Source organism: Steroidobacter flavus, from assembly GCF_042651805.1.
In the GTDB taxonomy this organism is placed as follows: domain Bacteria; phylum Pseudomonadota; class Gammaproteobacteria; order Steroidobacterales; family Steroidobacteraceae; genus Steroidobacter; species Steroidobacter flavus.
The window spans coordinates 920,822-974,017 of record NZ_JBHSDU010000014.1 but is presented as its reverse complement, the minus strand read 5'-3'; the positions used below and the strand labels follow the sequence as shown (position 1 = coordinate 974,017).

The following is a 53,196-nucleotide window of genomic DNA, read 5'->3' as shown; positions in this document are numbered from 1 at the left end:
GGCGCCGCGGCGGGTGCATCGAGTCTGGCGTTCGATGCCTACGGCAATGGTTTTGGCGCGTGGATCTTCAGCGGCGACGTCTATGTGCGGCGCTACGACGTGGCGACGGCGCAGTGGTCGGCGGCGGTTCGTGTCGATAGTGCGACCGTCACGTCGAGCGCCGTGCAGCTGGCGGTCGATCGGGCGACTGGCAAAGCGGTGCTCGGATGGATACAGAGCACGGGTGTGGCGGTTTCGAGCTACGACCTCGCGACTGGCACGTGGGGCGCCGTGCAGCTGATGGCTTCGAGCGATAGCGTGACCAACGCGCGAGACAGCTTCGCGCTCTCGATCGCCGGAGACTTTACCGCGGTCACGTGGATACGCACCGAATCTGGTCGCTTGAATGTTCGTGCGAGCGTCGCGAACAACGGGGTGTGGGGCGCGGTCGGCTTGCTCGAGAGCACCTCGCCGCACGCATCGCTGCCGCAGGTGGGCATCGATGCGACCGGCAATGCACTGGTGACGTGGCGCCAGTCGGACGGCACGGCGGAACGTGTTTATTACAGCCGCTGGAGCCATGCGAGCCAGAGCTTCAGCACCGCGACGCTGCTCGACAGCGGGACCGGTGCGACCGACCGTCCGAAGATGGGCTTCGACGGCCAGGGCAATGCCATTGCGATGTGGAGCGAAGCGGGGAGTTTGTATGCTCGTCGCTTCGACAGCGCGACCGCGACTTGGGGCACCACCGTGTTGGTTCAATCGGGAACCATCTCGAGCTGGGATCTTTCCGTCGACGCGCAGGGTAACGCGCTGGCCGGTTGGACGCAGGATGACGGTACAACCATCTCGGCCTACGCACGCCGCTTCGATGCGACCAGCGGAACGTGGGGCACGGTGGCGCTGCTCGAAAACAGCACTGCCGCGGTCTCCGGGACCAGAATCACAGTCGCCATCGCCGGCAACAACGCGGTGGTGGGTTGGCTGCAGACCAACGGAACGACTGACGATCTTTACGCGGTCACTTCGAATGGCGGCACATGGAGCACGCCGCAGCTGATCGATTCGCGCTCGACCACGGTGACTGCACAGTTCGCCGCGGTCGATATGGGCGGCAGCGCCGCGCTGGTGTGGGAGCAGGTCGACGGTAACAACTTCCGTTCGATCTATCAGGCCAGCTATCTCAGCCCGGGTTACTACACGGTTCCCGCCGGTGCGACGTGGCAATCGATTGCTAACGCTCTGTATGGAGTGAACAGCGCCGCGGCTGGCAGTGCCTTGCAGGCCGCGATGGGCAACCCTGCGTTGATGACTGGCGCGCTGCTGTCCGGCTTTCCCGCGACACTGGATGTGGGATCGTCCACGCCAGGCGGCGGCCAGCTTCAGACCGATGTGCAGGATGCATTGGGACTGGTCACGCGCTACATCCACGACGAGGCTGGCCGGCTCACGTCGGTGTTGAGTCCCGCGGTGAACGGCACCCGGATGGAGACGCGGTACGCTTACGACGCCGACGGCAATGTCACGTCGATCACCGAGGATCCGACTGGCCTCAATCGGGTCACGACGTTCGGCTATGACGCCAACGGCAATTTGACGCTCACTCGCGACAGCCTCGGCAACACGATCACGCGTACCTACGACAGCAACAATCAGTTGCTGACGGAAACGACGTACGCCGGACGCGATCCCGATGGCGCAGGCAGCGGTCAACCGACCGAGCCGAGCACGACGCGGTATGTGTACGACGCCGAAAGTCATCTGCGATTCGTGATCTCGCCGGAAGGTCGCGTGACCGAGCATCGCTATGACACCTCCGGTCAACGCACCTCGACCCGCACCTACCTGAATATCCGCTACACCGCGACGAACTTCGCCGAGAGCGACCTGGTTACCTGGACCGGCAGCGGCGATCGCACGCACGAGCTGGCGGTCTATGCTTATGACTTCCGTGGCAATGTCCTGAACATCACTCAGTACTGGGGCATGACCACCGCGGGCGCGCCGCTCGGCACCGCCATGATCACGCGCTTCGTGTACGACCAGCGCGGCCAGCTGTTACAAACGATCGATCCGCGCGGCGAAGCGACGATCGGCAATCCCAACGACTACCGCACCGTCTATACCTATGACGGACTCGGTCGGCGGCTCACCAGCAATGAATGGATCTCCGCCACGACGACCCGCACGACACTCAATGCGTACGACGACGCGGGCCGCACGACACGCTCGACGTTCGCGAATGGGTTGGTTACGACCAGCGTCTACAATCGTGCCGGCGAACTGCTCAGTGTCGCCAATGGCAGCGCGGGCTCGTTCGAAGCCCTGGGCAAGACCAGCTATGCCTACGATGCCGGCGGACGGCTGCGAATGGTGACCGATCCCACCGGCGTGCGGCAGTTCTTCTACTACGACGACGCGGGCCGGCAGGTCGCGCAGGTCGACGGCGATGGCTCGCTGACGGAGTTCGTCTACAACCGCGCGGGCGAACGCATCAAGACCATCCAGTACGCAGCGCTGCTGCCCACGCAAACTCGGAACTCGCTGGTGGTGGGCAACAACCCCGCGGACATCGCGCTCTCCACGCTGCGCACAGCGGCGGGCGGCAATCCCAACAACGATCGCATCACCCGGTACGTCTATGACGCTTCGGGTGCGCTGGTCTACACGATCGATCCGTCCGGTGCCGTGGTCGAAAACCGTTACGACGGCGCTGGCCGCCTGACGGACGTCGTTCAGTACGCGAATCGCCTCACGATTCTGCGCACGGTCGACGAAGTGCTGCCATCGGCAGTCGCGGTGGCAACACACGACGACGATCGTAGCACTCGCTATTTCTATGACGGCGAGGGCCTGAAGATCGGACAGCTCGACGCCGAAGGCTACCTCACCGCGTACGTCTACAGCGGCTCGGGTCGCCTGATCGAGGAGACTCGCTACGCCAATCAAAGCGCCGCCGGCCTGCGCGCCACGGGCACGCTGGCCGCACTCAAAACCTCGGTGGGGACGGACACCGAAACCGCAATCGATCCGGAGCGCGATCAGGTCACCGAGTACTACTACGACTCGATGGGGCGCCTCACTGGTGTGCTGGACGCCGAAGGGTATCTGACCGAGACGCAGTACGACGGCGCCAGCAATATCAACAAGCGCATTCGTTACGACCAGGTGCTGTCGTATCGCTCGACGCTCTCGACACTGAAAGCATTGGTGGTGGACGCGACAGTGCGTGAGACCACTGATTACACCTACGATGGTGACAACAAGCTGCTCAGCGAAGTGCTTTCGCGAGGGCCCGCGACAGCTCCCGCAACCATCACGACGACGACCTACAGCTACGATGCGATGGGCAGCATTGTAAGCACCACACGAGCCGCGGGCACGAGCGATGCGCGCACAACCGAGACGCGTTACGACTTCCTGGGCCGAGTGATCCAGGAGCTTACCGGGGAAGGCTCCGCTCAACTCGCGGCTCTCACCAATCCGACGCAGACGCAGATCAATGACATCTGGACCCGCTATGGCGTCCAGTATGCGTACGACCTTGCCGGCCGGAAGATCTCGGCGACGATACGTCCGACCGACACACAGACCGACACGACGCTGTACTTCTATGATGAAGACAATCGGCTGCGCTTCGAGGTGAATGCGCTCGGCGAGCGCACCGAATATCGCTACAACGCGCTCAATCAGGTCGCCGAAGAGATTTCGTACGTCAATCGAATCTCCACCAGCGGATTGACGGGCGGACTGCTCACGTCGGCTTTGATCAGCACGTTGACCGCCACCGCCGACAACGCGCGCGATGGACGCACGACGTACGAGTACACCATCACGGGGCGACTGCTCAGCGAACGCGTGGCGCGAACCACGAGCACCGGCGAAGATGCACTCACCACCTTCATCTACAACGCGTTTGGCGAACGTATTTCGGCGCTTCAGCAGATCGATGCCACGCGCACGCTGCCCGTGGAATACATCTATGACCGCCGTGGGTTGCTGACGGAGACACGCCGGGGAACGAGCGGCACCATTGCCATCGAGCAGCGAGCCTACGACGCATTCGGTCGGTTGGCACGGACCACCGATGCTCGCGGCAACATCTGGAGCACAAGCTATGACCGCCTTGGTCGTGTCATCGCCACCACGGACCCAGGCAATCCCGCGCGGTCGATCGCATATAACGCGTTCGATCAGGAAATTTCGCGCACCGATGCGCTGGGCCACACGACCACCTACGCGTACGACGCCGCCCAGCGCCGGTTGACGACCACGAGTCCCGAGGGCGTGGTGACCTCGACCGTTTACAACCGTCATGGCGAAGTCTTCACGGTGACCGATGGTCGCGGCAACTCGACTACGTATCTCTACGACGCGGATGGCCGGTTGAAGACGGTCACGACGGCCGCGGGCACGACCACTCAGAACTACGACCGGGCGGGTCGCAGGATAGAAACGATCGATGCCAACGGCATCAGAACGGTGTACGCCTATGACGCGGCGGATCGCGTGCTGACGCGCACAGTCGATCCGACGGGATTGAATCTCGTCACCCGAACATTCCACGATGGCCGTGGCCAGGCGGTCTGGACGCAGGATGCCGCGGGTGTCTGGACCCAGCTGCAGTACAACCGCGATGGCGAGCTCACGTCGGTCATCGTCGATCCGCTCAGCGTGCCCAACGCGACCAGCACGCAAACCGCGACCTCGTTGGTGAGCAACGCGACCGGCCTGAATCTTCGCACCGACTATGCATATGACTATCGCGGCAACACCGTAACGGTGACGGATGGCGTCGGCTCCAGTCAGCCTCGGGTCACTCAGCACACCTACGATACGCTCGGCCGTCGCACTCAGACGGCGGTGGATCCCAGCGGGCTCAACCTGCGCACGATCTACACCTACGATCTCAATGACAACGTCGTCGCGACCACCGATGCCCGCGAGGGCGTGACTCGCTTCGTCTACAACGTCAGGAACGAGTTGATCTACTCGGTCGATGGCACCGGTGCCGTCGTCAAGACCGACTACGACGCCGAAGGTCGGGTGGTGAAGACCACGGCCTATGCGAACCGCATCAGCTTGACGAGCCCGCCGCCGGCGTTGCCGCTCGCGATCTCGGCTGCCGATATCACTTCACGACTGACAGTCAACGCAGCGGCCGATCAAGTCACGCACACCGTCTACAACCGTGATGGCCAGGTGCGCTACCGAATCGACGGCACAGGTGCGGTGACGAAGCTGAGCTACGATGCTTCCGGAAACGTGGTTGAAACCACGCGCTATTTCACACGGATCACCGTGCCCGCCACCGTCAACGAAACAAACGTCGCGGCGGCCATCACTACCAACACGACCTACGATCAGACCGAGCGCACGGTCTACGACAACGCCAATCGCGCCATCTTCGACATCGACGCGGAAGGCTACGTCACGCAGTTCGTCTACGACGCCGAGGGTCGAGTCACCAAACAGATCCAGTACACCAATGCGCTCGCGGGAACCTTCGCTACGAACGTCGCTCCGCAGATTGTGAGCACCGCGCCGGGCAGCGGCTCTTACGTCATCACGAATGCCGCGAACGATCGTGTCACTCGCACCGTCTACGACGCCGCCGGCCGATCGCGTTTCAGCGTCGATGGCGAAGGCTACATCACGGAGTTTCGCTACGATAACTTGGGCCACCAGACGCGCAAGATTCAGTACGCCGGCCAATACACGGTGGGCGACAGCGCAACGGTCGCAACCGTCACCGCGCAGGTGCCGGCGACACCGGGTGCGACCGAACCGGTCGAGCAGCGCATCTACGACACGGCCGGTCGTCTGACACGCACCATCGACGCAGAAGGCGTCGAGACGCGACGTGTCTACGATGCCGTCGGTCGGGAAACGGACACGACGGTCGCGTTCAATACGCCGGACGCGAGCACGACTCATCGCGTGTTCAATGCCGCGGGATATCTGATCGAAGAAACGGTCGGCTATGGCAAGCCCGAAGCTGCCGTCACGCGATACATCGTGGATGGCGTCGGCAATCGACGTTTCATCATCGATCCGCGAGGCTACGAGCTCGCGGAGACGGACACTCAGTGGGCACGGCAGATGCGTGACTTGCTGCATTATCCGATCGATGCTGCGAATCTCACCGCGACCCAACGAGGCGAGCTCAGGGCGCGCTACGCGACGGAACAGGTGTTCGATGCCAACGGCAACATCACTGTCGTCAAAGATCCGGCCGGCAGGACGATCGCGACTGAGTACGATGCCTTCGGCAATGCCGTGAAAGTCACCGACCAGCGCGGTTTCAGCGGCTATTTCTATTTCGACAAGAACAATCAGCAAGTCCTGCAGGTCGATCCGGAAAAATACGTCACGCAGACGATCTACAACGCGTTCGGCACGGTGGAGCGCATCGTCCATTACGCCAACGCCGCGGTGGGCACGGTGACGACCGCTACTCCTCCGGCAATCGTCAGCGCGGTGCCCAATCCCGTCACCGGCCCTTATGTGCTGATCGACACGCTGCGGGATCAGACCACTCTCATCGAGCACGATCGCCGCGACCTGCAGACGAGGATCGTCGACGCGGAGGGCAACGATGAGGCGATGACGTACGACGCGTTCGGCAACAAGGTCACTTATCGCGACAAGCTGGACAGCGTCTTCATCTATACGTTCTATCGTACCGGCAAGGTCAAGACTCAGACTTCGCCGAGCGTGACCGTCACCACGGTGAATTCAGCCGGCACGGTCAGCACGTCGCCCCAGACGCTGGTCACCGAATACACCTACGACCAGCGTGGCAACGTCACCCGCATACGGGAAGCGCTCGGCTTGCCACAGCAGCGCGACACGACCATTCAATACGATCGGCTGAATCGCGAGGTGCGTCGTAACCTGCCTGAGATCGAAGTCTTCGGTCTCGGTCGCCAGATCCCATATATCGCGACCACCTACGATCGCCGCGGCAACGTCGTGGAAGTGCGCAACGCTGCGGGCGGTCGCACGGTCAGCTACTTCGATGCCTTGAATCGCAAGGTCGCCGAGGTCGATGCCACGGGGGCGCTCGCCGAGTTCAGCTATGACGATGCCGGCAACCTGACGCGAGAGCGCGCATTCACGACCCGGCTCAACATCGCCAACGTGGCCTGGACGGCCAGGCCGGTCGCCACGGCGGGCGATACTTACCGCGAGATGGAGTACGAGTACGACGCGAACAATCGTCAGATCCGATCGCTCACTCAAGCCGAAACGTACTTCGATACGGATCGTCTCGGGACGCGGCCGAACGGCAATAGCGAGGTGACGACCAACGGCTACATCTACGGTCAGATCGCGAATCTCACTTACTACGATGCCACGGGCAATGTGGTGATGACGGTCGACGGTCGCCAGCATGCGACGCTGTTCTTCTACAATCAGCTCGGCCAGCAGATCCTCAGCGTCGACGCGCTCGGTTACGTCACCCGGTTTGAATACGACAGCAACGGCAATGTCATTCGTCAGTCCCGCTACGAGAAGCAGCTGAGCCCCACCACCATCAGCAACCTGTCGCCGGCCAGCATTCCGACGGCCATCATCAATGAAGTGGCGGGGCAGGGGCAGGATCGCATCGTCGAGATCGAGTACGACCGGCTCGGCCGCAAGAAGATCGAGCGCACGCTGAGTGTCCGCTACAGCACGGTGAGCGATACCGGTGTGCTCAATTCGACTGAGCAGGCCATCCAGACCCGCTTCGAGTACGACGCGGCCGGCAACCTGACGCAGGCCATCAAGGCGGACGGCTCGCAAACCAACTTCGTGTACGACGAGCTCGGGCGACTGAAGCAGCAGCTCGATCCCAGCGTCGCCGTCTATAACGGCATGAGCGGGTCGACGGTGCTCACGACGAATTGGCGAGCCACGACCGAGTGGCAATACGACGCGTTTGGCAATCGCACGCTGCAGACCCGGCTCGGACGGACCGCGGCCGAGAACCAGGTGACCCGCGTCCGCTACGACGAACAAGGCAACGTGCGGTCCGAGTGGGATGCGATGAGCTATCGCACCGACTACGAGGTCGACGCCGCCGGCCGGGCCAAGCGCCAGGTCAAGACCGCGCTCGATGCGTCAGGCACCTCGCACACGTATCGAACCGAGTTCGATTACGACGCACTCGATCGCGAATCGAGCCGCCGTATCGTGACCGACGGTGTCAACGGCGATCTCACCTGGACCAGTTACAACGCGTTTGGCGATGTCAGCGCCCGAGGCATCAACAATACGACGCAGGCCGAGTATCGCTACGACAAATTGGGTCACTTGCTCTGGACCAACGCGGACACGGGCACGCCGCGTGCGTATGTTTACGATGCCGCCGGCAATGCGGTGATCGAGGTATCTCAGAGCAACGGCACGAACCTGAGCTCGGTGACGACGCCGGCAGAGGTGCAGGGCATTTCGCCACTGCTGGTGCAGTACAAGTTCAGCATCTACAACGCACGCAATCAGATCACGGATGTATTTCAGGCGCCGATGGATTTCACGGGCCTGACGGGCTCGCTGTCGACGGAAGAGCTGGAGCAGCTCGGCACCAGAACGACCGTGCCGACGGTAGGCACTCCGGTGGCGGATCCAAACTCACCCTATAACAACAACCCGCCTGCTACGACTATCACTAGCGGCAACATACGCACGGTGCAAGGAACACCGAGCTACAACTGGTACCCGAGTACACCGGGCGACATCCGCAGCAACCCGACGTATCGTCACCCCGGCTACGTGTCGGTAGGTGAGTTCGGGCATGCGCCGGTCCCCACGGACTCCAACCCTCCGGCTCGGAGCTGGACCTGGGACGGGACGACGATGCGGGTGACGACGCAGACCACGACCGTGATCCCCGGCCAGCCCTCGTCCGGCTCACCGCAAACGACGTCGTCGACCACTGTGTTCGACTACGTCAGCGGCAGTGCCACCACTCCGCAGCAGACGACGACCGAAACCCAGACACCCAACGTCGTTATCAATTCGGTCGATGTGCGTGACTATGAGGCGAGCGTCGTTACAGCCGTGCACTATGAGCGGCTGGGCGCGAGCATACAGTCGCAGATCAATTTCATTCCCTCGCAAACGATCACTGTGACCCAGACCTCGCTGCCCGAGCAAGGTGGCGGCTTCCGGTACTACAACACCTACCGCATCCCTGCGATCGCAGGTTTCAGCGGGGTGGCGACGCAGGTCGTGGTCATGGACGCGTTTGGCGCTGTCCTCGTGAATCAAAGCGTGACTGGCGAATTTGTATCCTCGTGGACCGATAGCGTTTCGTACAGCACTCGGCGCCTGATCGTCACCAAGGGCTCGATCACGCTCTTCGACGGCACCATCCGTGCCAACACCAACTACGCCACGCAAAGCGCAGTCGCTGTCGTGGGGCAGGGCGTCAACGCCGGCGGTGGCGTGGCTGCCGTGCAAGTCGCGCTCGACGGTGGGGCGCCCATCTCTCTGACCCCTAACGACACCCTGGGTGGCGGCCGGCAATGGGTCGCACTCGGCATCGGCGCGAGCTCCAGCTGGCAGTACAAGTTGTACTCGAGCACCACTCCGAGCGACGGCTCGCTGCTGGCAGGCGTCGGCGGTACGACCGCCAATCCTGCTTCGAACCTGACTTACTTGCACAGGGTCCGCCAGGACACGGAGTACTACTGGACCGAGAGAAGCGATCCGCAAGCGACCGCTTACAACCGGCTCGATGTCACGAAGGTGGTGCAGCAGAGCAATTACGTGCTGCAGCTCATGTACAGCATCGCGAGCGGCAACACGCTCAGCAACCAGATCCACCGCACCAGCCGATACAACGCCTTCGGCGAGGTGACCGGCGAAACCGACGGTCGCGGTTATCTGACGGAATATCAGTACAACGAGCTCGGCCAGGTCATCAAAAAAGTGGATCCGATCGTGTCTCAGACCGACGAGCACGGCGTCCGCAACGATAACTTCCGGCCCGAGACCCAGTACTACGTCGATGCGCTCGGGCAGACGATCGGCACTACGGATGCCAATGGGTTCACCACCAAGGTGGCGATCCGCAACGGCCATCTCACCGCGCAGTTCAATCCCGACGGCAATGTCGAGCGTCATTACTTCGACGTATTCGGCAACGAAGCGGCGAGCACGGCGGCCGAGATCAACCTGACCACGCGCTATCAGTTCGACAAGAACAATCGTCTGGTCCGCACCGACTTCGCCGGCGGCAACTACGATGCCTACGGCTACGACTCGCTCGGCAACCGTATCGAGCACACCAATGGCCTCGGCAATGTCGAGCGTTACTACTACGACGCGGAAGGTCGTATCACGCGATATCGCAGCGCTCAGAATCGCGAGACTTCTTACACCTACTCGTTCGTGAGCACGATCGGCGAGCGCGGTGGCTATCGCAAAGTGACCGTCGACGCGATGGGCAACCAGCAGATCGACGACGTCGACATGTACGGCAAGATCCGCTCGCACACGGACCTGGGTGGCCGCGTCTACACGTACAACTACAATACCGCCGGCTGGCTCACGAGTCAGCAGAGCACGGTCAGCGCCACCGATGCCACGGTTCTGCAGAACATCCAATATTTCTACTACGCCAACGGCTACGTGAAGGAGATTCGGGACCTCGGCATCAACAGCATCGCGATGTTCCAATACGACCGGGACGGCAACCGGACGCTGGAAAGCTATTCGGTGCAATCGATCGTGCCCGGCGAAGTTGCCTACGGCCAGACGCCGTATCAGATGTCGACGGCCAGCTACGACGGGCTCAATCGCGTGACGTCCATCGCGGAGGAGGGCCGATACAAGATCGAATACCAGTACGACAAGGTCGGTAACCGTCGGAGTGTGCGCAGCGAGTACTACGATCTGCTCAAGCCCACGACTCCCGATAATCTGCTGGTGCAGGAGTATTGGTACAAGTACGACTCGATGAACCGGTTCACGACCACGATGGGCCGGCTGACCGCCGTGGGCGGCGAGATCGTGCGCGGCCCGTACGGTTACGACATCACTTACAACGGCGCCAATCAGCGCACCTCGCAGAAGACCACAGACGTTGCCGGTCTCACGATCAAAGAAACCTATACCTACGACAACAACGGTTTCCTGACCGTGACCCGCATCAATCCCGATGCCGAGCACGTCGCCGGCAACGGTGCGAAGCGTGCCGAGCGCGTCAATAACAATGTGGGCGACCGCATTGGTTATTTCGAATACAACTCGGCGGAACAGGTGACGAGTCACCACACCTATGAGTACGACGCCGATCACATGATGAGATTCGATCGCGACATCGCGAACAGTCGAGGCGTCGAGTACATCCTGCTCGCCGACGGCCGAGTCAACCGGAGCGTGACCTACAACTCCGACCCCAACGCGGCGGTCGTAACGCTCCAGTACCAGTACGAGAACTGGGACAGTTATAAACAGAGCTCCATCGAGATCAGCGGTGCCGGCAACAATGTGAACGGCGAGTGGCAGGACGGCCGGTCGGACTTCGACTATGACGTGAACGGCCATCTCGACCGGGTCTTCGATCACGCCGCCAATCGCACCATCTGGTATGTGAACAACCACAACGGTCAGACGCTCAAGCGTCTGCAATGGGTGGGCCACGATACCAGCGTCCGGCCGGAGACCATGCGCCGTTTCTATTATCTGTACGGCAAGGCGGTCGGCGACCAGGCCGTCGACGGTAGCAAGGCGCCGTTGCGCATCGACTACGCTCAGGAGCTGCGCGGCACCGAGCTGGAAGGCAACGGCAACAAACAATACCTCGAGTCGAGGCAGTACGATTCGATGCCTCAGCAGTGGCAGCAGTGGAGCCTGCACTACACGCAGAACGGTCGCGCGCAATCGTTCCAGCACAAGGACATCGGCGAGCGCGTCATCCCGGTCACGTCGGCGGACTTCGACCAGAACTTCCAGCCGATCAACGAAAACTATCCGCCGCCCACCGCCGGCACCTACATCGTCATGGTCGGCGACACGTTGCGAACGATCGCGGCCTCGGTGTGGGGCGATAGCAGTCTCTGGTACCTGATCGCGGAGGCCAACGGCCTCGGCGACAATGTGCCGTTGACTCCCGACATGCGGCTGACCATTCCCAACGTCGTCAGCAACATTCACAACAACGCCACGACCTTCCGACCGGTCGACCCGGGCCTGGCGCTCGGCGATACCTCGCCGACCTTGCCACAACCTCCGCCGCCGCCCGCGGCGAAGAAGGGCTGCGGCGTGCTGGGCATGATTCTGGTGGTCATCGTTGCGATCGTCGTCACGGTGTTCACTGCCGGAGTGGGCACGGCTGCTGCCGGTTCCGGGCTCACCGGCATCATGTCGGCGGGCGTGACCACGCTCGGCGCGGGCTTCAGCACCACCGCTTTGGTCGCGGGAGCCGTCGGAGCCGCGGCAAGTCAGGGCGTCGCCATGGCGCTGGGCATGCAGAAGGATTTCGACTGGACCGGCGTGGCCACCGGCGCGATTGGAGCAGCAATCGGCGCAGGCATAGGCAAGCTGGCTTCGAATGTTTCTTCGTTGTCCTGGCTGAACAATACGACCGGACTTTCCGGTTTTGGCGCGCAAGCGGTACGAGGCGCCATCGGTCAGGCGGCCACGCAGGGTGTTTCAATGGCCCTTGGATTACAGAAGCAGTTCTCGTGGACGCAGGTCGCCGCCGCTGCCGCCGGTGCGGCGGTTGGCAACGCCATGGGCAATTGGCTGGACAAGGTCATTCCCAACTCGGCCGGCGCGCTCGTGAAGGACTTTGCCAGAGGATTCGGCAGTTCTGCGGCGAGTGCCGGCGTGTATGAAGCAATCACCGGAGAGCGCGCCAACTATGGCTTGATTGCCGCGCAGAGCTTCGGCACCGCGTTGGGTAACTCGCTGGTCAAGGAAATTGCGACGGCCGACGCCGCCGCGAGCTCAGCCGTGGCACGGGCCCCGCAGGAGCAGGACAGCCCGCAACAGATCGGCCCGGCCCAGGAAGCCCAAGCTCAACAGCAACGAGCCAGCGCAACGCTGAGTCTGAAAGGCAAGCTGCAGGTTGGCGAATACCAGTTCAAGGTCGCCGACGACGGTGCCATCGTCACGGGCTTTGGCGCGGATGTCGACCAGCTCTTCAACAGCTCGGAGACGCTGGTGGCGGACTTGAAGAAGTTTGCGAGCGTCGAGAAGGAGGGCTTCACGGGGACCATCAGGTTCGTCGATGACGATACCCAGACTCACTATGTGACCGATCGCAATATGATTGAGATCAATATCAGGGAACAGGGCGGCATGCCACAATTTGCCGAATATCTGGTCTCCACACTGGCCCACGAGCTGGGGCATTACAAATTCACCGACGATCCGTTGTACAGCGCCGGGTTCAAGCTACCCGATTCCGCCTACCAGCCGATTCCCGGGCTCGGTCTGGGGGAGAGAATGCCCACTTACGATGCCGTGAAAAGCGCCTACATGAACCACTCCAAAACCCAGGGGCAGCTCACGGAGGCTGCGGCGGCGATGAACGAGTTCGAGGTCGCCCGCGAAATTCAGGAGAAGCTGTCGCTCGACATCACGGCGATCGATCCGGTGGGCAAGGTACACGCCGATGTTTATCGGGCGGCTTACGACAAGTATCGTAATACGTACAGCAATCTCGACCTCGCTACCAAGACCGGAAAGCAGCAGGCCAGGGCGGCTTACACGACTGCGCTGAGAACGATCGGCGCGAAGTGGGGCGATGAGCGCCCCAACGATCCAGTCGGCAAGGCTCCGGCGACTTACCGGGACGCGTGGGCCGAGAATGCCCGGTCCGGACTCAAGGAATTCTGGTATGACAAGGGTAGTTACTACGATGAATGGAACAAACTGGTCGTCGCGCAACAGAGCCGCGTCGACAAATACCAGATGCAGTGGAAAGATCCTGGCTTGACGGCGCAACGCAGAGAGATGTTGCGGGAGGTGCTGGAGGGCACCGGCAAGCAGAAGGGAGCGCTGCAGATTCTGGAGGACTACCAGCGGTATCGAGGACCGGTCAAGAAGAAATGATCGAGCATATTCGCATCCCCGCGGTGCTGGTTGCTGCCTGGGCTTGCCTGGGCAGCGCCGCGCAGAGCGCTGACAACGAAGCTCGGGAGAGCGCCATGCATGAGCAGGAGTTGACCGGGCTGATCGTCAGCCTGGCTTCGGAGAGGTTGTTCGATCGCGGCGCGGTCGAGCGTCAGCTAGGTGTGATTCTGCGCAAGCAGGTGCCGCCGGCAGGGGATTCGGGCGAGGATATCGGCTGGATGAATTATGCGATCGACGCCAATGCTCACAGCGATTTTTTCCGGCAGATCGGCTACAGCGCTCATGTGAGTGCCGCGAAGGATCCGGCGGCACCGCGGGTGACCGATCGGGTGCACCTGGAGCTGCGCATTCGCGACGACCTTTGTTTCTCCGGTGAGGAGCTGGTGCGGGAATACTTCAAAGGCTCCTTCGACGATTTCGCCGCGGCTCAGTCCAGCGTCGGCTCGGAAGTCGCCTATCCGTTGCAGATCAACGGCATGAAAGTATCGATCAGATACCGTCCGGGCAGGGAGTGTCTGAAGGACGTTTACTTCGCACGAAAAACATCAGATCGGTGAGGCGCGCGGCCTCACCGTTTCGGCCGCTGCACCAACAACTTCGCCAGCGCGCTATCCCCCTGACCCCGAATCTTCAGCAGCGTCTGCTGCATGATCTGCTGAGCCGACGAGCTCTTTAACGACGGATCTTCGAGCAGCGCCGCGGCGAATTGCATCGAGAAGCTGTCCGGGTCCAGGCGGCGGGCGAGCTCGAGGCGATGTTTTGCCGAATCAACATTGCCTTTCAGGGCGTCCAGGGCCGCGAGCGTGCCGTGAGTTTCAGCGAAATTGCGATCCAATGACAGAGCGTGATTGAGCGATCGTTCCGCCGCTTCGAGATCCTGCTGCATCAACTGCGCCCACCCCAGCATGTGCCAGCCGCCGACGTAGCCGGGCATGGACTGCAAGCCGCGCTCGAAGTGAGATGCCGCTTGCCGTAAATCCTGTTGCAACATGGCGAGTGTGCCCAGACCGATCCAGGCGCGGCCGGTTTCCGGTGCGAGCTCCAGCACCGAATTGAACTGACGTTGCGCGCGATCGAGTTGCAGGCGCATGACCGCCAGGGTGCCGTCGGTGATCGCGCCATCGATGGAGCGGGCATCCAAACGTAAGGCCGTTGCCGACCAGCGCGCGGCGGATCCGGCATCGCCCGTGTCAAGAAACATCAACGCATAGGCACCGGCAAGGGCGGCGTCGCTGCCGGCGGCTTGCGGATTGGCATTCGCGATGGCCGCGGCCTCGTCGAGATTGCTGAGATGGTGATTGGCCCGGACCGCCATCAATAACAACGCGGCGCTGCGTTGACCTTGTCGATACTGGTCCATCAGCAAGGGCAGGGCCTGCTCGTACTCGCCGAGGCAATAGTGGCAAACGGCTCGATTCGAGTCGATCGCGGCGCTTTGCTCAGGAGTAACCGGTTGAATTTCGGCCAGCGCGCTCAGTGCTTCCCGGTACTCGCGTCTACCGATCCGGGCGTTGGCTCGATCGAATCTTGCGGAGGCATTGTCCGGATCGCGGCTCAACGCCTGGTCCGCGATCTCGAGTAAGACATCGTACTGCCGAAGCGCCAGAGCCGCGTCGGCACATTGACGATACAGCGAGGCGTTGTCGGGATCACGACGCAACCAGCCCAGGCGCTGCTGGAGTTTTTCGACGGGCGATTCCATGTTGCTCGAGACGGGAGTGCTTGCTTGCATGTGAAGCCGATCCGTGACGCGTCGGCGAAGCATACGCCTGATCGATGGGGACAGGGCAAAAAAAATTTCAGGTGCGCCTAAACCGTCAACGCTAACGCTGGATGTATTGAATACCCGCCACCCGTTGTGCACTCAATCCTTTTGGCCGGAAGTTCTTCGAGGGCGAAGTTTCTTACTCCCGCGTAACGCGTTCGAGCGTCCGGTTTGCGCAAGGTACCTCCACGGGTGACTCGAAAACGGAAGAAATTAATCGAATCCCTTAGTGACCTCTAAGTTTTCGATGAGCGTCGTCATCGCGGTGACCGGTTGAAATAAATCCTTGAGCACGCGCGGAATTTGGAAAAAAGAACGGGCGTGTTTTCAGCGCCGACGCCATCGACGTAATCCGGTGACGCTTGACGGCGACATAACCCGGTGTATTTTTTTCGTCGCATCGCAACTCGAGGCGCTCATGAACGAGCCCGCCTGGCGGGTTGCGAAGTCAACTAAAAAGGGCGGGGATGAGGAGCGGGTCATGGGTGACTTGGGCGCGGATGCCGCGATGACGCTGACATCGGAGATGCTATGGACGGCAGTGCTTCTTGCGGCACCGATCATTGGGGTGGCGACGCTGGTCGGTCTGGCGGTCAGCATTCTCCAAGTCGTTACACAGATTCAGGAATCCTCGTTATCGTTCGTGCCCAAGCTGGCCGCCGCCGTGGCGGTGCTGCTGGTGTTGGGCAGCTGGATGATGGCTACTCTGATGCGATATGCATCGGGGGTTATTAGCAGCATCCCGCATCTGCTGTAAGCGTCCTGTCATGACGCTGAGATTCGACATGGCTTGGCTGATGGCCACGCTGCTGGTGTCGATACGCGTCGCAACCGCGACCGCGCTGACATCGGTGCTCGGCCCGACGCAGATTCCGGCGCCGGCGCGAGTGATATTGGTCATGGCGATCAGTGCGTTGCTGATATCTACCATCGCGCTGCCGACCACAGCGATCGCATCGCTGGCAGCGTTGCTGATGGCGGTTGCCAGCGAAGCCGTCATCGGGCTCGCGTTCGCCTTCGGTTTCATCGCGGCGTATGCCGCCACCCAAATTGCCGGCCGCATTCTCGATACGCAGATCGGCTTCGGCGCAGCGGGCATTCTCAATCCCGCGACTCAGACTGTATCGCCCTTGCTGGCAAATCTGTTCGGCATGCTGGCCATCGCCGTGTTCCTGGCGCTCGATGGGCATCTGTTGCTGTTCAAGGCGCTGTCGTTGTCTTTGCAAGCCATGCCGCCCGGGTCGAGTCTTTCTGCCGAAACGTGGCCGTCCATCGTCGCGCACTCGAGCGTGAGTTTTGTCTTCGCACTGTCACTGGCCGGGCCCATCATGGGTCTGCTGTTGTTATCGGACGTGGCGCTGGCGGCGATCGCTCGCAGCATGCCGCAGCTCAACGTGCTGGTGCTCGGCTTCGCGATCAAGATCATGCTGGGCATGATCGGCCTCGCGCTCGGTATCCGGCTCGCGCACGCCGTGCTCGAGCCAATGTTCGCAACCACGTTCCATTACTGGGACGGCCTGACGCAGGGTCGTTAGCCATGGCGGAACAAGAACAAAATCGCACCGAGCAGGCGACGCCGTTCAAGTTGAACGAGGCCAAGCGCCGGGGTCAGGTCGCGAAGAGCCTGGATCTCAACACGGCGCTGGTCTCGTGTGGAATGTTTGCTTTGCTGGTGTCATCGGGCGATGACTACCTGCAACGTCTGTGCGAATTGAGCGCGAGCTTGTTCGCGGGGTCGGCGACGCTCACGATCACCGGCGACACCTGGCCCACGATGGCCGCGCACATCCTGTTCGAGCTGCTTGGCACGTTGTGGCCGATCGCGGTTGTCGGCATGGTGCTCGCGGTGCTTTCCAACGTAGTGCAGACCGGGCCCATCCTGAGCATGGAACCGCTCAAGCCCAAGTTCGAGCGTCTCAATCCGGTCAACGGCTTCAAACGCGTGTTCAACAAGAAAATGTTGTTCGAAGCGTTCAAGAGCCTGCTCAAGCTGATCTTCTTCGGCTGCGTGTTGTATGGATTCTTCGCCACGCTGTGGTTCAGCCTGGCGGCGACCGGCGGCACGATCCAACAACAGTTGGAGTGGATGCAGACGCACGGCTCCGCGCTGTTGATCCGGCTCGGGCTGGCGATGCTCATCATCGGTCTGCTCGACCTGGCTTACACCCGCTGGTCCTTCGGCAAGCAAATGATGATGAGCCGGCGTGAGCTGAAGGAAGAGATCAAGCGGCGTGAAGGCGACCCGCTCATCAAGGCGAAGTTGCGCGAGCTGCAGCGGGAGAACATGAAGCAGGCTCAATCCATGAGCCGGGTGCCGAAAGCGGACGTGTTGATCACCAACCCCGAGCACCTTGCCATCGCGCTGTGCTATCGGCGCGATGAGATGAATGCTCCGCTCGTGCTGGCGAAAGGCGCTGACAGCTGGGCCGCGGAGATGCGGGCCGTCGCGCGCAAGCATGACATTCCGATCTTTGAGAATCGGAAGCTGGCGCGGCTGCTGTTCCGTCGCTCGCAGGTCGATGCGGCGATTCCGCCGGAGTCCTTCCTGGAAGTCGCGAAGGTCTACGCCGAGTTGAATCGGCGTCGCACCGAGCAGTCGCGAGTGGAGTTGCCGGCATGATGGCGTCGCTGCGCAATCTGTTTGGGGATCAGGCGGAGCTGGCGCTGGTCGGCATGCTGGCCGGCATTCTGCTGGTGCTGTTCACGCCGATTCCGCCGGAGCTGCTGGATTTTCTGTTGCTCACGAATTTTTCGCTGGGCTTGCTGATTCTGTTGCTGACGTTCTTCATGGCGCGGCCGCTGGAGTTCTCCACGTTCCCGTCGCTGCTGCTGGTTGCGACGTTGTTCCGCTTGAGCCTCAATGTCGCCGCGACCCGTCTGATTCTGTCCGAGGCCGATGCGGGCAAAGTGATCGGCGCCGTCGGCAGTTACGTCGTGGGGGGCAACTACGTCATCGGTCTGATCGTGTTCCTGGTGCTGATCATCGTGCAGTTCGTCGTGGTCACCAACGGCGCGCAGCGCGTGGCCGAAGTGGCCGCGCGCTTCACGTTGGACAGCATGCCCGGCAAGCAGATGAGCATCGACGCCGATCTGAACATGGGCCTGATCGATCAGAACGAAGCGCGCGAGCGCCGTAAGCAGATCGAGCGGGAAGCGAATTTCTATGGCGCCATGGACGGTGCCAGCCGTTTTGTCAAAGGCGACGCCATCGCCGGCATTCTGATCATTCTGGTCAACATCATCGGCGGCCTGGTCGTCGGCGTGGCGCAAGGGGGAATGAGCTGGGGCGAGGCGCTGCAGACGTACACGTTGCTCACCGTCGGCGACGGCATCGTGACGCAAGTGCCGGCGCTCATCATCGCGACGGCGACGGGCATCATCGTCACGCGCGCCGCTTCAGATGCGCGTCTTGGTGAGGAAGTGTCGCGTCAGGTCATGGCGTATCCCAAGACCATCGCCATCGTTGCCATCGCACTCATCGCACTGGGCTTCTTGCCGGGCGTGCCGTTGTTCCCAGTCGTCGTGCTGGTGTGCGTGGCCGGCACGCTGTTCTGGTTCGCTCGGAAGAAGCTATCAGTGCCGGAGAAGAAGGCCGATGCTGCGGATCCGGCAACTGCACCGGCCGACGATTTGTATCGCGCGATGCAGGTCGATGCAGTCGAGATCGTCATCGGCACCGCGCTCATGCCAGTGGTCGGTGAGAACGGAGAAGGGCTCGCCGAAAAGCTCTCCAGCATTCGCAAACAGTACGCGATGGATATGGGCGTCGTGATGCCGTTGGTGCGCGTACGCGATGACAAGCGATTGTCCGCCAATCGCTATGAAGTTCGGATCTTCGGCGCTCGCGTTGCCGAGGGCGAAGTGTTTCCCGATCGTTTGCTCGCCATCAATCCGGGCGGCGCCCGCGTGCAGCTCGATGGTGTACAGGCTTTCGATCCTGCCTATGGACTGCCGGCGATATGGATTTCCGAAGAGCGGCGCCAGACAGCGAAGTCGGGCGGCTACACGGTTGTGGACGGCGGCACGGTGTTTCTGACTCACGTCGCTGAAACGCTGCGTCAACAAGCGCACAACCTCATCACCCGCGCCGAGGTCGAACGACTCATTGCGCGCGTCCGAGAACATCAGGCCAGCTTGGTCGACGATCTCATTCCCAAGGTGCTCACGCTCGGCGACGTCCAGCGGGTGGTGCAGAACCTCGTGAAGGAGCGGGTGTCCATTCGAAACATGGACGGCATTCTGGAAGTGCTGTCCGACTGTGGCATCAAGAACCGCGATCCGGACTATCTCACCGAGCAGGTTCGCGAACGACTGGCGCCGACCATCTGCCAGCAGCTTGCCGATCCGAGAGGCGAGATCCACGTGCTTACGTTCGATCCGGCGGTCGAGCAGTCGCTCAACAGCGCGGTGCGCGCGGTGGAGGACAAGACCGCGCTGGTGCTGGAGCCGCGCTTCGCCGAACAAGTGTTGAAGCGCCTTTCGGAAGAAGTCGAGCGCATGTCGAAGAGCAACATGCGACCGGTATTGTTGTGCGCGCCGAATCTGCGCCGTCACGTGCGCCGGTTCACCGAGCGTCTGGTGCCGCAACTCTCGGTGCTGTCTCTGAATGAGATATCGGGCCACATCAGCCTGCGGGCTTTCGGCGTGGTGAAGGTATGAGCATCTCGAACGTCGACTCATATCACTCGTTGCTGTCGCATGAGCCGCGCTCCTCCAGACAGCGGCAGCATCGCGTCGGCGAGGAAGTGCGCCTCAGTGTCCTGCAGCAGCTGGACAATGTGCGCTATCAAGTTGGGTTCTCGGACGGCTGGCGTGTCGTTTACAGCACGGTCGGTTTGCCGGTGGGCGCGACGATTCGTGCCACTGTGACTGCGGTTGGCGAAAGGCTCGAGCTGCAGTACTCGGGCACCGACATCGTTGCTACCGCTATGGCCGAGCACGAAGTGACGAGTGAGGACGCGCTTGCCGATCATGAGCAACGCTTCAACGTCACATTGCCGGAGACCGACCGCGACACGCTGCGAGATGCGATGAAGTCCGTGGACGACGCGGACACGATGCTGATGTCGGGCTTGTTCCTCGGCAAGCTGGCGCAGCCGATGGATGCTCCCAAACTGCAGGCGGTTTATGAGTCGCAGCGTTGGTCCGAGCTCGCAGGCGCGGCGTCCGGTCGCATAGCTACGCTCGGCCAGGACGATCTCGGTCAGCTTGCAAAGGCCATGGATCAGGCCTTACGCGAATCGCCCACGAATGTTTCGGTCGCGACGTTCCATGCTGTCGCGAGCGAAACGCTGGACACCTCCGACGACGACACCGATCAAGAACGCCGGCAGCTTGCCTGGGAACTGCTGAACGATCAGGACGGCGGCAGTGTCGAGTATCGATATGGCGTGCTGCCGTTGATCGTCGCGGATCAGTTGTTCGAGCTCGACCTGGTGTACTTCCGCGACCGGCAATCCAGCGCAGAGCAGACCGGAAAGTCCAAGCGCATGGTGATGACCTTGAATGCTCCGGCGCTCGGACGCGTCGAAGTCGTCGCGCAGGCTATCGGCGAACGGGTGGCTGTCACGATCAAATCGGATTCCGAGTCGTCGAAGCAGATTCTGGCGGCCGAGCGCGATCGAGTGCGCGAGTTGCTGGAGCGGCTGGGCTGGGGCGTGGATGCTGTGCGCTACGAAACAGGCGACATCGAGAAGCGAGCCGCGGCGCAGGTGGTCGAGCATGTGTTGAGCGGCGACTCGCTGAGCCGGTGGATCTGAAGTCATGACCAACCAAGTCGTCGGTGTGAGTTTCGATCCAGAAGGCAACACGGTGCCGACCGTTGTGCTGAAAGCCGCAGGTGCAGATTCGGCGGAGATCATGCGAGCGGCGGATCGCGCCGAAGTGCCGATCATCCAAAACCCCGCGCTGGTGCAAGCGCTGTATCGCGTGCCGATGGACGCGCCGATCGGGCGGGAGTTGTTTCCAGTGATGGCGGCGCTGATTGCTCACGTTTTGAATGTCGACAGTTCACAGAGGGAAGGAGAGGCGCGGTGAGCGGAACGATGACCTTGATCGAAGCGACGATGCGGGCGGACGCCGAAGCGGTGCGAGTCATCGGCCACAACATCGCGAATGCTCAAGTCGCCGGCTATCGGCGGCAGATTCCGGTGAGCGGGGTCTCGTCAACGTTCGCGGCGGCGACCGATGAAGCGACTTTGCAAATGCAAGCCGCGGACATGATGGCGCCGACTATGCACGTCGAAACAGACCTGCGCGCCGGTTCGCTGAAATCGACGGGGCGCGCACTCGATGTGGCGTTGGAAGGCACGGGCTTCTTCGTTCTACAAGGCGCCGCGGGCTCACTGCTGACTCGGCGCGGCGATTTTCAGGTGTCCGCCGAAGGCACGCTGATCGCGGCAACCGGTGAGCCGATCCTGGGAGAGCAAGGGCCCATCGACATCGGGGTCGGCGAGCCGGTCATCGATGCCGACGGCACGATTCGCGTGAACGGCGAAATCATCGATCGTCTGCGCGTCGTGCAGGTCACGAATGAAGAAGGTTTGCAGTATCTCGGCAACGGCGTGTTCTCCGCCAGCGACGAAGCCGGCGTGGTCACTCAGGAGCAGGCATTGCTGAGACAGGGCTTCCAGGAGGCCTCGAACATTTCTCCGGTGGGCGAGATGGTGCAGATGATGGAAGCCATGCGCCGCTTCGAGAGCGCGCAGCGTTTTGCGCGTGGCTACGACCAGTTGATGGAAAAAGCGATCAGCGAGCTCGGCAAGGTGGGCTGAGCAAACCCCAAGGCGACGAGGACTTACCATGTTCGATGCTTTGTATGTAGGCGCGGCCGGCATGAGAGGCGAGCAGTTGCAGATCGATTCGATCGCGCACAACCTGGCCAATCTCAATACCATCGGCTTTCGACGCGGTGTCACGACGTTCTCCGAAGTCAGCGCTGCGCTGGCAACTACGGCAGCGAACGGTGTGCTCGGCGACGGCTCCGAAGTGTTTCGCGGTGCCGGCGTGACCACCGGCACAACTCTGTCGTCTCGCGCGGGCGAGCTTCGCCAGACTGGCGAATCGCTGGATGTCGCGATCGACGGCTTGGGTTTTATCGAAGTCATTCGCTCGGACGGCACGCCCGCGTATTCCCGCGCCGGCCGTCTGCGCGTCAACGACAACGGCGAGCTGGCCACCGCCGATGGCTCGCCGCTCGCGGCGGGCATTCAAATTCCCAACGACGTGCACGAGATCGTCATCAAGGAGGATGGACGCGTGATGACCACGAACGATCAAGGCGAATCGGTGGAGCTCGGCCAGATCGAGCTGGTGACCTTCCCCAACCCGACGGCACTCCGTCCCGCCGGCGGCAATCTGTATGTGGCGGACGCAAGCGTCGGCCAACCGGAAACCGCATTGCCCGGGCAATCGGGCATGGGACAGCTGCGACAGGGATTCGTCGAATCGTCCAACGTGCAGATGGCGGATGAGCTGGTGTCGATGATGCTCGCGCAACGCGCCTTCGAGTTGAACTCGCGCGTGGTGCAGGCGGCCGACCAGCTCATGTCCATCACCAACAGCCTGTATCGCTGATTCCAATGTCGATGCGCTGGCTTCTGGCGGGGGCACTCGCGTGGGCGTCGTTTGGCTCGCAAGCCGAAGATTTGCCCGCAGTGGTGTCGCTTGCTCAGAGCGAGCTGCGACAGCGGCTGCAGGATGCATATCCAGAAGTGACATCGTGGGGACTGACTCCGATGTTGAGCGAAAGACAGCTGACGACGCTTGCGACCGACGCCGAGATTCACATCGACTCTGCCAAGCTCGGCCGCAGAAGCGCGTTGCAGGTGTCGTGGCGGAATGGCGAGGAGCGGCGTCGAGAGGCGGTGTGGTTCGACGTGAGCGGGCAGCGTGCGGCGTGGCTCGTGAATGCCGATGTGAAAAGAAATGAATCGATCGCGACCGAAGCTCTGCGTGCGGACGAGTCCGCGGAATGGGAGCCTGGTTGCAGCGCTGTGTCGCCGTCGACGCCAGTGCAAGGAATGCGCGCTCGCAAAGCGTTGCGTGCCGGCGATGTGTTGTGTGCCGAAGATATGGAGCCGAAGCCGCCGGTGTCGCGGGGCGAGCGCGTGCTCGTGCATTCAAGTGCGGGCCTGGTGACCGTCGTGGTCAACGGCATCGCCGAGCAGGATGGAAATGTCGGCGATCGGTTGCAGATTCGTAATCCAGAGAGCGGCGAGTCGTATGTGGCCTCGGTGTCAGCAGAGGGTGAAGTCGTTGTCCGCCAATAAATTCAAACTGGCCTGCCTCATGGTTGGAACGGCGTCGCTTGCGGCCGCGCCGACCCTGGCTCAACAGGCCGAGGCGCCGTTGTTACAACGATCGTTGTTCGCGGATCGCAAGGCGTTTCGCGCTGGTGACATGTTGACGGTGGTCGTGACCGAAGCGGCCAGTGCTTCGGCCAGCGCACGCACCAGCGCCGACAAGCAAGAGAGCGTGTTCGGTCAGATCAATCAGCCCGACGAACGGCCCTGGAACATCGACCTCGCGTTCGGCAACGACTTCGACGGCGGCGGACAGATTCAACGCACCGGAAAATTATTGGCGAAGCTGGCTGTGGTCGTTCAGGGCGTCGACGCGCACGGCAACCTCAGCGTCATCGGCGAACAAGAGATTCGCGTCAACAATGAGGAACAACGGATCGCGTTGAGCGGCACCGTGCGTCCTGAAGATATCGGGCCCGATAACACGATTGCGTCCTGGCGCATCGCCAACGCGCGCATCGATTTCAAGGGGGAAGGCGTGCTGGCGCGCAAACAATCGCCCGGCCTGCTGACCAAGTTGTTCGACCTGTTTGGTTTGAACTGATGAACACAAGATTCTGGCTCAACGTGGTCGGCGTGCTCAGCACCGCATTGCTGGCGGCTACTGCGCAGGCGCAAGGCGCGGTCCGTCTGAAAGACCTGGGACGTTTCTCGGGCGTGCGAGATAACAGCGTCATCGGTTACGGCCTGGTGGTCGGTTTGTCCGGGACGGGCGATTCACGCCGCAGTCTCGCCACCGTGCAATCGGTATCGAACATGTTGCAGGAGTTCGGCTTGCAGGTGCCGGCGGCGGGCATCAACAGTCGCAACGTCGCGGCGGTGTTGGTGACCGCGAAAGTACCGGGTTTCATGAATGTCGGCGATCGGCTCGACGTGAATGTTTCTTCCATCGGCGACGCCAGCAGTCTGGCCGGCGGCACTTTACTTATGACGCCGCTGCGCGGTCCGGACCGGGATGTCTATGCGATGGCGCAAGGTTCCTTGTCCATCGGCGGTTATCGGTTCGAGCAGAACGGCACGGTCCGCCAGAAGAATCATCCGACCTCGGGCAACATTCCCGAGGGCGCGCTGGCCGAGCGGGTGATCGCCCCGCAGCTGCTGACGGCCGACGGGGGCATCGAGCTGGTCCTGAACGACCCCGATTTCACCACCGCCAGCCGGGTGGCCACTCTTATTAATAAGAGTGTGCCCGGGGCCCAGGCCACCCCGGTCACGGCCGGCCGTATCCGGCTGGCTGCCCCGTCCAAGGAGCCGGCCGGGATCGTGGCCATGGTGTCAGCCGTGGAGAACCTGGCGATCGAGCCGGACATCAAGGCGCGCGTGGTGGTCAACGAGCGCACCGGCACCATCGTCTCCGGCGGCAATGTTTATTTGTCCGCGATCACCGTGACCCATGGCGACATCAAGGTCGCCATCGATCAACGTTTCCTCGTCTCGCAGCCCGACGGTTATTTGTATCGGCCCGGCATCGGCGTGCGTACCGCCGTCGTGCCGGAGACGACCATGGACGTGACCGAATCTCAGCTCAAGGCCGTCAACTTGCCGCAAGGCGCGACCATCGAAGATCTGGTCGCGGCGTTGAAGGGTGTGAAGGCGAGCTCGCGCGATGTGATAGCGATTTTGCAGGGAGTGAAGCGCGCCGGCGCGCTGCACGCGGAACTCATCATCCAGTAGCACTCAGGACCAGACCTCACATGTTGTACACGACTCCGACGATGGCGCTGCTGGAGCACGCCATCGATGTCAGTGCGATGCGCCAGTCGGTGCATGCAGCCAACATCGCGAATGCCAACGTCGAGGGCTATTCGCGCCTCGATGTGACCTTCGACGCCGCGTTGGAACAAGCCGGCTTGCAGACCATCAGCACGCCGTCGAGCAGCGGCGCGTTGCCGCTGGAAACCGCATCCGTCGTTTCTACCGGCGACGCGGTGAAGCTGGATGAGGAAATGGCCGCGATGGCCAAGAACGCGTTGCGCTATCAGATGCTGATCAGTGCATTCGAGCGCTCGCTGGGCTCGGTGCGGCTGGCAATCAACGAAGGCAGGAGCTGATCATGGATTTGTTCGGTGTGTTCGATATCAGCTCGGCCGGCATGTCGGTCGAGCAAAGCCGGCTCGCGGTTGCCGCGTCCAACCTTGCTAACGCGCGAACCACGGCGAGCGCGGATGGAACGGCTTATCAGCCGCTGAAAGCGGTGGTGCAGGCGACCAGCTATGCCAACGTCGAAGCGGGGCTCGCGGCGGAGTCGTTGCCGCGACCGGTCGTGCAGGAAGTGGTGCCCACCGATTCGGCGCCACGACTGGTGTACGACCCTGGTCATCCGGATGCGGACGAGCGCGGCTTCGTTTCCATGCCCGCGGTCGATTCGCTCAGCACGATGATGGATCTGATCTCCGTCTCGCGCGGCTACGAAGCGAACCTGCGTGCGTTCGACGTGACGCGCTCGTTGCTCCAGAAAACCCTCGATATGGGGAACTCACGATGAGTATCGAAGCCATCGCGGCGATCGGCTCGCCGTTTTCATTCCAGCCAACCGCGGCACTGGCGCCTCAGCCCACTAGCGAAGTCTTTCAATCGCTGGTCGACGCCGTCGGCAACATCAACGAGCAGATGCGCACCAACGACAAGGCGGTGCAGGCCATGGCGCTGGGCGAAACCGGCAACTTGCATGAAGTGATGATGAACCTGGAGAAGACGCGTCTGACCTTCGAGCTGGCGCTCCAGGTGCGTAACAAGACGCTCGAGGCTTATCAGGAACTGATGCGCATGCAGGTCTGAGCGCGGGAACCAAATCATGAGCAGTCGAATGAGTGCGCTCTGGAACAGCTGGGGGCGCGGTGGGCAGGTTGCTGCCATTGGCGCCGCGGTCATCGTGCTGGGCCTGATCCTTTGGATCGGGTTCCGCGCGATGCATGAAGATTACGGCGTGTTGTTCACCGATCTGACCGAGTCCGACGCCTCGGCCATCGTCAAACAGTTGAAGAAGGACAAGGTGCCTTATCGACTGGCGGACAACGGCACGACGGTGCAAGTGCCAGCGGAACAGGTGCACGACGTGCGCCTGACGGTGATGAGCGGCGATCTGCCGTTGAGCGGCGGCGTCGGTTTCGAGATCTTCGACAAGCAAGGGCTCGGCGCGACCGAGCACTCACAGAAGGTTTCGTATCAACGGGCCCTGCAAGGAGAGCTGGCTCGAACCATCGCTACGATGAATAACGTGCGACAGGTGCGCGTGCATCTGGTGATGCCGGAGTCGACGTTGTTCACTCGGGATCGTCAGCAGGCGAGTGCGGCCGTGGCCATCACGCTCGAGCAGGGGGCGTCGCTGGATCGCCAACAGATTTTAGGGGTGCAGCGTCTGGTGGCGGCGTCCGTGGCTGGCCTCGAAGCCTCGCGCGTCGTGATCACAGACCAGCGCGGCGTCAGTCTCGCAGCGGCCGATAGCGGCGGGGCGGCAGGAGTTGCCGATGCGCGATTGCAGGTCAAACGTGACATCGAAGACTACATGACGCACAAGATCGTGCGCCTGCTGGACAGCGCGTTCGGTCCGGGCCAGGCCATCGTCAGCGTGGATGTGAGTTTGAACTTCGACGCCACCAAGACGACGATCCAGGATCTGTTGCCGGCGGAAGATGCCGATGGCGCGGGCCGGATAGTGCGACGACGTCAGGTCACAGGCTCATCGACGCCGGCACCCATGTGGACCAATGCCACGACTGAAGCAGCTGCTGCGGCGGCACCGCGAACACCAAGCTCTACTACCGAAGTCGAATATGAGTACGGCCGTCGCATTGACGAAGTGATCGCGGCGCCGGGCGCGCTCAGTCGATTGAACGTGGGCGTGATCGTTCCAGGCGAAGTGAGCGACGAGAAGCGCGCCCGGATCTCTGAGCTCGTGCGAGTCGCGGCCGGTATCGATTCGACGCGAGGCGATGCTGTCAGCGTGCAACCGTTGTCTCAGATCGGAGCGGCTGCTACGGCTTCTGACGCCGTACCCGTCGAAGCAAACGACGATGCCGCTGTTTCAGCGCGAGCCGCGGCGCCCGACGACGCGAAGAGAACATCGATCAATACGACGGTGGCGCTAGGTGCGCTGGCCGGGCTCGTGATCGCGCTGCTCGCTGCCGTGTTGTTCATGCACTTTGGCCGTCGGTCGCTGTCCGCGCGCGAGCGTGAGCAGCTGCTCGAGGACCTGCGTCATTCGCTCGGTGGCACTCAACCTGTGACAGGAAGGTCGCACTCATGAAGTCGCAATCGGAGTTGCTGGGTCAGTTGCACAGGCTGAATGCGCGCGATCGCGCGTGGATCGTCGAGCATCTGTCCGAACAGGAGCGAGCGCAGCTGATGTCGTCGCTGGCGCAGCCGACACCGGATATCACCGCGATGAAGCTGCACGCGGTCGAGCATCACTCGTCGGCGGACTCTGCGAGAACGCTGGGACGGGTTGAGCCGCGCATTGTGGCGATGATCACCAGGACGGAGCCCGCCTGGCTCAATGCCGTCATCGTCAGCGAGCAGGAGCCGACGTGGAGTGTGGCATTCCTCGAGGCGTTGCCGGCCACACTGCGCGCCGATGTGGAACGAATGCATCCCAAGGAATTCGGTCCGGCGCTGCGCGAGTCGGTGACTCGACTGGTCCTCGCCCGCTGTCAGGGCAATGTTCCGGTCGAGTCCGCGTTCGAGCGACTGGTCGAGCGTCTGAGCTCTTCGCGCTCCCGTAAGCGCATGACGCTGCATCTATGATTCTGCGAGACGTCATCGTCACGGAGCAGGCGCGAATTCTGGGGCGGGTACCTCAGGCCGAGCCGCTGCGTCAGGAGCGATCGTCGGTGGCGGCGCTGCTGGATCCGTTGCCGCCCGTGCTGTCCGACCTGGACGATCGCTCCGACGAGGCGCCGCAGTTTTCGGTGCCGGCACCGCTGACGTTCGAGCAAGTCGCGGCTTGGTTGGCCGTTCAAGACGGCGACACGCGTGAAGCATGCGCATCTTTGTTGGCCGAAGAGCTCACCGCCGTTCACGAGCGAGCACGGCTCACCGGCTACGAAGCAGGTGAGAAGCGCGCGTTGGAAGAAGCTGCGCGAGAAAAGTCTCAGGTGCTGGATGCGTTATCGAATCTCGTGTCCGCCGCGGAGTCCGCGTTCGACCAGGAGAGCGCCGCGCTGGCAGAGGACTGCGCCGATGTCGTCGGCGAAGTTCTGGTGAAGATCGCCGGCTCCACGCTGGCGAGTCGAGAGGCCATCGTCGGGACCGTCATGACCGTGCTACGCCGGATGAAGGACGATCGCGAGGCGACGATCCGAGTGCATGCTGACGATCTGCCGGTGTTGCAGCTCGAAGAGGACAAGCTCTCGAAGCTGTTCGGTCGTAGCAAGTTCACGCTCGTCGCGGATTCGCGCGTCACCGTCGGCGGCTGCATCGTCGAAACATCCGCTGGCAGTCTCGATGGGCGACTCGATGTTCAATTGCGCGAGATGTGCGAGACCTTGCGCTCAGCGAAGGCCGCGGGCAGGGAGTCCGCATGAGCGCCGCTCTGCGCCTCAAGGAAGCGGTGCGTAGCGCCGATTGGGTCAAGCGCACCGGGCGATTGGTTCGATCGGTAGGTCTGGCGCTCGAATCCGAAGGGCCCGATGCGCGCCTCGGCGAGATTTGTGAAATCACTTCCCGCGTGCACGGCAGCCGCACGTTGGCCGAAGTCGTGGGCTTCACGGATCGGCGCGTGTTGTTGATGCCCTATGAAGATCCGATTGGCATCGAGGCCGGTAGTGAAGTCATGGCTACGGGCGAAACGGCGCATGTCATCGCCGGCGAACATTTGCTCGGTCGCGTGCTGGATGGATTCGGCCGGCCTATCGACGGCACTCCGTTGAGCAAGGCGGGCGTGAAATACCCGCTGCATCCGCCGCCGCTCAATCCTCTGGAGCGCGGCAACGTCGGTGACATTCTGGAAACCGGCGTGCGAGCCATCGATTCGTTGCTCACACTGGCGCGCGGCCAGCGTGTGGGAATCTTCTCCGGTAGCGGCGTCGGCAAAAGCACGGTGTTGGGCATGATCGCCCGCGAAGTGCAGGCGGATGTGATGATCATTGCGCTGGTCGGCGAGCGGGGTCGCGAGGTGAAAGCCTTTGTCGAGTCCGGCTTATCGCCCGAAGCACTCAAACGTTGCGTCGTTGTCGCTGCCACGTCGGACCAACCCGCATTGGTACGTCGACGCGCAGCGTTTCTCGCGACGGCCATCGCCGAGTATTTTCGCGACCAGGGTAAGCACGTTTGTTTGACGATGGACTCGGTGACGCGAGTCGCGATGGCGCAGCGTGAGATCGGCCTCGCGAGCGGCGAGCTGCCGACAGCCCGCGCCTATACGCCGTCGGTGTTTGCATTGTTGCCGCGCTTGTTGGAGCGAGGCGGCTCGGCGGCCAACGGCGGCTCGTTGACCGCGCTGTACACCGTGCTCGTCGAAGGCGACGATATGAACGACCCCATCGCCGACACCGTGCGCTCCATTCTCGATGGCCACATTGTTCTTTCGCGAGCGGTGGCGCAACGAGCCAGATTCCCCGCAATCGACATCACGCAGAGCGTGAGTCGATTGTCATCTGCCATCGTGCCGGCAGGCGAAAAAGAGTTGATCGCCGACGCGCTACGACTGATCGCACAGTACGAAAGCTCGCGCGACCTGATCGAAGTCGGCGCATACAAAGGCGGCACGAACGCCAATCTCGACCGCGCCCTGAAAATCGTGCCCGAGATCGAGAAGTTCATGGCGCAGAAGCCCGAAGAGCGCGAGTCGCGCGGCGCGGCCATGCAACGGCTGCGAAAGATCCTGACCACGGAGCGAGCTTCATGAGTCAAGAGAAACGTCGACCGGATCGATTGACTGCTCTGGAGCGATGGCAGACCTCGGAGCTCGAGGACGCCAAGATGAAGATGGCGGAGCTCAATGCGGTGGCCGCGGAGAAGGAAGCTGCCGTCACTCGCATCGAAGGTGATATCGCCAATTTGCATACGATGGCGCGCGAGCAAGCGAAGGACTTGTCGGCGTTGGATGCGGATGCGCTGTTGCGCATGAATGAGTTCCAGGCGCTACAGCAACAGCAATTGCAGAACGCTCGTCGGCATCACGAGCAGGCCGCGCAGCAGGCGGACGACGCGCAGCGCGATGTGCTGCGGCTGTTCGAGAACCTGTCGGTGGTGCAACGTTTGATCGAACGCCGGCAGGAGCTGGCGACTCAGGAAGAACTGCGTCAGGCGCAGAAACGACTCGACGAAGGCGCGCTGACCCGCGCGCCGCACGCTCAACCCGGAAGCAACGGCTCAGAGGATCAAGGTCATGGCAGTTGACGCAATCGGCAGTCTCAGCAGCTCCAGCAGCGACGCGCCCAGCGCGGCGCAGCTCAGTCAGGACGATTTCATGCGCATTCTGCTGGCGCAGCTGCAATTCCAGGATCCGCTCAAGCCCATGGACAACCAGGAGTTCGTGGCGCAGCTGGCGCAGTTCAGCGGCCTCGAGATCAACCGGCAGCAGAGCGAGAAGGTCGATCAGCTGCTGGCCATGCAATCGGTGGATCAGTCGGTGGGCATCATCGGCAAGAACATCGAAGTGCAAACCTCGAGCGGCAGCTCGACCGTGGGCAGTGTCACCGCGGTGTCGTTCCGTACCGGCGAGCCCCGGCTCACGGTGAACGCCAGCGGCACCACGATCACCGACGTGAAGCTGTCGGACGTCATGTTGGTTCGCTAATCAGGAGCACGCCATGTTCGGATCGATCTACACGGCGCTCGCGGGCATGAACGCCTACTCGCAGGGCCTGAACGTAATCAGTAACAACGTCGCGAACTTGAATACGCCGGGATTCAAAGTTTCCGATCCGTTGTTCCGCGAAATCGTCTATCGCCAGATTCAAGAGAGCGAAGGCAGCGGCGGTGGGCTGCGGCCGCAAGGTGCTGGCGTGGAGGCGAACGCCGCGGGTCTCAGCTTCGGCCAGGGCGAGCTGCGCGATACCGGCAACGATCTGGATGTCGCCATCGACGGCAGCGGGTTCTTCGTGCTCGAGCAGGACGATGGCTCCTATCGTTACACCCGTGCCGGTCAGCTGACCTTCAATGACGACGGCATCCTGGTGGAGCGCACCACCGGCACCCATGTGTTGTTCAACTCCACGGAAGTCGGCAACGGACTCTTCGATATCACCGACTTTCGATCTCACGCGCCCAAGGCGACGAACACCGTGATGCTCAGTGGCACGCTGGCGCGAACCAGCACGAGCGCAACTTATGAGTTGCCGACCCTCACTGTGTTCGACTCGGCGGGAACGTCGGTAGCACTGCGCGGCCGCTTCACCCGAAGCAGCGACGATCCGCTGAGCTGGACCGTGGAACTGCTGGGCTCGGCAAATACGGTGTTGGGATCCGGAACCATCGCTTTCAACCAGGACGGGACGCCGGCGCAAGACCGCAACTCAGTCACGATTCCGGTGAGTGGCACGGGCGTGCAACCGTTCGATGTCATATTCAACTTCGGCGCGGTGGGCTCGTACGCCGGCGTCAGCAGTCCAGCGACGAGCACTTCGTCGGCGTTGCAAATGCTGAAGCAGGACGGCATGACGATCGGTTCTCTGACCGGGACTTCGTTCGATGAGCAAGGGCAGCTGAAGCTGTCGTATTCCAACGGTCAGATCAAGACGGTCGGCAAGCTGGTGCTCGCGCAGTTCGAAAATCCCGAGCAGCTGAAGGCGCTCGGCGGCGGCATGTTCACGATGAAGGACGGTGCGCAGGAGCACTTGGGTCAGGCGATGGTGTCAGGCATCGGGCGCGTCGTCGGTCGCAAGGTGGAAATGTCGAACGTGGATCTCACGCGGCAGTTCACCGACCTGATCATTCTGCAACGAGGCTATCAGGCCAGCTCGCAGGTCAGCTCCATCGCCAATGAGCTGATCCAGACCTTGCTCGCGATGGATGCTCAGCGATGAGCGGCGCGCCGGAACATTGCGACTCCATTGTGTTGATCGGTGCCAGCCGGCGGCAGCGACTCGCCGATTCGATCAAGCACTCGATCGAGGAATGGCGGCAACAGTGGAGCGCCAATAGTCATGTTGCTTTCGAAGTCGACGTGGCGGAAGTGCTTTGCCGGCGACCTGCATTCAGCGGCGGACGGGCGGCGACCTTCGGGGCCGACGCTGCAGATCAGTTGCTCGCTCTCGCGGTCCCCACAGAGTCACAACACGAACTATTGGGCTTGGCCGCGCCGAGGATAACGGCTGACAGCGGCGAAACAGCGAATGCGGTGCTCACTGAGGCACTGCGCGATTTGTGCTTGCGACTCGCACGTTCGAATTCCGGCGAGCCCGTGAATGTGGCGGCGTTGCAGGGAGAGAAGCTGTCGCAAGTCTGGGCGCGCTATGGATTGTCGGTGACGGTGAGAATCGGCACGGACCGCGTATTGATGCGCGCGAGATTGTTTCCTTCGCTACTGCTCGCGATGTTGCCGTCGACCGGCGTCAAGCCGGGCGAGCCGTTGGTGTCTCGAAAAAGTGCCATCGGTACGGAAGCAGTGCCTGTGCATGCCTGGTTGGGTGAAGCCGATGTGGCGTTGTCGGATCTGGCGAAGCTGCAGATTGGCGATGTGATTCTGCTCGAAGCGAATGTGACCGACGGCGGCTATCTGGCGCTGCCGGACGGACGGCAACTGGCACAGATTCGCCTGGGGAGTGCGTCGGGTCGGCGCGCGGTGAGTGTCGTTGGGAAAACGGCTGGACGGTGAGGAACGAAACGATGTCGAACGTAGTGAGCAATATCGAGCTGGCGGACCTGACCGGCGGCACCGATCGCACGCCGGCGCTGGGCGAGCGCCTGGATCTGATCGGTCATGTGAAAGTGAAATTGACGGTGGCGCTCGGCGCGGCGGAGCTCAGCATCGCCAAGCTGTTCTCGCTGTCCCCCAGCGACGTGCTGACCCTGGATCGCAGCGTCGAAGCGCCGGTCGATATCCGGCTGAACGACAAAGTCATCGCTCGCGGCACTCTGGTCGCTGTCGGTGACAATTTCGGTGTGCGCGTCACGGATATCTTGCGCGAGTGACGCCGATGCAAGGGATGGAGACGAGGGCAGGGATCGCACGTCGCGTCGTGACTGCGCTCGCGCTGAGCGTTGTTCTGGTCGGCACATCGGCGGCTCAGGATTCCACGCCGCTCGCGCAAGGTCGCGACATCGTGCAAATGCCGAGCATGTGGCGGGTGGTGTTTGTATTCCTGCTGATCGCGGGCCTGGCGGTGGGCGCCGCCTATGCATTGCGACGTTTCTCACCCAACTTGTCCCGGGGCCTGGCGCAGCAAGGACCGTTGCGCGTGATCGATCGAGCCTCGGTCAATGCCGGCCTGCGAGTGCATCTCGTGGAAGCCGACGGCACCCGCATTCTGATTGCGGAACATCGAGCGGGCATCTCGATGCTTCAACTTCCCAGCGTCAAGAACGAATCACCATGACATCCTCGCGGCACAAAGTTTCAGGGAAGTGGCTTCTGGGCGGCGCCTTGCTGTTGCTGCCCGGCGTGCTGTTCGCGGCGGCCGCGCCGAATCCGGGATTCTCCATCGACTTCACCGGCTCGAACGGCGCGTCGCTGGCGCAGCCTTTGCGCATCATCCTGATGCTCACGGCGCTGTCGGTGCTGCCGGCGGTTGTGATCGCAATGACGTCATTCACTCGTACCATCATCGTGCTGTCGATGTTACGACATGCGTTCGGCATGCAGGACACGCCGCCCAACATGGTGCTGCTGAGCCTGGCGTTGTTTCTTACCCTGTTCACCATGGCGCCGGCCATCGAGCGCATCAACCAGAACAGCATTCAGCCGCTGCTGGATCAGAACATGGATTTCCAGGCGGCGGTCACCAACGCGGTCGATCCGCTGCGGGAGTTCATGGTGCGTCAGACGCGCGAGAAGGATCTGGCGTTGATGCTCGAGATCGCCAAAGCGCCACGGCCGGAGTCGATCGAATCGGTGAAGACCATTCATCTGGTGCCGGCCTTCCTGCTGAGCGAGCTGAAGACCGCGTTCCAGATCGGCTTCGTCATCTTTCTGCCGTTCCTGCTGCTCGATCTGGTGGTGGCGAGCGTGCTCATGTCGATGGGCATGCTGATGGTGCCGCCGACCATCATTTCGCTGCCCTTGAAAGTGCTGATGTTCGTGCTGATCGACGGCTGGGGACTGGTGGTGCGCGCGTTGTTGGGCAGCTTTCATTGAGTGCGGCAGGCGTTCAAGATGCCAGAGCCCACCGATCGTACCGGGCCTGCACGGCAACTCTGGGAAGCGTATGCGTTGTCGCGCGACCCGCAGACGCGCGGTGAATTGATCGAGCACTACATGCCGGTCGCGAAGATCATTGCGGCCAAGGTGTTCGGTCTGCGCACCGATGTGACGGCGAGTTTCGACGACTATCTGCAATATGCGCGGGTGGGGCTGGTCGAGGCTGTCGACCGTTTCGACTGGACTCGCAGCGTGCCGTTCGAGGCTTATTCGGCGCCGCGCATTCGCGGGGCGATCTTGAACGGCATCGCGCATGAAACAGAATTCTCGGCGCAACGCAGTTTCTGGCGCGTGCGAATGCAGGATCGCACCGACTCGTTGTTAGGTGACAAGAGTCAGCAGCCCGAGCGTGCGACGCTGCAGGAATTGATTCAGGTCACCGTCGGTCTGGCGTTGGGCCTGGTGCTGGATGAGTCGGCGGAGGAGCCGGTCGACGAGCAGCTGCAGTCCAATCCGTATGCCATGACGGAAATGGAGCAGCTGATCCGGCAAGTGCGGGCGTTATTGGTGAAGCTGCCCGAGCGAGAACAGCAGATTATTCGCGAGCATTATTTCGAGCGCCGGGAGTTGCAAGCGATCGCGACGGAGTACGGGCTCACCAAGGGCCGCGTTTCGCAGATTCACGCGCAGGCGATCGGTCGCTTGCGCAGCCTGCTGGGGGAGAAGATCGATACCAAACTTTGAGAGGGCGGAAATCGTTCAGGTGCTGACGGCCAGTTTGCGTAACAACTGATCCAGACGCTCGCTGAGCTTCGGGTCGCCACCCAGTTGACTGCTGACTTTCTGAATCAACTCGGCAAATGCCGCGTCCGCCGCGAGCTCTTCGCCCAGCTCATGCAACAACACTTGTCTGACGAAGACTTCACGCGCCCGTTGCGCATTCCAAGCGCCCGGCTTGGTCAGCGGCGTGAGATGCGATTGCAGCCGTCGCTCGACCGGCTGACTCGGTTCCGTCTCATTGGTTCGCTCGCCTGCATGGGGCGGCCGTGCGCCTTGCGCTCGATTGGCGGATTTAGCCGACGCGCTGGTGGTCCACAACGAGCGGACCAGAGAAAGAAAAGGTCGCAGCGGATCCATTAGTGGCGAGTGACACCGTACAAGGAGAAGTCAGTGCGCACGGCGTCGTCTTTGGGGCCGCTCTGATCGTTGTTGCTCGCGATAGTCTCCTTGATCCGCGTCGCGAGCATGCGCATGTCGGTATTCAACGCCGCATTGTCACGATTGAGCTCGATGCCGCGTTCCAGGCTTTCCACCGAGGCCTGAAGATCGTCCACCGCCAGCGCATCCAGGCCCCGCTTGAAATGTTTGAGCGCCGCGTCGTCCTCCAGGCTCTCCAACGGCGCCAGCACCGCCGACGCATGCTGAGGCTGCGCCATCGTCAAATGCAGCAGGCCCAGCTGCAGGCGTGCCGTGTGTAGCAACGGATTCAGCGCGACCGCTGCGGACAATTCCAGCACCGCTTCATCGTACCGGCGCTGTTGAGCCAGCTCGGCGCCCAGCAAGTAGCGGATCTCGCCATTGCGCGGATCGGCGACAGCGGCGCGGCGGAGTTCGTCGATTTTCGGGTCTTGCGGGTCCATAGCAGCTCCATGATCGCGAGCGGGTATTGAAGCATGTCGGGGAGCCGGGCTCCAGACAGAAATTTCTCGTCGAAGCCTAAACCGATTCGCAGAATCCTGGAGTAACTGATCAATGGGCCGTCGTGTTCGCGCGGGCCTGTCAGCTACAGAAGGGAAACAGCATGGTTGCGGTAGTCAGCAGCGCGGGATTGGGATTGTTCGGTTCGTCGGTGTCCGCGCTGGGTGGCATCGGAGCGTCGGGCAATGGCGCGGTGGGGCGGGGGAACGATCGAGTTTACGTCAACACGGCCAACGGCAATCTGATTATTCAGAGTCAGGATGAGCATCTGAGCTCTTTGGGCCTCGATCTCAATCTGGTGCGCACGTACAACTCGCAAGGACTGCTGGATGATGACAACGGAGACAACTGGCGACTGAGTCTTCATCAGCGGGTTTACAACCTCACCGGTAATGCCAATACGGCCGGCAGCGCGGTCACTAAAGTATTTGGCGATGGTCGTGAGGTTATATATCGCTACGACGTGGCGCGGCAGCGTTATATCAGCACTGAGGGCGATGGCGCTCATGACACGCTCACGTATAGCGTCGGGGGCTGGACATGGATGGACGGGTCCAGCCGCAGCACAGAGATCTACAACAGCGCAGGTCTTCTTACCAGCTCCGCAGACACAGATGGCAACGCCGTATCTTACGAATACGTCGGCTCGCTGCTCACGGAGATCGAGGATTCGTCCGGGCAGCGCACCTATCTTGACTATACCAGCAACAATCTCACCCAGATCCGTGTTGTCAGCAATGGGGTCACCCAGACACTGACTCGCTACGAGTACGACACCAGCAATCGTCTGAGCCGGGTGCGCGTCGATCTTTCGCCGCAGGACAATGCGGTCAGCGACGGCAACATCTACGAGACCACCTACACCTACGATGGCGGCAGCCATCGTGTTGCCTCGGTGACTCAGAGCGACGGCAGCTCAGTCGTGTTCACTTATGAGCTGATCGATGGAGTGTATCGCGTCGCTAGCTACAGCGAGGGTGGCACGCCCGCGAGCGTGGCAGCCAACACGGCGATGCTCACTGCCACGCAGCCAGTGGTCACGACACAAACTTACAATATCAACTCGAGCGCAGTGACCTCGCCCGGCTGGCAGGGAGCCGCAGATATCGCCGAGGAGCCTGATACGTTTTATGAAGGGTTCGGCTCGGTCGCTTTCAATGCCGCTGGCGATGGCATGGCGCTGTGGGGTATGGGCACGAATGGCGGTGAGCCCAGAGCGTATGTGCGTTACTACACCAAGGTGACCGATAGCTGGAGCGCGCCGATCTTCGTGCCGGGATTGATGGCTGGAGAGTTGGCGATTGACGATGACGGCAATGCCCTCGTTGCGTGGAGCACGTCCATTGGAGGAGGTACGTGGAGTATGTATGCGTGTCAGTACGACGCGCTCACTCAGTCGTGGAGTTCGCCAGCGATGGTGTCTACTCAGCTGGGATCTGATATTGGAATCACCGGCTACAATGTTGCATTAAACAATGGTCGAGCCGTCGTTTCCTGGGGCTTCCGACAGCCACCGCAGAACACCAGCCTCTATGCGGCGACCATGGTGAACGGTGTCTGGGGCGCGCCCACGCTGATCGAGAACACTTCGCGAGGCGTCTCCAACTCAGATCTGGAAATGGACTCCGACGGCAATGCGACTGTGGTTTGGTACGAAGCAAGGGAGGGAAGCACGGCTGGCGGCGGAGTGTGGGTCAATCGCTGGAGCGCCTCGACGGGTACCTGGTCGGGTCCGACCCTGCTCGGATCGGCTGGCCAGACTGTAGTAGATATCAGGCTCGCATTCGATGGTGCAGGTAACGGATTTGTCGTATGGCGCCTGTTAGACGCAATCGTGGTGAGGCGCTATGACGCTACTATTGGTTGGGAGTCGGAGCAGTCCTTTGCCACGCCGTACGGAGCTTCGATGGCTCTGGACGCTGATGCTCAGGGCAATGCCATCCTTGCTTGGGTCGAGAATGGCGTGCTCAAAACGCGCAGGTACGACGCACTTAGCTCGACGTGGGGATCTATCCAGGCTATCGCGGGCTCGGTGAACGCGCTAGATTTCGAGTCTTATTACCTGACCATCCGCGCAGCCATCGATGGCGACAAGGCCATGGTGCTATGGACGCAGCCCGGTACAGGCCCAGGCCAGAAGTTGTACGCTGCTCGTCTAACGGCGGGTATTTGGGGTGCAGCAGAGCACGTCGGCCCGAGCACGATGTACTCCGCGACTGAGCGTGCTGCGGGAATGACTGCGGGCGGAGACATCTTCGTCGTCTTTCGGCACCACAGTTCCAGTACCTACTACGACGTTTTCACAAACCGCTTCGTCAGCAGCTACCGCTACACGATTCCAGCTGGCGCGACGTGGGCTTCCATCGCGCAGGCCGTATACGGCACGTCGAGCGCTGCGGCGGCGGACCAATTGCGAGACCTGTTAGGTAATCCGGCGCTTGTCGCAGGAAACGTTCTACGGGATTTGCCAGTGCAGCTGTCCGTGACCAGCACGACGCAGGTGCCGGTTACGCCGTACTACAATGTGCAGCCCGGCGACACTTGGGTCAGCATCGCTCAAACAATCTATGGCACAGGTGATGGCGCCGCAGCGGCGGCTCTTCGGTCGGCATTGGGCGATCCGACGCTGACTGCTGGAGCACATCTGGAAGTACCGCTCACGCTGTCTTTCACTTCGCTCGGTCGAGTTACGACACTGACGTACAGCTCGCCGATCGCCGGTTCGGGGTCGCAGACGCGTACTGCCAACAATGGCGTGCTCTCGAACACCGACGTACAAACATCGACGCAGTCATACGGTGTGAATGCCGGTGCGCTCATCTCGACACGCACCGACACGACGACCACCAACTACACTCTCAACAATGGTGTGCTGACGATTCCGCCGGGTGCGGGAGGATGGTCGCCAGCCGAGTTGTTGGAGAGTGGCACAGCTCACGCCAGCTCGCCGCAGGTGGCATTCGATGCATTTGGCAACGGACTGGTGGTCTGGGCGCAGGCCAGCGACATCATCGTTCGCCGCTACGACGCTGCAACCAACACTTGGGGTGCATCGACGACACTGGACGCGCGGACCGAAACCGCAGCGGTTCCTCAACTGGCCATCGATTATACGACCGGCAACGCCGTCATTGCATGGGTGCAGAGCGATGGCGTTGCGCAATCCATCCATGCAAGAGTGTTCAACGCTTCGAGCAGCGCATGGGGCACCACGCAGCTGCTGGAAAGTGGCACCGGCGCTGTCTCTGCTCTGCCTACGGATCTGGGAGTCGCCATGGCGGGCGGCTACGCAGCGGTTGCCTGGACGCAGCACGACGGCACCGAGAACAGTATTTTTGTATCTCGATTCAGCAGTGGGAGTTGGTCGAGTGCCACCGCCGTCGACAACAGTTCTGCCGAGGCTGAGCAGGCAAAGGTCGCGATGGATAGCAGTGGCAATGTTTCCGTCGTCTGGCGCCAGCATTCCGCCACTGACGACCCACACATTTACTACAGTCGCTTCAGTGCCAGCACACAGAGTTTCAGCACGCCCCTGTTTCTCGATGGCTGGGACGACGGCGATCGTTTTCCAGATATCGTGTTCGATGCGCAGGGCAACGGCTTTCTGGTATTCGGCAACGGCCCCTTCGTCAGTCGCTTCGACGCGGCGACTGCAACGTGGGGACCGATGCAGTACATGGATTCGGAACAGGACTCCGGCCTGGGCTGGGGCTGGGACATAGCGATCGACGCTGCGGGCAACGCCATTCTGGGTTGGGTCAGCGGCTACGACGGAGACAGTGAAGTTCGCGTGCGTCGTTACGATGTCACAACGGGCGTCTGGAGTAGTGCGACGACGCTCGAGAACAGCACGGGCCCGCTGGATCCTGATGGCAACGTGAGCGTCGGCATCAATGGTGTCCACGCTGTTGCCGCCTGGGTGCAGGCGGAGGGCTCATCGTCCAATTTGTATGCTGCGCGCCTGGACAATGGCACCTGGGGCGCCCGACAACTGATGGAGTCGCGAGACGAGCCGAGCGCCCAGGCTCAGATCGCGATCGATCCGTCGGGCAACGCCGTCATCGTCTGGCGTCAGGCCGACGGGTTTGCGCGATCGATTTATCAATCGCGTTACACGCAAGGCAACGGCACGCCTTACTACACCGTGCCCAGCGGTCCGACCTGGCAGTCGCTGGCCAACACGTTGTACGGAGTGAACAGCGCGGCGGCGGGCAGCGCTCTACAGGCAGCATTGGGGAGTCCGACGCTCACGGCCGGCTTGCAGCTCACCAATCTACCACCGGTGCTGTCGATCACGACCACGACCGTCACGCAGGTCACGCCGTATTTCGTCATTCCCAGCGGTGCGACCTGGCAGTCGATTGCAAATACGTTGTATGGCATCGACAGCGCGGCGGCGGGCAGTGCCTTGCAGGCGGCGATGGGCAACCCGCCGTTGACAGCGGGCGAGCATCTCACCGATCCACCCCAGACATTGACGGTGACCACCACGACGACGGTCATCGTAGCGCCGTACTACACGGTGCAAGCAGGGGACACATGGGCCGAAATCACGCAGACCGTCTACGGAACAAATGATGCCCAAGCCGTCGCAGCGCTGCGGGCAGCGCTAGGCGATCCGTCGCTTACGACGGGGACGCGGCTGACCGTCCCGCAGACGTTGATGTTCGGCAGCGGTGGATCGATTGCTGGTTACTTGCGCACCGATGTGGCTGATGCCGCCGGTCGGGTGACCAGTTATTTCCAGAACGCCGCCGGCCGTCTCACCAGCGTGTTGGCGCCGGAAATGGCGGGTGCTCGCATCGAGACACGCTACGACTACGATGCTGACGGCAATGTCATCAGCATCGTCGAAGATCCATCCGGTTTGAATCGCGTCAGAACGCTGGAATACGACGAGCACGGCAACCTGCTGCTTACTCGAGACAGCGCGGGCGTGACTGTGACGCGTACCTATGACGCCGACAATCAGCTGGTGACCGAAACCAGCTATCTGCAAGCCGATCCCGATGGCGCAGGCGGCGCCACGGCTTCCCAGCCGCTAACGACACGTTACATCTACGACAGCGAACAACACCTGAGATTCGTAGTGTCCGCTGCCGGAAGAGTGACAGAGCATCGCTACGATGCCGAAGGGCGACGCACGGCGACCTTGTCTTACAGCAGCGGTGTGTACGATGTGACCTCGCTGTCCGTGACGACGGCGCTGAGCGAAGCACAGCTGGTTGCCTGGGCGCTACTGCAGGACCGGACGAAGCTACAGCGCACCGATTTTGACTATGACTTCCGGGGCTTGCTGAGCAGCTCGACCAGCTACGAGCGGACTGACGGCGCGGGTAGCGGGATTGCGCAGGGCGCCGCAACGACACGCTACATCTACGATCAGCGAGGTTGGCTGCTGCAAACAATCGACCCTCGAGGCAGTGCCTCGAACGCCAGCGACCCGAGCACGCCTTATGCCACGACCATGACCTATGACGGATTGGGGCGCGTGCTGACCGCGACTCAGTGGATCGCGAACGGCACCCTGCGCACGGCCGTGACCCAATTCGACGATGCCGGCAATCGAATCGTCACCACCTCTCCGGACGGTCTGGTCACGACCGCCGTGTTCGATCGGATGGGACAATTGCTGACCACCAGACTGAGCGGCGACAGTCTCACCGGCATCAGCACCACGTCCTACACCTACGATGCCACAGGCAACTTGAGAATCGTCACCGATCCCACCGGTGTTCGGCAGCACTCGCTCTACGATCCGAACGGCCGCAAGGTGGCGGACATCGACGGCAACGGCACGCTGACCGAGTACGTCTACAACGATGCCAACGAGATGGTGAAGACCATCAAGTATGCCGATGCGTTGACGGTCGCGTCACTGGCTTCGCTGGTCGACAGCTCGGGTAATCCGACCGATGTCAGCCTGGCAACGTTGCGAGCTGCGCTGCCGACCACGATCGGCCGGGCCAGCGATCAGATCTTACGTAACGTTTTCGATGCCGCGGGCAGGCTGGTTTATACCATCGATGCGGGTTGGGCAGTTACGCGTCGGCATTACGATGGTGCCAACCGCATCACCGGCGTAGTGGAGTATGCCCAGCGAGTGACGATCGCCGGCAGCCAGGGCGAGCTGTCCGAGGCGGTTCTCTCACCGCTGCTCGACCAGAACGACCCGAACAACCGTTGGCTGCGCAGCTTCTACGATAACGACGGCAAACTCGTCGGCACGCTCGATGGCGAAGGCTATCTGGTCGAATCTCTGCGAGATGCCGCTGGACGTGTGCAGCGGCAAGTGGAGTACGCGAATCAGACCGACAGCGCGCTGTGGCGCACGGGCACGCTCGACCAGCTGCGACCGGCGACCGATACTGAGACCGAGATCGACTTCGAGCAGGACGTCGTTAGTTACTTCTTTTACGACGGCCAGGGGCGTCAAATCGGTGTGCTCGACGGTGAGGGGTACCTCACGGAAGCTGTCTATACATCGGCTGGCCATGTCGACAGAACCATTCGTTACGGTCGGCACAACGCCACCGGTACCGATCTCGGCGCGCTCGTCCATCAGACCGGCGACACACTCGAGAGCTTGCGATCGCGAGTGCCCGCCGGGGCGCTTAGTCAGACGACGAGCTATACCTATGATGGTGCTGGCCAGGTAATCACCAGGACCACGTATGACGGTACCGTAACGGCGTACGGTTACGACGAAGCCGGCCGGCAGAACAGTGTGACCGTCGCGCAGGGAACGCTTGATGCACGCACGAGTCAGGTCAAGTATGACCTGCTCGGCCGCGTGATCCGCGAGTTGTCCGCAGAGGGCGCGCTCGCGCTGCAAGCGCTAGGCGCGTCGCCGACCCCGGCGCTGATCACTCAGGTGTGGGATCGCTACGGGATCAGCTATGAGTACGATCTCGCCGGCCGTCGAGTGTCCGCGACGACCACGCCGTACGATGCGACCACGGGCGCTCAGACCAGTACGACTTACTACTACTACAACGACGACGGCCAGCTGCGCTTCACCGTCAACGCGCTCGGCGAGCGTGTTGAGTTGCGCTACAACGCGCTAGGGCAGCTTACCGAACAGATCGCTTATACCAATCGGATTTCGACGGCTGGATTGCATGGCGGCTTGCTCGATGCGACGACGCTGACGCAGCTCACCGCCAGCCCTAATCCTGCGAAAGATGCGAAGACCGCCTTTACGTATACGCTGCGCGGCGAGGTGGCAAGCCGCGTTACTGCCGAAGGCAGCAGCATTACCAACGTCTACGATGCTTTCGGTCAACTCCATTCCCGGACGACGATCAGCGAGACGAGCAACGAACTGCAGCGCTACACCTACGACCGACGGGGCTCGTTGCAGCAAACGCAGACCGATCCCAACGGCGTCAATGCCACCGAGATGCGCGCCTACGATGCGTTCGGCCGACTCATCAGCGTGCGGGATGCCCGGGAGAACATCACACGTATCAGATACGATCGGTTGGGACGTGAGATCGCGATCGTCGATGCGTTGAACGGCGAGCGCCTTGCGACGTATGACGCGTTCTCTCGGGTGCTCACGACGCGCGACGCATTGCTCAACGTGACTCGTTACAGCTATGACGTGCTGGACGAGCAAAACAACACCCGGAATGTGGTCGTGACCATGCCGGAGGGATTGAGTTTCACCACATATCGCAATGCTCATGGCGAAACCGTGCTGGTGAAAGATCCTCGGGGCGTGCTCACCGCGACTGAATACGACAAGAACGGGAACGTCGTTCGGACGATCCAGGGCGGCGTGGAGCAATCGCGCAACGTCTATGACACGGCCGGTCGTCTGCTGAGCACGCGCGATGCCAACGGCAACCTGACGAGGCTCTCATACGACGCGGTGAATCGCGTGTTCACCCGGACATTGCAAGGGTCGAGCGCGAATAGCGAGCTCGTCCTGACGACGACCTATGCCTATGACGGTCAAGGTCGGGTCATCGATGTCACCGATCCGAGCGGCAGTGTCACGCGCACCGAATACGATCGCGACGGGCGGGTGACGGATCTGTACACCGATTACGGCACCGGCAGGCTCAATCTCCGGACGCACTACGAGTACGACGTCGTCAACCGAACCGTCACAGTCACCGAGGGATACGGCGCCACCGGCGTGCACTTCTCGCCGCGCGTGACAAGGATTTCCTATGATCAATTGGGCCGTCGCATCGCTGAAACGATTGATCCCGGGTCCGGTGTCAATCCGGCGACCGGCGAGATCTATCTCAATCTCACGATTCGTTACGAGTACGACGAGAACGACAATCTGATTCGAAAGCAGGATGCGAGCGGACGCTATACGTGGTACGTCTACGACGAGCTCAACCGGTTGCGCTTCGTCGTCGACCCACCGAACGACACATTGGGTTCGGCGCTGTTTGGCTTGAGCGGCGTGACGGAAACGCGTTACGACGCGGAGAACCGGATCACCAGCACGCGCCACTATGCAACGGCAGTGACCGGGCCTGGATCGACGGTACGTGAGCTACCGCTTGCCACGATCGCCGGCCAGGTGGGGACAGGCACGGCGCAAGATCGAGTCGTGATATTCATCTACGATCGCGACGGCCGGCAGACGTATCAGATCGATGCGGGCGGCACGTTGACATACCTCGAGTACGACGGTAGCGGCAACGTCGTTCGCCGGACCCAGTATGCAGATAAGGCCGCCTCGGGCAGCTATTACACCGGCGCAACGTACTCTGCCGCCACAGGCACTCATACGTTGTATGTCGGCGCTTCGGCGGTCGACACCATCACGGCAGATGGCACGCGGGATCGCGCGACAAGCGCGCTGTACGACAGCTTCAATCGCGCCATTTTCACCATCGACGCAGTCGGCGACGTCGTTGCTTACAAGTACGACGGCAACGGCAACCTCGTTTCGACCACGGCGTACGCCACGCAGGACACCGCCGTCACAGTGGCGACGGTGGCGGATTGGGTCCTGACACATACCAATGCAGACGATCGCACCACACGCTACTGGTACGACGGCGCTGGCCGACTGCGCTTTACGCTCGATGCCGAGGGCTATCTCACCGAGCAGCGCTATGACGACAGCACTCGTGAGCGAACCGACATCGTGTATGCCGTCAAGCCGACGATCGCAGCAAACGCGACGCTGACTCAAGTGGTCACCGCCGCGGGCGTGATCGATAACAATCTGGAAGATCAGCTGACATTGACTCGTCGCGATGCCGCGGGTCGCGTGACCAGCGTTCGCGACGCGCTCGGCAACACCGAATATTTCGGTTACGACGCGGTCGGAAACAAACTCTGGTTCACGAACAAGAAGGGCAGCGCCGCACAGGACGCGAATTACACCTGGCGCTACGAATACGACGCCAATCACCGCCTCGTCAAGGAGACGGCACCGCCCGTCGCGGTCGCGACAGTTACGACCGAGGGCACTGGCTTGCATGCTTCGACGGTAGCGAACGTCGCGCTTGAGACCGTCATGACCTACGATGCGTTGGGCAATGTTCGAACCCGCACGGAGGCTGCCAACACGACGCGCTCCCGTACGACGACGTACGAATACGACTCGATGGGCCGCCAGATCATCACGCGATATCCTCCGGCGGAGATCTATAACTATTCGAACGATACCGTGGTCACCGACGGCTCGTTGTACAGCGAAGTCGGTTACGACGCGCTCGGCAACGCCATTTACGGCCGGGACGTGGCGGGCAATTACACGCACAAAGGCTACGACGCTCTCGGCCGGCTGACCTGGGAGGTCGACGCTCAGCGCTACCTCACGTTCAACATCTACGACGCCTTCGGCAACGTGACCGAGACGCGGCGTTTTGCGGCCGCTATCGATAGCAATGTGGGCTCGGCCGGCCGACCGGTCATCGGTTACCCATCCAGTCCCGCGGTGGGAGCGAACGATCGCGTGCTCACGCGCGAGTTCGACAAGCTCAACCGGGTGAGCAAGGTCATCGAGCCGGCCGGCTTCGTCTTCGACTCGAGCCTGGTCTCGGGAACGCAGAGCGGAGAGGCCACTCCCCAAACTGTGTTCAAGTACGACGCGTTCGGGCAGGTCGTGCGAGAGTCGCGTCTGGTGCATGGGATCGGTCTGGGCACGAGTCCGCCGAGTCCCGATGCGAGTCCCTCGATCTGGGCGAGCAGCTACTACTATTACGATCGGCGCGGACTGAAGATCGCCGAGGTCGATGCGGAGCGCTACCTGACGCGTTACGAATACGACGAGACCGGCGACGTCAAGACCAAAACCGAATACGCGGGCCGTCTCAGCAGCGTTTCGATCGGTACGTTGCCGGTCGCACCACCGACGACCCCGACATCCGGCAGTAACCGCTACACGCGCTACAGCTATGACGTGCTCAACCGGCTGCTCTCCGAAACCCTGGATATCAACTATTACGATTTCAGCAATCCGATGCTGGAGTCGTACCGCACGGGCTCGACGTCGGTCAGCTACGGCTACGATGCGGTCGGTAACCGCATCACTTCGACAGTCAACAACGCAACGACGTACTCCTACTACGATGCGCTCGGGCGTGTCGTGGCGATCGCGGAACCGCGGCGGCTAGTCGCTCAGGCACAAGGCACATCGCTGACGCCTTACACGGAGATGTTCCGTGACGCGTACGGCAATGTAGTCAAACAGATCGAATACGCCGGCGACGTGGGTGCTGCCAGTACCAGCGTCAAGCCCACAGTGAGCGCCGGGCTGGCCAACGATTCGCGCAATCGTGTCACGCTCAATCGTTTCGACCTGCATGGGCGTTTGGTGGAAACGGCGATGGCCGCGCAGGTCGTGGGCCAGGCGGTCGATTCGAACAATGCCAGCTATGCAGTTCGACACGTCGCGTACACGAAACGCGGCGAGATCGCGAAGCAGTGGCAGACGATTCAGACCGTCAATCCCGATACGACGTCGGGCGCGCCGGCCTATATCAGCGAGACGATTTCCAGCACGCAGTACTACGACGCACTTGGCCGGCAGATCCGCATCGTCGAGCCGCAAGCAGCAGGACGCGTGCGCGACGCGTGGACCGACTACAGCGCGTTTGGCGAAGTGACCGAACGTCGCATGATGAATGCGAACGGCGTCGGCGTCTTCGGTCGCGAGACTTTCGAATACGATCGCAACGGCAGGCTGTGGCGAACCAACGCCGATACGGGCGCATACCGCGTTTATCTCTACGACTTGGCGGGCCGGGCCACCGCGGAGATCAAGAGCAAGGATTTGGACTTGCATGCAAGCGCGAACTTGCAAGCCGTCCTCAGCCTGCCTGGCACGAACCTCATGCGCTCGGAATCCGTCTACGATTGGCTCGGCCGCGTGGTCGAACAGCGTGGGCCGTCGTTCGAGCTGCTCGACAATACCTGGACAGTGATAGGCACGGCGGTGACGAATGTGTTCCAGTCCGTCGATCGCTGGGGCAACGTCACGCGCATCGTCGACGACCAGGGACGCACCACCGACTACTACTACGATCAGCGTAACAAGCTGATCAAAACCATCCTGCCGACGGTCGACGTGCTCAGCACCCGCGGCACTTTCGACGATCCCAGTGTGGCTCTGCCGCGTTTCCGACCGGTGGCTTACAACTATTACGATCGCGACGGCAACCTGATCGGCAAGAATATTCTCGAATCGCGGAACGTCGATCCCGCCGGCGTGGCGGGCGTGAAGCCCGTGGAGCAGGCGATCTACAACGAGGTCGGCCAGGTCATCAAGGAGAAGGGGCTCGCGACGGCGAACAACAACGCGGAACGTCTGTATACGTTGGATCGCTGGGGGCAGCGAGTTCAAAGTGTCGACGAACTGGGCTACCGCACCCGCTATCAGTATGACCAGGTCGGCAATCTCACCGGGCTGGCGCGGGAGCGCGGAGCGGGCGAATTCGACTCGACCGGCTTGTATCAACCCACCGACTTCCCGACGGTGCAGCGGCCGCCGGCCATGCAGGGGCCGAGCTCCGGCCACGAAGTCATTAAATATGCCTACGACCAGGCCGGCCGCCGCATCAGCGAGACGACTGGCGAGTTTACCGGCAGCTCCGGCAACGAGCAGGAAACGATTCGTTACTGGTACGACCTGTTCGGCAATCTGATTCGTAAGCGCGAGCCGCTGGGCGTGGTATCGGTGACCGCGAGCGACGGCTCGCAGATCGAGGTTCGTTACGAGACGACCTACGAATACGACATGAATGGCCGGAAGATCCGCGAGGTCGACGGCAACGGCAGCTGGATGACTTGGAGCTACGATTATTTCGGCTTGGTGCAACAACACCAGCAGCTCACCAACAGCAACGGCTGGGTAGCTTCCAGCGCATACGGTGCGACCGGCGATACCATCACCTACACCTACAACCGCGCTGGCTTGCTCGATTTCCAGAGCAGTACGTTCGGTCAGAGCATCGACTATCAATACGACGGCGCCGGGCACCTGCGCCGCATCGTCGACAACGGCACACAGCACGGTACCGGCCAGGGCATTCTCTACGGCATCGATCGCGACACGGACTACCGTTACAACTCGCTCGGCGAGCGCGTCGGCGAGCGGACGGTGATCGATGGCCTGACTCATCAGAATGCAACTATCGTTTTCGACGAGCTCGGACGCCTGAAGTCCGTGACCGATGTGCGCTCCAGCGTCGAGTATTTCTACGACGCGCGCGGCAATCGCACTCGCGTGCTCGAGACCTATCTCGATAACACCAGCCAGTCGCGCACCCACGAGGACTGGTACGTCTATGACGAGCTCAATCGAGTCGTCATCAGTCAGGGTGTGCTGTGGCAATCGTTCGCCATCAAGGAAATCCGCATCAACGAGACCCAGGGCGTGGAGCTGACGTATGACGCGCGCGGCAATCGTTCGACCAGCATCACGTATGGCAAGCGCCTGGTGCAAAGTACGACCATGGATGAGTGGGGCCAGACCCATACCACGTACTCGGAAGTGAACGGCTACGACGAGCATCGATATCACTACGACGGGTTATCGCGCCTGATCTGGGATTGGCGCTCGATGGACACCTACGACGAGTTCGGTAACTTCGTCGAGGGCTCGATCGACGATCCGTTCAGCCCTGGCATCGTCGCCGACGAGCGTTACTACGACCATGCCTCACGGCAGATCACTCAGATCGCGAAGTCGCTGGGTTCAAGCGGTGCGCTCGACACGCGTACCACCAACTCGACCTATGACGACAACGGACGCTTGTCACTCCAATCCACCGGCCTGAATGGATGGATGGAGTCGGAGATTCACTATGGAACGGCCTACTACGACCCCGGCTATTACTGGCCGGGCGACGAGCTGGGCTCGCCGGGTTCGTACACGCCCGCGGGCTGGCGGCCGGGTTACGACGCCGCCGGTGTATTGCGCGGCTATCGCGTCTATGCCTATCCTTCGGGACGCCCTACATATTTCACAAACCATTCGTTCGAGTACGTGCTGGGTGACAGCTATCAGGAAGCCACACACACAGCTCAGAGTTTCTCGACCAACGGCCAGCCGCCGCCGCAGCCGGGCTCCAACGAGCGCCTCTACAACGTCAACGGCGAGCTGGTCTCGTACTTCGATCCCGCCGATGTCAGCGGTGCGAACAATCGCATCTTCGCGACCAACGCCTCCGGGCAGGTGCTGACGGCGATCGCTGTCACCACGCCTTACTCGCAGTACAACTCCGGGCTCTTCAGCCTGTCGCTCGAGCACACGAGCAGTACGCCGTATGCAATGCCGGCGACGCAGTTCTATCGCTATGCCAACGGACAATACATCGGCACGTTCGGAACATTGCAGGCCGGCTCGTTCGCCGCAAACTTCAACACGACGTTCGAGCCGATCTCGAGCTACTACCCGGCGCCAGCGCCCGCGCAAGTAACCATCCAGGCCGGCGAGACGCTGCGTTCCATCGCCACGCGAGTGTTTGGCGACGGTGCACTGTGGTACGTGCTCGCGGATGCCAATGGCTTGACGATCGGGCCGGACGATTCGCTGAGCGACAAGGTCGGCTGGTCGCTGCGCGTGCCGAACGAAGTGGTCTCGATGACCAACAACGCCGGCACATTCAAACCATTCGCCGCGGCGGACGCGTTGGGCGACACCACACCGATCCAACCGGCGCCGCCTCCGCCGAAGTCCGGTAAGGGCTGTGGCATCGTCGGTCAGATCCTCATCATCGTGGTGGCGATTGTCGCGACGGTGTTGACAGCGGGGGCGCTCGCCGGTGCCGCAGGCTCCGGGCTCGGCACGATGTTCGCCGCTGGCAGCAGTGTATTGGCTGGCGGCGCTACGGTTGCCGGCGTGACCGTCGTGGGCTCCGCCGGCGCGTTCTTCACGGCGGCGGCTATCGCCGGCGCGGTCGGTAGCGCCATCTCGCAAGGATTTGCGATGGCGATCGGCATGCAAGACAGCTTCAGTTGGGAAGGTGTGGCACTGAGCGCGGCGGGCGCCGGTATCAGCAGCGCGATGGGGGCGTCGTCGTTCTTGAGCGGCACGTCGCTGTCACCGACCCAGGCGATGATGGTGAACGCCGCGACCAGCAACGCCTTGAACCAGGGCATCGGCATCTTGGTCGGGGCGCAGGACAAGTTCAACTGGCGCAATGTCGCGATGGCCGCCATGTCCGCACCGATTGTCAAGACGGCGGGACAGGGGGTTCAGAAATTGGGAACGTTCGTCACCGATGTGACGGAAAGCATCACCGGTTCTCTGGTTCGAGCCGCGTTCGGCGGCAAGATTGACCAGAAACAGGTGCTCGTCGATGCCTTCGGCAATGCGTTGGGCAACTCCATCGTGGAGGCGTTGACCCCTTCAGCGGTGACTCCGCAAGAAACAAAACCGAAGCCGCCGATGATCGGCGATAAGAAACGAGAGCCGATCTTGCCGGACAGCGAGGAGGTCGTTCAGCTCGCGGATTTGGATCCACGGGACGAGCTCGACGGCGATGGCTATGCGATCGACCAGGGCGCCTACTTCCCGGCGGAGAAGAGGGACGAGTTCAGAGCGAAATTCGCGGAGAAGGTCGGAACCTTCCATGAGGCATCCGACGCCTTGACCAAGGCGCTCGCCGACGCTGACAATCGTGGCTTCTTCGAGAAACTGCTCGACTACGTCCAAGACACGGACACCGAACGCGAGATCGATTTCCGCCGCCGCACGGTCGAGGCCGAATACAAAGAAGCGCTGCGCCTCGGCGCCATCGTCGCGATCTTCGATAGCGGTCAGGATCGCATTCCGTGGGTCCTGACCGAATCCAACGCCAAAATCTGGGCTGACCAGATTCCCGTCGAGAGCAGCCTGCTCGATAATGCCAAGGAGCTGAAGGCCTCGGTGCAGGAATTCAAGAAACGGGTCGGCAGCGCCGCCAGCATGTCTGCGGACGTCCGACGAGCCAGCGGCTTCGTCAAGGCGGTCGGCGGCAATTCGACGGCTGCGGCGTTGGCCACGTTCATCAACAAGTTCTCCAAGGGTATGGCGCAGAAGCTGGGCAAGGTCAGCGGCGTCGCCGGCAAGGTGGCCAAGCCGCTCGATTTGATTGACCGCGGTCTCAAACTGGAGAAGGATGTGGAGCATGTCGTCAACGTGGAGTCGCCGATTTCCAACAAGGATCTGGAGATGGTTGACGATGGCGATATCGGTGCCCCCGTGACCGAGCGCCTGCGTTTGCGGAATAACATCGAGATCGGCCAAGAACGCTTGGACCGCGCGGTGGACTGGTTTGACGACTGGGCAATGGGGCGTAAGGATGATCTGGTGGATGGAAAAGGGCGAACCCGAGAACTTATCGACACGGCTCAGGGCCAATAAGCGTCGATGGCTGATCGCGCTAGTGCTGCCGTTGGCGGGCATCGCCACGGCAGCCAACCCGCTTCCGGACCGCGCGAGTTATTTTGCGGGCGGGTTTGCCGCTGTGTTCGGCGGTTTCAGCGAGTTCATGGCGCTCGCCGGTGTCTGCCGAAGCCAGTTCACCGAGAGTTGTGGGCGGCGAATGCAGGAGATCGCGCCCGCGCTCGGTTCGGTGGTCGAGACGGCGCCGCTCATCACGGTCTTCGATGCGGCGGTCATCGACAAAGAGAATACCACGCTGACCGAAGCCAGTCTTCGCAAGCGGGTG

General features: G+C 61.7%; 33 protein-coding genes (1 of these 33 running past the window's edge). 30 read left to right on the top strand and 3 right to left on the bottom strand.

Annotation, left to right across the window (positions count from 1 at the left end):
• The first annotated feature begins 84 nt into the window (after positions 1-84).
• Positions 85-14,034, top strand: coding sequence for a hypothetical protein (locus tag ACFPN2_RS26730; RefSeq protein WP_380602337.1), 13,950 nt, complete (start codon positions 85-87; stop codon positions 14,032-14,034).
• Complete coding sequence (locus ACFPN2_RS26725) at positions 14,031-14,612, top strand: hypothetical protein (RefSeq protein ID WP_380602335.1); 582 nt, start codon at positions 14,031-14,033, stop codon at positions 14,610-14,612. Before ACFPN2_RS26730 ends, ACFPN2_RS26725 begins: the two co-directional genes overlap by 4 nt.
• 11 nt (positions 14,613-14,623) lie before the next feature.
• Here ACFPN2_RS26725 and ACFPN2_RS26720 read toward each other — a convergent pair whose 3' ends face one another.
• Positions 14,624-15,787, bottom strand: a complete 1,164-nt coding sequence (locus ACFPN2_RS26720) for a tetratricopeptide repeat protein (RefSeq protein WP_380602333.1) — start codon at positions 15,785-15,787, stop codon at positions 14,624-14,626.
• Positions 15,788-16,106: 319 nt separating this feature from the next.
• On the opposite strand from ACFPN2_RS26720, the gene ACFPN2_RS26715 reads away from it, so the two are divergent.
• From ACFPN2_RS26715 to ACFPN2_RS26590, 26 genes are read left to right on the top strand one after another with little or no spacing between them, the layout of a single operon-like run.
• Positions 16,107-16,577, top strand: a complete 471-nt coding sequence (locus ACFPN2_RS26715; RefSeq protein WP_380602331.1) for a flagellar biosynthetic protein FliQ — start codon at positions 16,107-16,109, stop codon at positions 16,575-16,577.
• Between the two features lie 10 nt (positions 16,578-16,587).
• Entirely contained in the window at positions 16,588-17,355 is a 768-nt protein-coding gene (locus tag ACFPN2_RS26710) for a flagellar biosynthetic protein FliR (protein ID WP_380602330.1), read from the top strand.
• A 2-nt stretch (positions 17,356-17,357) separates the two neighbouring features.
• Positions 17,358-18,440 carry an EscU/YscU/HrcU family type III secretion system export apparatus switch protein gene (locus ACFPN2_RS26705; protein ID WP_380602329.1) on the top strand — a complete coding sequence of 361 codons (1,083 nt, stop codon included), beginning with the start codon at positions 17,358-17,360 and terminating at the stop codon, positions 18,438-18,440.
• Positions 18,437-20,479, top strand: coding sequence for a flagellar biosynthesis protein FlhA (gene flhA, locus ACFPN2_RS26700; protein WP_380602328.1), 2,043 nt, complete (start codon positions 18,437-18,439; stop codon positions 20,477-20,479). Before ACFPN2_RS26705 ends, flhA begins: the two co-directional genes overlap by 4 nt.
• Positions 20,476-21,579 carry a flagellar hook-length control protein FliK gene (gene fliK / locus ACFPN2_RS26695; protein WP_380602327.1) on the top strand — a complete coding sequence of 368 codons (1,104 nt, stop codon included), beginning with the start codon at positions 20,476-20,478 and terminating at the stop codon, positions 21,577-21,579. The genes flhA and fliK overlap by 4 nt, the downstream gene beginning before the upstream one ends.
• Positions 21,580-21,583: 4 nt before the next feature.
• Entirely contained in the window at positions 21,584-21,856 is a 273-nt protein-coding gene (locus ACFPN2_RS26690) for an EscU/YscU/HrcU family type III secretion system export apparatus switch protein (protein WP_380602326.1), read from the top strand.
• Positions 21,853-22,593, top strand: a complete 741-nt coding sequence (locus tag ACFPN2_RS26685; RefSeq protein WP_380602324.1) for a flagellar hook-basal body protein — start codon at positions 21,853-21,855, stop codon at positions 22,591-22,593. The genes ACFPN2_RS26690 and ACFPN2_RS26685 overlap by 4 nt, the downstream gene beginning before the upstream one ends.
• A 28-nt stretch (positions 22,594-22,621) precedes the next feature.
• Positions 22,622-23,395 carry a flagellar hook-basal body protein gene (locus tag ACFPN2_RS26680; RefSeq protein ID WP_380602322.1) on the top strand — a complete coding sequence of 258 codons (774 nt, stop codon included), beginning with the start codon at positions 22,622-22,624 and terminating at the stop codon, positions 23,393-23,395.
• 11 nt (positions 23,396-23,406) lie between these two features.
• Complete coding sequence (gene flgA / locus ACFPN2_RS26675) at positions 23,407-24,090, top strand: flagellar basal body P-ring formation chaperone FlgA (protein ID WP_380602320.1); 684 nt, start codon at positions 23,407-23,409, stop codon at positions 24,088-24,090.
• Entirely contained in the window at positions 24,077-24,667 is a 591-nt protein-coding gene (locus ACFPN2_RS26670; protein WP_380602318.1) for a flagellar basal body L-ring protein FlgH, read from the top strand. Before flgA ends, ACFPN2_RS26670 begins: the two co-directional genes overlap by 14 nt.
• The gene (locus tag ACFPN2_RS26665; RefSeq protein WP_380602316.1) at positions 24,667-25,797 is read left to right on the top strand and encodes a flagellar basal body P-ring protein FlgI; all 1,131 of its coding nucleotides are present in this window, start codon (positions 24,667-24,669) and stop codon (positions 25,795-25,797) included. Before ACFPN2_RS26670 ends, ACFPN2_RS26665 begins: the two co-directional genes overlap by 1 nt.
• A 20-nt stretch (positions 25,798-25,817) precedes the next feature.
• Complete coding sequence (locus tag ACFPN2_RS26660) at positions 25,818-26,174, top strand: flagellar basal body rod protein FlgB (protein WP_380602314.1); 357 nt, start codon at positions 25,818-25,820, stop codon at positions 26,172-26,174.
• A gap of 2 nt (positions 26,175-26,176) precedes the next feature.
• On the top strand, positions 26,177-26,608 hold the full coding sequence (gene flgC / locus ACFPN2_RS26655; RefSeq protein ID WP_380602312.1) for a flagellar basal body rod protein FlgC: 432 nt from the start codon (positions 26,177-26,179) through the stop codon (positions 26,606-26,608).
• Positions 26,605-26,901, top strand: a complete 297-nt coding sequence (gene fliE / locus ACFPN2_RS26650; RefSeq protein WP_380602310.1) for a flagellar hook-basal body complex protein FliE — start codon at positions 26,605-26,607, stop codon at positions 26,899-26,901. Before flgC ends, fliE begins: the two co-directional genes overlap by 4 nt.
• Positions 26,902-26,917: 16 nt before the next feature.
• Positions 26,918-28,369 carry a flagellar basal-body MS-ring/collar protein FliF gene (gene fliF / locus ACFPN2_RS26645; RefSeq protein ID WP_380602308.1) on the top strand — a complete coding sequence of 484 codons (1,452 nt, stop codon included), beginning with the start codon at positions 26,918-26,920 and terminating at the stop codon, positions 28,367-28,369.
• Positions 28,366-28,866, top strand: coding sequence for a hypothetical protein (locus ACFPN2_RS26640; protein WP_380602307.1), 501 nt, complete (start codon positions 28,366-28,368; stop codon positions 28,864-28,866). The genes fliF and ACFPN2_RS26640 overlap by 4 nt, the downstream gene beginning before the upstream one ends.
• Positions 28,863-29,645, top strand: a complete 783-nt coding sequence (locus ACFPN2_RS26635) for a FliH/SctL family protein (RefSeq protein WP_380602305.1) — start codon at positions 28,863-28,865, stop codon at positions 29,643-29,645. The genes ACFPN2_RS26640 and ACFPN2_RS26635 overlap by 4 nt, the downstream gene beginning before the upstream one ends.
• Positions 29,642-30,967 (top strand): FliI/YscN family ATPase, encoded by a 1,326-nt coding sequence (locus ACFPN2_RS26630; protein WP_380602303.1) that lies wholly within the window; start codon positions 29,642-29,644, stop codon positions 30,965-30,967. Before ACFPN2_RS26635 ends, ACFPN2_RS26630 begins: the two co-directional genes overlap by 4 nt.
• Positions 30,964-31,461, top strand: a complete 498-nt coding sequence (locus ACFPN2_RS26625; protein WP_380602301.1) for a hypothetical protein — start codon at positions 30,964-30,966, stop codon at positions 31,459-31,461. The genes ACFPN2_RS26630 and ACFPN2_RS26625 overlap by 4 nt, the downstream gene beginning before the upstream one ends.
• Entirely contained in the window at positions 31,451-31,861 is a 411-nt protein-coding gene (locus tag ACFPN2_RS26620) for a flagellar hook assembly protein FlgD (protein ID WP_380602299.1), read from the top strand. Before ACFPN2_RS26625 ends, ACFPN2_RS26620 begins: the two co-directional genes overlap by 11 nt.
• A gap of 13 nt (positions 31,862-31,874) precedes the next feature.
• Entirely contained in the window at positions 31,875-33,089 is a 1,215-nt protein-coding gene (gene flgF / locus ACFPN2_RS26615; RefSeq protein WP_380602297.1) for a flagellar basal-body rod protein FlgF, read from the top strand.
• Positions 33,086-33,880 (top strand): FliM/FliN family flagellar motor switch protein, encoded by a 795-nt coding sequence (locus ACFPN2_RS26610; RefSeq protein WP_380602295.1) that lies wholly within the window; start codon positions 33,086-33,088, stop codon positions 33,878-33,880. Before flgF ends, ACFPN2_RS26610 begins: the two co-directional genes overlap by 4 nt.
• 11 nt (positions 33,881-33,891) lie before the next feature.
• A complete protein-coding gene (locus ACFPN2_RS26605; RefSeq protein ID WP_380602293.1) occupies positions 33,892-34,197 on the top strand; it encodes a FliM/FliN family flagellar motor switch protein in 306 nt (101 codons plus the stop codon).
• Positions 34,198-34,211: 14 nt separating this feature from the next.
• Positions 34,212-34,601, top strand: a complete 390-nt coding sequence (locus ACFPN2_RS26600; protein ID WP_380602291.1) for a flagellar biosynthetic protein FliO — start codon at positions 34,212-34,214, stop codon at positions 34,599-34,601.
• The gene (gene fliP, locus ACFPN2_RS26595) at positions 34,598-35,359 is read left to right on the top strand and encodes a flagellar type III secretion system pore protein FliP (RefSeq protein WP_380602289.1); all 762 of its coding nucleotides are present in this window, start codon (positions 34,598-34,600) and stop codon (positions 35,357-35,359) included. The genes ACFPN2_RS26600 and fliP overlap by 4 nt, the downstream gene beginning before the upstream one ends.
• 18 nt (positions 35,360-35,377) lie before the next feature.
• Positions 35,378-36,106, top strand: a complete 729-nt coding sequence (locus ACFPN2_RS26590; protein ID WP_380602287.1) for a sigma-70 family RNA polymerase sigma factor — start codon at positions 35,378-35,380, stop codon at positions 36,104-36,106.
• A gap of 15 nt (positions 36,107-36,121) precedes the next feature.
• On the opposite strand, the gene ACFPN2_RS26585 is transcribed toward ACFPN2_RS26590, so the two are convergent.
• Positions 36,122-36,499 (bottom strand): hypothetical protein, encoded by a 378-nt coding sequence (locus ACFPN2_RS26585; protein ID WP_380602285.1) that lies wholly within the window; start codon positions 36,497-36,499, stop codon positions 36,122-36,124.
• Complete coding sequence (locus ACFPN2_RS26580; RefSeq protein WP_380602283.1) at positions 36,499-37,002, bottom strand: hypothetical protein; 504 nt, start codon at positions 37,000-37,002, stop codon at positions 36,499-36,501. Before ACFPN2_RS26580 ends, ACFPN2_RS26585 begins: the two co-directional genes overlap by 1 nt.
• Before the next feature lie 161 nt (positions 37,003-37,163).
• Here ACFPN2_RS26580 and ACFPN2_RS26575 point away from each other — a divergent pair, with 161 nt between their 5' ends.
• The gene (locus ACFPN2_RS26575; protein WP_380602282.1) at positions 37,164-52,889 is read left to right on the top strand and encodes a DUF6531 domain-containing protein; all 15,726 of its coding nucleotides are present in this window, start codon (positions 37,164-37,166) and stop codon (positions 52,887-52,889) included.
• A protein-coding gene (locus ACFPN2_RS26570) for a hypothetical protein (RefSeq protein ID WP_380602280.1) crosses the window boundary here: on the top strand, positions 52,840-53,196 show its beginning. It continues 465 nt past the right edge of the window; the window shows 357 of its 822 coding nt (coding positions 1-357); it begins with the start codon at positions 52,840-52,842; its stop codon lies beyond the right edge, outside the window. Before ACFPN2_RS26575 ends, ACFPN2_RS26570 begins: the two co-directional genes overlap by 50 nt.

Excerpts from the sequence above, each read along its gene's own strand:
- ACFPN2_RS26725 (WP_380602335.1), top strand. The coding sequence starts at position 14,031 with ATGATCGAGCATATTCGCATCCCCGCGGTGCTGGTTGCTGCCTGGGCT.
- ACFPN2_RS26720 (WP_380602333.1), bottom strand. The coding sequence starts at position 15,787 with ATGCAAGCAAGCACTCCCGTCTCGAGCAACATGGAATCGCCCGTCGAA.
- ACFPN2_RS26710 (WP_380602330.1), top strand. The coding sequence starts at position 16,588 with ATGACGCTGAGATTCGACATGGCTTGGCTGATGGCCACGCTGCTGGTG.
- ACFPN2_RS26705 (WP_380602329.1), top strand. The coding sequence starts at position 17,358 with ATGGCGGAACAAGAACAAAATCGCACCGAGCAGGCGACGCCGTTCAAG.
- flhA (WP_380602328.1), top strand. The coding sequence starts at position 18,437 with ATGATGGCGTCGCTGCGCAATCTGTTTGGGGATCAGGCGGAGCTGGCG.
- fliK (WP_380602327.1), top strand. The coding sequence starts at position 20,476 with ATGAGCATCTCGAACGTCGACTCATATCACTCGTTGCTGTCGCATGAG.
- ACFPN2_RS26690 (WP_380602326.1), top strand. The coding sequence starts at position 21,584 with ATGACCAACCAAGTCGTCGGTGTGAGTTTCGATCCAGAAGGCAACACG.
- ACFPN2_RS26680 (WP_380602322.1), top strand. The coding sequence starts at position 22,622 with ATGTTCGATGCTTTGTATGTAGGCGCGGCCGGCATGAGAGGCGAGCAG.
- flgA (WP_380602320.1), top strand. The coding sequence starts at position 23,407 with ATGCGCTGGCTTCTGGCGGGGGCACTCGCGTGGGCGTCGTTTGGCTCG.
- ACFPN2_RS26665 (WP_380602316.1), top strand. The coding sequence starts at position 24,667 with ATGAACACAAGATTCTGGCTCAACGTGGTCGGCGTGCTCAGCACCGCA.
- ACFPN2_RS26660 (WP_380602314.1), top strand. The coding sequence starts at position 25,818 with ATGTTGTACACGACTCCGACGATGGCGCTGCTGGAGCACGCCATCGAT.
- flgC (WP_380602312.1), top strand. The coding sequence starts at position 26,177 with ATGGATTTGTTCGGTGTGTTCGATATCAGCTCGGCCGGCATGTCGGTC.
- fliE (WP_380602310.1), top strand. The coding sequence starts at position 26,605 with ATGAGTATCGAAGCCATCGCGGCGATCGGCTCGCCGTTTTCATTCCAG.
- fliF (WP_380602308.1), top strand. The coding sequence starts at position 26,918 with ATGAGCAGTCGAATGAGTGCGCTCTGGAACAGCTGGGGGCGCGGTGGG.
- ACFPN2_RS26640 (WP_380602307.1), top strand. The coding sequence starts at position 28,366 with ATGAAGTCGCAATCGGAGTTGCTGGGTCAGTTGCACAGGCTGAATGCG.
- ACFPN2_RS26635 (WP_380602305.1), top strand. The coding sequence starts at position 28,863 with ATGATTCTGCGAGACGTCATCGTCACGGAGCAGGCGCGAATTCTGGGG.
- ACFPN2_RS26630 (WP_380602303.1), top strand. The coding sequence starts at position 29,642 with ATGAGCGCCGCTCTGCGCCTCAAGGAAGCGGTGCGTAGCGCCGATTGG.
- ACFPN2_RS26625 (WP_380602301.1), top strand. The coding sequence starts at position 30,964 with ATGAGTCAAGAGAAACGTCGACCGGATCGATTGACTGCTCTGGAGCGA.
- ACFPN2_RS26620 (WP_380602299.1), top strand. The coding sequence starts at position 31,451 with ATGGCAGTTGACGCAATCGGCAGTCTCAGCAGCTCCAGCAGCGACGCG.
- flgF (WP_380602297.1), top strand. The coding sequence starts at position 31,875 with ATGTTCGGATCGATCTACACGGCGCTCGCGGGCATGAACGCCTACTCG.
- ACFPN2_RS26610 (WP_380602295.1), top strand. The coding sequence starts at position 33,086 with ATGAGCGGCGCGCCGGAACATTGCGACTCCATTGTGTTGATCGGTGCC.
- ACFPN2_RS26605 (WP_380602293.1), top strand. The coding sequence starts at position 33,892 with ATGTCGAACGTAGTGAGCAATATCGAGCTGGCGGACCTGACCGGCGGC.
- ACFPN2_RS26600 (WP_380602291.1), top strand. The coding sequence starts at position 34,212 with ATGGAGACGAGGGCAGGGATCGCACGTCGCGTCGTGACTGCGCTCGCG.
- fliP (WP_380602289.1), top strand. The coding sequence starts at position 34,598 with ATGACATCCTCGCGGCACAAAGTTTCAGGGAAGTGGCTTCTGGGCGGC.
- ACFPN2_RS26590 (WP_380602287.1), top strand. The coding sequence starts at position 35,378 with ATGCCAGAGCCCACCGATCGTACCGGGCCTGCACGGCAACTCTGGGAA.
- ACFPN2_RS26585 (WP_380602285.1), bottom strand. The coding sequence starts at position 36,499 with ATGGATCCGCTGCGACCTTTTCTTTCTCTGGTCCGCTCGTTGTGGACC.
- ACFPN2_RS26580 (WP_380602283.1), bottom strand. The coding sequence starts at position 37,002 with ATGGACCCGCAAGACCCGAAAATCGACGAACTCCGCCGCGCCGCTGTC.
- ACFPN2_RS26575 (WP_380602282.1), top strand. The coding sequence starts at position 37,164 with ATGGTTGCGGTAGTCAGCAGCGCGGGATTGGGATTGTTCGGTTCGTCG.